This window comes from Streptomyces sp. TBY4, assembly GCF_024213195.1.
GTDB lineage: Bacteria > Actinomycetota > Actinomycetes > Streptomycetales > Streptomycetaceae > Streptomyces.
This window is the reverse complement of sequence record NZ_JANAVF010000003.1, coordinates 303,513-359,451: the sequence shown is the minus strand read 5'-3', so window position 1 is coordinate 359,451 and position 55,939 is coordinate 303,513. Positions and strand designations below refer to the sequence as shown.

55 protein-coding genes (1 of these 55 running past the window's edge) are annotated in these 55,939 nt (G+C 72.6%); 32 read left to right on the top strand and 23 right to left on the bottom strand.

Features of this window, described 5'->3' with window-relative positions; all coding sequences use genetic code 11:
- Position 1: 1 nt before the first annotated feature.
- The gene (locus NLX94_RS09610) at positions 2-1,549 is read right to left on the bottom strand and encodes a protein kinase (protein WP_254382187.1); all 1,548 of its coding nucleotides are present in this window, start codon (positions 1,547-1,549) and stop codon (positions 2-4) included.
- A gap of 294 nt (positions 1,550-1,843) precedes the next feature.
- On the opposite strand from NLX94_RS09610, the gene NLX94_RS09605 reads away from it, so the two are divergent.
- From NLX94_RS09605 to NLX94_RS09560, 10 genes are all read left to right on the top strand, one after another.
- Positions 1,844-3,529: a Stk1 family PASTA domain-containing Ser/Thr kinase gene (locus NLX94_RS09605; RefSeq protein WP_254382186.1), complete on the top strand. Its 1,686-nt coding sequence runs from the start codon at positions 1,844-1,846 to the stop codon at positions 3,527-3,529.
- 117 nt (positions 3,530-3,646) lie between these two features.
- On the top strand, positions 3,647-4,081 hold the full coding sequence (locus tag NLX94_RS09600; RefSeq protein WP_254382185.1) for a hypothetical protein: 435 nt from the start codon (positions 3,647-3,649) through the stop codon (positions 4,079-4,081).
- A gap of 66 nt (positions 4,082-4,147) precedes the next feature.
- Entirely contained in the window at positions 4,148-4,591 is a 444-nt protein-coding gene (locus NLX94_RS09595; RefSeq protein ID WP_254382184.1) for a hypothetical protein, read from the top strand.
- A 72-nt stretch (positions 4,592-4,663) separates the two neighbouring features.
- Positions 4,664-5,320: a PadR family transcriptional regulator gene (locus NLX94_RS09590; protein WP_254382183.1), complete on the top strand. Its 657-nt coding sequence runs from the start codon at positions 4,664-4,666 to the stop codon at positions 5,318-5,320.
- A 33-nt stretch (positions 5,321-5,353) separates the two neighbouring features.
- Positions 5,354-6,085, top strand: a complete 732-nt coding sequence (locus NLX94_RS09585; RefSeq protein ID WP_254382182.1) for an ABC transporter ATP-binding protein — start codon at positions 5,354-5,356, stop codon at positions 6,083-6,085.
- Complete coding sequence (locus NLX94_RS09580) at positions 6,082-8,931, top strand: ABC transporter permease (RefSeq protein WP_254382181.1); 2,850 nt, start codon at positions 6,082-6,084, stop codon at positions 8,929-8,931. Before NLX94_RS09585 ends, NLX94_RS09580 begins: the two co-directional genes overlap by 4 nt.
- 124 nt (positions 8,932-9,055) lie before the next feature.
- Positions 9,056-9,595, top strand: a complete 540-nt coding sequence (locus NLX94_RS09575) for a bacterial proteasome activator family protein (RefSeq protein ID WP_254382180.1) — start codon at positions 9,056-9,058, stop codon at positions 9,593-9,595.
- 423 nt (positions 9,596-10,018) lie between these two features.
- Positions 10,019-10,927, top strand: coding sequence for an NTP transferase domain-containing protein (locus NLX94_RS09570; RefSeq protein WP_254382179.1), 909 nt, complete (start codon positions 10,019-10,021; stop codon positions 10,925-10,927).
- Positions 10,924-12,264 carry a molybdopterin molybdotransferase MoeA gene (locus NLX94_RS09565; protein WP_254382178.1) on the top strand — a complete coding sequence of 447 codons (1,341 nt, stop codon included), beginning with the start codon at positions 10,924-10,926 and terminating at the stop codon, positions 12,262-12,264. The genes NLX94_RS09570 and NLX94_RS09565 overlap by 4 nt, the downstream gene beginning before the upstream one ends.
- Complete coding sequence (locus NLX94_RS09560; protein ID WP_254382177.1) at positions 12,252-13,352, top strand: TrkA family potassium uptake protein; 1,101 nt, start codon at positions 12,252-12,254, stop codon at positions 13,350-13,352. The genes NLX94_RS09565 and NLX94_RS09560 overlap by 13 nt, the downstream gene beginning before the upstream one ends.
- Before the next feature lie 7 nt (positions 13,353-13,359).
- On the opposite strand, the gene NLX94_RS09555 is transcribed toward NLX94_RS09560, so the two are convergent.
- Positions 13,360-14,031 carry a hypothetical protein gene (locus NLX94_RS09555; RefSeq protein WP_254382176.1) on the bottom strand — a complete coding sequence of 224 codons (672 nt, stop codon included), beginning with the start codon at positions 14,029-14,031 and terminating at the stop codon, positions 13,360-13,362.
- Between the two features lie 135 nt (positions 14,032-14,166).
- On the opposite strand from NLX94_RS09555, the gene NLX94_RS09550 reads away from it, so the two are divergent.
- Positions 14,167-15,144 carry an NAD(P)H-quinone oxidoreductase gene (locus NLX94_RS09550; RefSeq protein ID WP_254382175.1) on the top strand — a complete coding sequence of 326 codons (978 nt, stop codon included), beginning with the start codon at positions 14,167-14,169 and terminating at the stop codon, positions 15,142-15,144.
- Between the two features lie 263 nt (positions 15,145-15,407).
- Here NLX94_RS09550 and NLX94_RS09545 read toward each other — a convergent pair whose 3' ends face one another.
- From NLX94_RS09545 to pdhA, 3 genes are read right to left on the bottom strand one after another with little or no spacing between them, the layout of a single operon-like run.
- Positions 15,408-16,772 (bottom strand): dihydrolipoamide acetyltransferase family protein, encoded by a 1,365-nt coding sequence (locus tag NLX94_RS09545; protein WP_254382174.1) that lies wholly within the window; start codon positions 16,770-16,772, stop codon positions 15,408-15,410.
- On the bottom strand, positions 16,772-17,785 hold the full coding sequence (locus tag NLX94_RS09540) for an alpha-ketoacid dehydrogenase subunit beta (RefSeq protein ID WP_254382173.1): 1,014 nt from the start codon (positions 17,783-17,785) through the stop codon (positions 16,772-16,774). Before NLX94_RS09540 ends, NLX94_RS09545 begins: the two co-directional genes overlap by 1 nt.
- Complete coding sequence (gene pdhA / locus NLX94_RS09535) at positions 17,782-18,942, bottom strand: pyruvate dehydrogenase (acetyl-transferring) E1 component subunit alpha (RefSeq protein WP_254382172.1); 1,161 nt, start codon at positions 18,940-18,942, stop codon at positions 17,782-17,784. Before pdhA ends, NLX94_RS09540 begins: the two co-directional genes overlap by 4 nt.
- 178 nt (positions 18,943-19,120) lie before the next feature.
- Between pdhA and NLX94_RS09530 the strand changes: the two genes are divergently transcribed.
- Together NLX94_RS09530 and NLX94_RS09525 are read left to right on the top strand one after the other, a co-directional pair.
- Complete coding sequence (locus NLX94_RS09530; RefSeq protein WP_308402407.1) at positions 19,121-19,705, top strand: Lrp/AsnC family transcriptional regulator; 585 nt, start codon at positions 19,121-19,123, stop codon at positions 19,703-19,705.
- Positions 19,706-19,855: 150 nt separating this feature from the next.
- Positions 19,856-20,158, top strand: coding sequence for a hypothetical protein (locus NLX94_RS09525; RefSeq protein WP_254382171.1), 303 nt, complete (start codon positions 19,856-19,858; stop codon positions 20,156-20,158).
- Positions 20,159-20,182: 24 nt separating this feature from the next.
- Here the strand turns inward: NLX94_RS09525 and NLX94_RS09520 are convergent, their stop codons facing one another.
- Together NLX94_RS09520 and NLX94_RS09515 are read right to left on the bottom strand one after the other, a co-directional pair.
- On the bottom strand, positions 20,183-20,770 hold the full coding sequence (locus tag NLX94_RS09520) for a TetR/AcrR family transcriptional regulator (protein ID WP_254382170.1): 588 nt from the start codon (positions 20,768-20,770) through the stop codon (positions 20,183-20,185).
- On the bottom strand, positions 20,767-22,299 hold the full coding sequence (locus NLX94_RS09515; RefSeq protein WP_254382169.1) for a 3-hydroxyacyl-CoA dehydrogenase: 1,533 nt from the start codon (positions 22,297-22,299) through the stop codon (positions 20,767-20,769). Before NLX94_RS09515 ends, NLX94_RS09520 begins: the two co-directional genes overlap by 4 nt.
- A gap of 157 nt (positions 22,300-22,456) precedes the next feature.
- Here NLX94_RS09515 and paaN point away from each other — a divergent pair, with 157 nt between their 5' ends.
- Positions 22,457-24,139 carry a phenylacetic acid degradation protein PaaN gene (gene paaN, locus NLX94_RS09510; RefSeq protein ID WP_254382168.1) on the top strand — a complete coding sequence of 561 codons (1,683 nt, stop codon included), beginning with the start codon at positions 22,457-22,459 and terminating at the stop codon, positions 24,137-24,139.
- A gap of 3 nt (positions 24,140-24,142) precedes the next feature.
- Here the strand turns inward: paaN and NLX94_RS09505 are convergent, their stop codons facing one another.
- The 3 genes from NLX94_RS09505 to NLX94_RS09495 form a co-directional block, all read right to left on the bottom strand.
- On the bottom strand, positions 24,143-24,904 hold the full coding sequence (locus NLX94_RS09505) for an RNA methyltransferase (protein WP_254382167.1): 762 nt from the start codon (positions 24,902-24,904) through the stop codon (positions 24,143-24,145).
- 187 nt (positions 24,905-25,091) lie between these two features.
- Positions 25,092-26,282, bottom strand: coding sequence for an HTTM domain-containing protein (locus NLX94_RS09500; protein WP_254382166.1), 1,191 nt, complete (start codon positions 26,280-26,282; stop codon positions 25,092-25,094).
- Complete coding sequence (locus NLX94_RS09495) at positions 26,267-26,932, bottom strand: DUF5819 family protein (RefSeq protein WP_254382165.1); 666 nt, start codon at positions 26,930-26,932, stop codon at positions 26,267-26,269. The genes NLX94_RS09500 and NLX94_RS09495 overlap by 16 nt, the downstream gene beginning before the upstream one ends.
- 145 nt (positions 26,933-27,077) lie before the next feature.
- Here NLX94_RS09495 and paaA point away from each other — a divergent pair, with 145 nt between their 5' ends.
- The 6 genes from paaA (at position 27,078) to NLX94_RS09465 (ending at position 32,036) form a co-directional block, all read left to right on the top strand.
- The gene (gene paaA / locus NLX94_RS09490) at positions 27,078-28,112 is read left to right on the top strand and encodes a 1,2-phenylacetyl-CoA epoxidase subunit PaaA (RefSeq protein WP_254382164.1); all 1,035 of its coding nucleotides are present in this window, start codon (positions 27,078-27,080) and stop codon (positions 28,110-28,112) included.
- Positions 28,109-28,393: a 1,2-phenylacetyl-CoA epoxidase subunit PaaB gene (paaB, locus tag NLX94_RS09485; RefSeq protein WP_254382163.1), complete on the top strand. Its 285-nt coding sequence runs from the start codon at positions 28,109-28,111 to the stop codon at positions 28,391-28,393. The genes paaA and paaB overlap by 4 nt, the downstream gene beginning before the upstream one ends.
- Positions 28,390-29,127: a 1,2-phenylacetyl-CoA epoxidase subunit PaaC gene (gene paaC / locus NLX94_RS09480; protein ID WP_254382162.1), complete on the top strand. Its 738-nt coding sequence runs from the start codon at positions 28,390-28,392 to the stop codon at positions 29,125-29,127. The genes paaB and paaC overlap by 4 nt, the downstream gene beginning before the upstream one ends.
- Positions 29,124-29,630 carry a 1,2-phenylacetyl-CoA epoxidase subunit PaaD gene (paaD, locus tag NLX94_RS09475; protein ID WP_254382161.1) on the top strand — a complete coding sequence of 169 codons (507 nt, stop codon included), beginning with the start codon at positions 29,124-29,126 and terminating at the stop codon, positions 29,628-29,630. The genes paaC and paaD overlap by 4 nt, the downstream gene beginning before the upstream one ends.
- Positions 29,631-30,779 (top strand): 2Fe-2S iron-sulfur cluster-binding protein, encoded by a 1,149-nt coding sequence (locus tag NLX94_RS09470; protein ID WP_254382160.1) that lies wholly within the window; start codon positions 29,631-29,633, stop codon positions 30,777-30,779.
- A 114-nt stretch (positions 30,780-30,893) separates the two neighbouring features.
- Positions 30,894-32,036, top strand: a complete 1,143-nt coding sequence (locus NLX94_RS09465) for an acyl-CoA dehydrogenase family protein (protein ID WP_254382159.1) — start codon at positions 30,894-30,896, stop codon at positions 32,034-32,036.
- A gap of 6 nt (positions 32,037-32,042) precedes the next feature.
- Here NLX94_RS09465 and NLX94_RS09460 read toward each other — a convergent pair whose 3' ends face one another.
- The 5 genes from NLX94_RS09460 to NLX94_RS09440 all read right to left on the bottom strand — a co-directional run bounded on the left by NLX94_RS09460 (position 32,043) and on the right by NLX94_RS09440 (position 37,308).
- Complete coding sequence (locus NLX94_RS09460; protein ID WP_254382158.1) at positions 32,043-32,387, bottom strand: rhodanese-like domain-containing protein; 345 nt, start codon at positions 32,385-32,387, stop codon at positions 32,043-32,045.
- 97 nt (positions 32,388-32,484) lie between these two features.
- On the bottom strand, positions 32,485-33,324 hold the full coding sequence (locus NLX94_RS09455; RefSeq protein WP_254382157.1) for a J domain-containing protein: 840 nt from the start codon (positions 33,322-33,324) through the stop codon (positions 32,485-32,487).
- 134 nt (positions 33,325-33,458) lie between these two features.
- Complete coding sequence (locus NLX94_RS09450) at positions 33,459-34,907, bottom strand: DUF2252 domain-containing protein (protein ID WP_254382156.1); 1,449 nt, start codon at positions 34,905-34,907, stop codon at positions 33,459-33,461.
- A gap of 44 nt (positions 34,908-34,951) precedes the next feature.
- Positions 34,952-35,599 (bottom strand): response regulator transcription factor, encoded by a 648-nt coding sequence (locus tag NLX94_RS09445; protein WP_254382418.1) that lies wholly within the window; start codon positions 35,597-35,599, stop codon positions 34,952-34,954.
- Between the two features lie 20 nt (positions 35,600-35,619).
- Complete coding sequence (locus tag NLX94_RS09440; protein ID WP_254382417.1) at positions 35,620-37,308, bottom strand: sensor histidine kinase; 1,689 nt, start codon at positions 37,306-37,308, stop codon at positions 35,620-35,622.
- A 406-nt stretch (positions 37,309-37,714) separates the two neighbouring features.
- Between NLX94_RS09440 and NLX94_RS09435 the strand changes: the two genes are divergently transcribed.
- From NLX94_RS09435 to NLX94_RS09410, 6 genes are all read left to right on the top strand, one after another.
- Positions 37,715-38,326 (top strand): MerR family transcriptional regulator, encoded by a 612-nt coding sequence (locus NLX94_RS09435; protein ID WP_254382155.1) that lies wholly within the window; start codon positions 37,715-37,717, stop codon positions 38,324-38,326.
- Between the two features lie 363 nt (positions 38,327-38,689).
- The gene (locus NLX94_RS09430) at positions 38,690-39,595 is read left to right on the top strand and encodes a sensor histidine kinase (RefSeq protein ID WP_254382154.1); all 906 of its coding nucleotides are present in this window, start codon (positions 38,690-38,692) and stop codon (positions 39,593-39,595) included.
- Positions 39,579-40,277 carry a response regulator transcription factor gene (locus NLX94_RS09425; protein ID WP_254382153.1) on the top strand — a complete coding sequence of 233 codons (699 nt, stop codon included), beginning with the start codon at positions 39,579-39,581 and terminating at the stop codon, positions 40,275-40,277. Before NLX94_RS09430 ends, NLX94_RS09425 begins: the two co-directional genes overlap by 17 nt.
- 104 nt (positions 40,278-40,381) lie before the next feature.
- Entirely contained in the window at positions 40,382-41,341 is a 960-nt protein-coding gene (locus NLX94_RS09420; RefSeq protein WP_254382152.1) for a UbiA family prenyltransferase, read from the top strand.
- 36 nt (positions 41,342-41,377) lie between these two features.
- Positions 41,378-42,229 (top strand): AfsR/SARP family transcriptional regulator, encoded by an 852-nt coding sequence (locus NLX94_RS09415; RefSeq protein WP_254382151.1) that lies wholly within the window; start codon positions 41,378-41,380, stop codon positions 42,227-42,229.
- The gene (locus tag NLX94_RS09410) at positions 42,226-42,891 is read left to right on the top strand and encodes a 4'-phosphopantetheinyl transferase superfamily protein (protein WP_254382150.1); all 666 of its coding nucleotides are present in this window, start codon (positions 42,226-42,228) and stop codon (positions 42,889-42,891) included. The genes NLX94_RS09415 and NLX94_RS09410 overlap by 4 nt, the downstream gene beginning before the upstream one ends.
- A gap of 81 nt (positions 42,892-42,972) precedes the next feature.
- Here the strand turns inward: NLX94_RS09410 and NLX94_RS09405 are convergent, their stop codons facing one another.
- From NLX94_RS09405 to NLX94_RS09390, 4 genes are all read right to left on the bottom strand, one after another.
- Entirely contained in the window at positions 42,973-44,190 is a 1,218-nt protein-coding gene (locus NLX94_RS09405; protein ID WP_254382149.1) for a lactonase family protein, read from the bottom strand.
- The gene (locus NLX94_RS09400; protein ID WP_254382148.1) at positions 44,187-45,353 is read right to left on the bottom strand and encodes a hypothetical protein; all 1,167 of its coding nucleotides are present in this window, start codon (positions 45,351-45,353) and stop codon (positions 44,187-44,189) included. The genes NLX94_RS09405 and NLX94_RS09400 overlap by 4 nt, the downstream gene beginning before the upstream one ends.
- Positions 45,350-47,587, bottom strand: coding sequence for an MMPL family transporter (locus tag NLX94_RS09395; protein ID WP_254382147.1), 2,238 nt, complete (start codon positions 47,585-47,587; stop codon positions 45,350-45,352). The genes NLX94_RS09400 and NLX94_RS09395 overlap by 4 nt, the downstream gene beginning before the upstream one ends.
- A gap of 123 nt (positions 47,588-47,710) precedes the next feature.
- Positions 47,711-48,367, bottom strand: coding sequence for a VTT domain-containing protein (locus NLX94_RS09390; RefSeq protein WP_254382146.1), 657 nt, complete (start codon positions 48,365-48,367; stop codon positions 47,711-47,713).
- Positions 48,368-48,583: 216 nt separating this feature from the next.
- On the opposite strand from NLX94_RS09390, the gene NLX94_RS09385 reads away from it, so the two are divergent.
- Complete coding sequence (locus tag NLX94_RS09385) at positions 48,584-49,228, top strand: class I SAM-dependent methyltransferase (protein ID WP_254382145.1); 645 nt, start codon at positions 48,584-48,586, stop codon at positions 49,226-49,228.
- On the opposite strand, the gene NLX94_RS09380 is transcribed toward NLX94_RS09385, so the two are convergent.
- Entirely contained in the window at positions 49,216-49,863 is a 648-nt protein-coding gene (locus tag NLX94_RS09380; RefSeq protein WP_254382144.1) for a MerR family transcriptional regulator, read from the bottom strand. The genes NLX94_RS09385 and NLX94_RS09380 overlap by 13 nt on opposite strands.
- A gap of 226 nt (positions 49,864-50,089) precedes the next feature.
- Between NLX94_RS09380 and NLX94_RS09375 the strand changes: the two genes are divergently transcribed.
- The 5 genes from NLX94_RS09375 to NLX94_RS09355 all read left to right on the top strand — a co-directional run bounded on the left by NLX94_RS09375 (position 50,090) and on the right by NLX94_RS09355 (position 54,475).
- On the top strand, positions 50,090-51,079 hold the full coding sequence (locus NLX94_RS09375) for an AfsA-related hotdog domain-containing protein (RefSeq protein ID WP_254382143.1): 990 nt from the start codon (positions 50,090-50,092) through the stop codon (positions 51,077-51,079).
- Positions 51,076-51,729, top strand: coding sequence for an HAD family phosphatase (locus NLX94_RS09370; RefSeq protein ID WP_254382142.1), 654 nt, complete (start codon positions 51,076-51,078; stop codon positions 51,727-51,729). The genes NLX94_RS09375 and NLX94_RS09370 overlap by 4 nt, the downstream gene beginning before the upstream one ends.
- A gap of 13 nt (positions 51,730-51,742) precedes the next feature.
- Positions 51,743-52,447: a 3-oxoacyl-ACP reductase FabG gene (gene fabG, locus NLX94_RS09365; protein ID WP_254382141.1), complete on the top strand. Its 705-nt coding sequence runs from the start codon at positions 51,743-51,745 to the stop codon at positions 52,445-52,447.
- 66 nt (positions 52,448-52,513) lie between these two features.
- Complete coding sequence (locus NLX94_RS09360) at positions 52,514-52,957, top strand: ester cyclase (protein ID WP_254382140.1); 444 nt, start codon at positions 52,514-52,516, stop codon at positions 52,955-52,957.
- 108 nt (positions 52,958-53,065) lie between these two features.
- Positions 53,066-54,475 carry an MFS transporter gene (locus NLX94_RS09355; RefSeq protein WP_254382139.1) on the top strand — a complete coding sequence of 470 codons (1,410 nt, stop codon included), beginning with the start codon at positions 53,066-53,068 and terminating at the stop codon, positions 54,473-54,475.
- Here NLX94_RS09355 and NLX94_RS09350 read toward each other — a convergent pair.
- The 3 genes from NLX94_RS09350 to NLX94_RS09340 form a co-directional block, all read right to left on the bottom strand.
- Positions 54,378-54,785 (bottom strand): MaoC/PaaZ C-terminal domain-containing protein, encoded by a 408-nt coding sequence (locus tag NLX94_RS09350; RefSeq protein WP_254382138.1) that lies wholly within the window; start codon positions 54,783-54,785, stop codon positions 54,378-54,380. The genes NLX94_RS09355 and NLX94_RS09350 overlap by 98 nt on opposite strands.
- Positions 54,782-55,219: a MaoC family dehydratase N-terminal domain-containing protein gene (locus tag NLX94_RS09345; RefSeq protein ID WP_254382137.1), complete on the bottom strand. Its 438-nt coding sequence runs from the start codon at positions 55,217-55,219 to the stop codon at positions 54,782-54,784. The genes NLX94_RS09350 and NLX94_RS09345 overlap by 4 nt, the downstream gene beginning before the upstream one ends.
- A 114-nt stretch (positions 55,220-55,333) precedes the next feature.
- Positions 55,334-55,939, bottom strand: partial view of a beta-ketoacyl synthase N-terminal-like domain-containing protein gene (locus NLX94_RS09340; protein ID WP_254382136.1) — the 3' portion only. The gene runs 528 nt beyond the window's last position; only the last 606 of its 1,134 coding nucleotides appear in the window; its start codon lies off the right edge, out of view; the stop codon is at positions 55,334-55,336.

Genomic DNA, 55,939 nt, shown 5'->3' with positions numbered 1-55,939 from the left:
ACTACTCTCCGTCGATCCCCAGCCCGTTGTCCTCGGGAGTCTTCGACGGGGACGGCGTGATCGACTTCGACGGGCTCGGCGTGGGCGTCGGCGTCGGAGTGGGCGTCGGGGTGGGCGTCGGCGTCGGCGTCGGGCTCGGCGAGTACGAATAGCTCGGCGACGGGGACTTGCTGCGGTTCGTCGGGGGCGCCGAGTACGAGTACGAGCTCTCCGGGGCCGACTTGGACTGCGAGGTCTCCGGCGCCGGGGTCTCCGGCGCCGTGCCCGCCGGGGAGGACACGGAGCTCGACGAGGGGGTCCCGCCCGTGCCGGGGTCCTTCTTGCCGCCGAAGTTGTCGACCGCGTACGCCACGCCGCCCGCGACCGCGAGCACGGCGAGGATCGCGAACAGCCACAGCTTCCAGTTGCCGCCGCCGGAGGGGCGGTCGCCGTACCCGTCGTAACCGCCGGTCCCGCCGTGGCCGTTGCCTCCGCCACCGGGGTAGGCGGAGCCGTCGTCCGGGTTCAGCGGCGGCACCATCGGCTGCTGGAACTGCGAGGTCGAGGTGTGCGAGCCGTACTGCGGCTGGCCCTGGCCGGGGGTCGCCATCGCCGTGGTCTGCGCCGGGCCCCGCCCGTGCGGCAGCGCCATGGTGACCGGTCCGGTGTTCCAGGTGCCGGTGCCCGGCCCCTGGTCGTGCAGCATCTGCAGGGCGTACTGGACCAGCCCGCGCATCTCCTCGGCGCTCTGGAACCGGTCGTCCGGGTCCTTGGCGAGGGAGCGCATGACGAGCCCGTCGAGCTCCGGCGGGATCTGGCCGCCCTCGGGCAGCTGAGAGGGCGGGATCGGCGCGTCCTGCACGTGCTGGTAGACCACCGACAGCGGGGTCTCCCCGGTGAACGGGGGACGCAGCGAGAGCAGTTCGTAGAGCAGGCAGCCCGTCGCGTACAGGTCGGAGCGGTGGTCCACGGCCTTGCCGAGGGCCTGTTCGGGCGAGAGGTACTGCGGCGTGCCCATGACCATGCCGGTCTGGGTCATCGTCGACTGCGCGCCGTGCAGGGCGCGCGCGATGCCGAAGTCCATCACCTTGACCGCGCCGGTGTCCGTGATGATGACGTTGGCGGGCTTGATGTCGCGGTGCACGATGCCGTGCTGGTGCGAGTACGCGAGCGCTTCGAGCACCCCGGAGGTGATGATCAGCGCCTGGTCGGGGCCCGGGGCCTCGGCGCTGATCAGCAGGTCGCGGATGGTGCGGCCCTCGACCAGTTCCATGACGATGTAGGGGACGACGTTCGGGCCGACCCGGTCCTCGCCCGAGTCGTACACGGCGACCACGGCATGGTGGTTGAGGCCGGCGACCGACTGCGCCTCGCGCGTGAAGCGGGCCTTGGACACCGGGTCCTCGGCCAGGTCCGGGCGCAGCAGCTTGACGGCGACGGTCCGGCCCAGCCGGACGTCCTCCGCGGCGAAGACCTCGGCCATGCCGCCCCGGCCCAGACGGTGGGTCAGCCGGTAGCGGCCGTCACCCACCAGGCCGCCCGCGCCCCAGTGCTCAGGACCCTCTGCCATCCCGGCGCCGCTTCCCTCGGGTTCGGGTGCCATCAGTCCTCACCGTCGTCTGTCTCGGCCGCCGCTCAGCGGTAGGTCCTCATCGTGTGCTCCGACGAACGCTACAGCCTCGGAACCGGTCACCGTTCGGACGAGGACGCTGCGCGGGCCGCCCGTGTGGCGCCTGTGGACCCCCTGTGGCCTTGTGGTCACGGAACGGGAACCCGGCTTGACGTGTGGTTGCCCTCCGGCAGACTGAGGCCGACATGCGCTCAGCCAGAGGCGTAGGGACCATCCCGAGGGGAAGCAACAGTCATGAGCCAGGACGGCACTCAGGGCCAGTACGCGGGCGGCTCTTTGGCCGGTGGCCGTTACCAGCTGAGGGACTTGCTCGGGGAGGGAGGCATGGCCTCCGTCTACCTCGCCTACGACTCGGCCCTCGACCGCCAGGTCGCCATCAAGACGCTGCACAGCGAGCTCGGGCGCGAACAGTCCTTCCGCGAACGGTTCCGGCGCGAGGCGCAGGCTGTAGCAAAACTGTCGCACACCAACATCGTCTCGGTCTTCGACACCGGTGAGGGCGTCGTCTCCTTCGCCGACCCCTCGGTCGCCGACGGCGGGGTGATGCCGTACATCGTCATGGAGTACGTCGAGGGGCAGCCGCTCGGCTCCGTCCTCGACGGGGACATCAGGCAGTACGGGGCCATGCCGGCCGACAAGGCGCTGAAGGTGACGGCCGACGTGCTGGCGGCTCTGGAGAGCAGCCACGAGATGGGGCTGGTCCACCGCGACATCAAGCCGGGCAACGTCATGATGACGCGGCGCGGAGTGGTGAAGGTCATGGACTTCGGCATCGCGCGGGCCATGCAGTCGGGGGTCACCTCGATGACGCAGACCGGCATGGTCGTCGGCACCCCGCAGTACCTCTCCCCCGAGCAGGCGCTCGGGCGCGCCGTGGACGCCCGCTCCGACCTGTACTCGGTGGGCATCATGCTCTTCGAGCTGCTGACCGGGCGGGTCCCCTTCGTGGCCGACTCGGCGCTGGGCATGGCGTACGCGCACGTGCAGGAGGAGCCGGTCGCCCCGTCCTCCATCAACCGCTCGGTCACCCCGGCGATGGACGCGCTGGTGGCGCGGGCCCTGAAGAAGAACCCGAACGAGCGTTTCCCCACCGCCGCCGCCATGCTCGACGAGGTCGCGCGGGTGGCCGGCGCCGGGTACACCGGGGCCCCGGCCATCATCCCGGGCTCGCACCCGACCAACAGCGGCGCCGGACTCGGCTCGGCCGTGTTCCCGCCGGTGGACTCCGCCCTTCAGGCACCGCCGCACTCGGTGCAGCAGCCGTACCAGGCGCCGCACACCCCGGTGCCGTCCGCGTACGCGCCGACTCCGCCGCCGGCTCCGCAGTCCGGGGCGTACGGGTACCCGCAGCAGCAGCACCAGCAGGCGCAGCACCAGCAGGCGCCGTACTCGGCCGCGACCCCGCCGCCGTACACGATCTCGCCGCAGGGCGGGCAGAGCAGTCACGGCCCGGTCGCGGGCGGGGCCGGCCGGACGCGGAACAACCGGGTCGTGGTGGGGGCCGCCGTGGCGGCGCTGGTGGTCATCGGCGGGGTGATCGCCGTGGTGAACATGGGCGGCGACGGCGACAAGGACAAGGCCGGGCCGACGTCCCCGGGTTCCTCCACTTCGGCGTCCGGTCCGGCGAAGCCCGGGCACAAGGGGCCCGACACTTCGCGCACGATCGACGAGGCCAAGTGCAAGGAGCCGCAGAAGTCCAGCGATGCCACCAAGGTGGAGGCGCCGGACTTCCGGTACATCAACGAGGTCTCGGTGAAGGCGTGCATCCGGGCCGGCGGCTGGACGTACGACCCGAAGCCCAAGGACGAGGCGGTCTACGGCGAGGGAACCGTCGTGGAGCAGGTGCCCGCCCCCGGCAGCAAGATCGACCCGAAGGACACCACCTTCACCCTGTACATCTCGACCGGCAACCCGGAGTAGGCCCGGAGCGGGTCCGGAGCAGGACGCGCCACGGACGGGTGAACCACGGTTCGCCCGCCGTGCGCCGGTTCTGATACATACGCGCAGGTCACACCCGCCGCACCTCCGGGAGTCCTGTTGCACCACCGCGCCCGCAGCCTCGTACGCCTCGTCACCTCAGGCGCCGCCGCGCTGGCGGTCGGCGCGCTCTGCGTCTCGCCCGCCTCGGCCGCCGGGGCCTCCTCCAGCTGCGACACCACCGGCGCCTACGGCAGCGCCGACTGGACGTGGCTGAACGGCTCCACCCTCCTCAACGTCCGGCTCACGTCGGTGGACACCTCGGACGACGCCCGCGTCGCGGGGATCCGGCTCTACACACTGGACCACCACGGCGGCTCGCACGACTGGCCCTGGCGCTTCAACAAGCGCGGGGCCGGCAAGAGCCAGACCTGGGAGACCACCCTCCAGGACAAGCGCGGGATCGACCGGGTCGGCGTGGAGGCCGCGGCGTTCAACGACGCCGGCTACCGGAGCATGTGCGGTTCCGCTTCCGTGAAGAATCCGACCTTCTGAGCGAGCCGGGATCCCGAACGGCCTGTACGGGATGCCACTTTTATCCGCTTATGTAAATCTGAGTCCGTGACCTTCGCCCGCGCGCTGCGCTGGACCGCCGGGGCAGCGATGGCGACAGCCGCGCTGCTGGTCACGACGCCCGCGCCCGCCGCGGCCGCCACGCGGGCGTCCGACTCCACCCCCGCCTCCACCTCCGCCTTCGAGGACCTCGCCGGAAGCTCCGCCGGGGCCGGCCGGGAGCGGCCCGGGCGGCCGGTGGGCGAACCCGCCAACCCCGAGACCGTGCTCGCCGCGCGCCCCGTCCCGGAGCTGCCGCGCACGGAGCCGGCGCCTGCGCTTCCGGCGATCCCCGCGGAGCCCCCGGTGAGCCCGGTGATCGGCGCCCTCGGTACCGAGCCGAACGAGCGGGCCGCCGATCTGGCCGCGCACATACTGCCGCTCGGCACCGGATTCACCCTGATGGGACTGGGTCTGGGCTTCATGGGAATGCGGCTGCGCCGGGGCGCATAGCCCCGGATCCCCCTTGGGACGTACGTCCCAGGATGGTTGCGGAGATCGACATACTCGGTATACATACTCAGTATGTCGATCCGCCACGGCCTTCTCGCCCTGCTGGAACGGGGCCCCAGGTACGGCTCTCAACTCCGCACCGAATTCGAGTCCCGCACCGGTTCCACCTGGCCGCTCAACGTCGGGCAGGTGTACACCACGCTCGCCCGGCTGGAGCGCGACGGCCTCGTCGCGCCCGGCGGCGAGGACACGGCCGGACACACCCTGTACGCCATCACCGAGACCGGCCGCGACGAACTGCACGCCTGGTACGAGCGTCCCGTCGACCGGGCCAACCCGCCCCGGGACGAGCTCGCCATCAAGCTCGCCATGGCCATCGGCGCACCCGGCGTGGACATCCGTGCCGTCATCCAGTCCCAGCGGCACGCCACCGTCCAGGCCATGCAGGACTACACCCGGCTCAAGGCGCAGGCGCTCACCGGCATCGAGAGCGGACGCTCCGGCGAACGCGACGACATCGCCTGGCTGCTGGTCCTGGAACAGCTGATCTTCCAGACCGAGGCCGAGGCCCGATGGCTCGACCACTGCGAGTCCCGGCTCGTACGGCTGTCCGCGCGCGGGGAGCTCGCGCCGGCCGAGGCCGAGCCGCCCGAGGGCACCACCGTCCCGACCACACCCACGACCACCGACCGGTCCCTTTCCCGCACCGCCCGCACGCGGCGGGTCTGAACCACCGCTCCACGTCCCAGGGGGGAACCCTTCATGCCTGACCAGCCCGTATTGCAACTGGACCAGCTCGTCCGCACCCACGGCAGCGGCGCCACCGAGGTGCACGCCCTGCGCGGGATCAACCTCTCCGTCTTCCCCGGCGAACTCGTCGCCGTCATGGGCCCGTCCGGGTCCGGGAAGTCCACGCTGCTGACCCTCGCCGGCGGACTCGACACCCCGAGCAGCGGCAGGGTGCTCGTCGAGGGCACCGACATCACCGCGGCGAGCCGCAAGCAGCTCGCCGCCCTGCGCCGCCGCAGCATCGGGTACGTCTTCCAGGACTACAACCTGATCCCGGCCCTCACCGCCGCCGAGAACGTCTCCCTGCCGCTCGAACTCGACGGGGTCTCCGCCCGCAAGGCCCGCGTCTCCGCGCTCGCGGCCCTGGAGGAGATGAACCTCGGGCAGCTCGCCGACCGCTTCCCCGACGAGATGTCCGGCGGCCAGCAGCAGCGCGTCGCCATCGCCCGCGCCCTCGTCGGCGACCGCCGCCTGGTCCTCGCCGACGAGCCGACCGGCGCCCTCGACTCCGAGACCGGGGAGTCCGTCCTCGCCCTGCTGCGCTCGCGCTGCGACGCGGGCGCGGCCGGGATCCTGGTCACCCACGAGCCGCGGTTCGCCGCCTGGGCCGACCGCGTGGTCTTCCTGCGCGACGGCAGCGTGGTCGACGAGACCCTGCGCAGCCACGCCGACTCGCTGCTCTCCGGGCAGGCGGCCGCTCAGTGAACTCCTGGTACCACTCCTGGATCGCGGCGATCCGGATAGCCCGCCGCGACGCCTGGCGCTCCAAGGGCCGCAGCGCCCTCGTCCTGGCCATGATCGCCCTGCCGATCGTCGGCGTGAGCGCCGTCGATCTCACCGTGCGCAGCTCGCAGCTCTCCCCCGAGCAGCGCATGGAGCGGGTGCTTGGCGCCGCCGACGCCAAGATCCGCGACTCCCACATGGGCGGGCCGCTCTACCAGTCCCCCGACGCGCAGAGCTACGCCCCGGTCGGCGGCTACGACGACTACGACCCGGGCAAGGGCGGCCGGGACGAGGCCCCCGCCGCGCCCCAGCTCCCGGCCGGATCCCAGTCCGTCAAGGACAGCGTCTCCTACGGCAAGGTCCGCACCCGGCACGGGATCCTGGACGCCGAACTGCGCGAGGTGGACCCGACGAGCCCGCTGGTCAAGGGCCTGTGGACGCTGGAGCGCGGCCGGCTCCCGAAGGCGGCCGGCGAGATCCTCGCCACCAACGCCTTCCTGGAGGAGTCCGGGTACTTCCTCGGCTCCAGCGTGACCCCGCGCGAGTCGAAGACCTCGTACAAGATCGTCGGCGTCTACGAGCTGCCCGACTCCCTGAACTCGGCGCAGCTCCTCGCTCCGCCCGGGACCCTGCTGGCCCCGCTCGACCGGGAGCTGAAGGCCGCCGGCGGGATGGGGATGAACCCCCAGGACGCGTACCTGGTGAAGGTCGGCGGCGATGGTTTCACGTGGAACATGGTCAAGGAGACCAACGCCAAGCAGCACCTCATCGTCGAGTCCCGCGCCGTCCTGCTGAACCCGCCGGCCGACTCCGAGGTGCCGCTCTACAAGGAGCAGCCCAAGGACATGTGGCGGTCCGGGTCCATGATCGGACCCACCGAACTCGCCATCGTCTCCACCGTCGTCGGCCTCGCCATGCTGGAGATCTGCCTGCTGGCCGGACCCGCCTTCGCGGTCGGCGCCCGGCGCTCGCGCCGCCAGCTCGGCCTGGTCGGCGCCAACGGCGGCGACCGGCGGCACATCCGGGCCATCGTCCTCTCCGGCGGCCTCGTCATCGGCATCGCGGCGGCCGTCTCCGGCACCGCCCTCGGCATCGCCCTCACCCTCGGACTCCAACCGGTCCTGGAGGGCGTGATCGGCCAGCGGTTCGGCCACTTCGACGTCCGCCCGCTGGAGCTCCTCGCCATCGGCCTGCTCGCCGTCCTGACCGGTCTGCTCGCCGCGATCGTCCCCGCCGTCAACGCCTCCCGGCAGACCGTGCTGGCCTCCCTCACGGGCCGCCGCGGAGTGCGCCGGGCCAACCGGGTGCTGCCCGTCATCGGCCTGCTCGCCATCGCGGGCGGCGCCGCCATCGCCCTCTTCGGCACCGTCTCCAAGATGGGCGCCACCGTCGTCGCCGGCGGCAGCGCCATCGCCGAACTCGGCGTCGTCGCCCTCACCCCCACCCTGGTCGGCCTGTTCGGCCGGGCCGGGCGGTGGCTGCCCCTGTCGCCCCGCCTCGCGCTGCGCGACGCCGTCCGCAACCGGGGACGTACGGCACCGGCCGTCGCCGCCGTACTGGCCGCCGTGGCCGGCACCGTGGCCGTGGCCACGTACCAGCACAGCAAGGAGATCCAGGCCCGCAGCGAGTACGTCGCCAGCCTGCCCTTCGGCACCGGGGTGATCGAGAGCCACGAGTTCACCGCGTACCGGGACGTGCCCGCGATGCGCGAGACCCTGAACAAGGAACTCCCGGTGGCCGTACGGGCCGACGTGGAGCGCACCGTCGTCGGCAAGCCGGGCTGCTCCCCGTACGGCGACAGCCCGGACTGCGGGCGGACCGAGATCGTCATCCCGAAGGAACAGCGCTGCCCCCTCTACGGGGCCGAGAACGGGCCGAGTTCGTTCACGCTGGCCCAGCGCAAGGAGCTGCGCAACGACTGGCGGTGCCAGGAAGGCCGCTTCGGCGTCGCGCACTCCACGGTCGTCGCCGACGAGAAACTGCTGTCCGTCCTGGCCGTCGAGGACCCGGGCGCGGTGGCCGCGCTGAAGGCGGGCAAGGCCGTCTCCTTCAAGAAGCAGAACGTGCGCGACGGCAAGGTCACCGTCCGGCTGATCACCGGCCAGGGCGAGCCCGTCCCCGGGGCCCCGAACGACGAGCCGCCCGCCGGCGTGGACAAGGTCCTCGCCGTGTACCAGCTGCCCGATTCGGTTCAGGGCTACGGCCTGGAGCTGGTGCTGCCGGCCACGGCCGCGAAGAACGCCGGGATCACCTCCGTCCCCTTCGGCTCGTACTTCACCCTGGACGGGGGCGCGAGCTCCGAGCAGCGCCAGCGGCTCGACGGCGCCCTCGACAAACTGGGCCTGGACACGAGCGTGCGGATCGAGAAGGGCTACGAGGGCGACGACAGCCTGCCCATGCTCGTCCTGACCGTCTTCGCGGGCCTGGTCACCATCGGTGCGGCCGGCATCGCCACCGGCCTCGCCCAGGCGGACGCCGAGGGCGACCTGAAGACCCTCGCGGCGGTCGGCGCACCCCCGCGGGTGCGGCGCACGCTCAGCGGCTTCCAGTGCGGGGTGGTCGCCTTCATGGGCGTGGTCCTCGGCTCGGCGGCCGGGATCCTGCCCGCGGTCGGACTCCGGCTCACCGAACGGCGGGCCGCGGCCGACCTGGTCCAGAACGGTATCGAGAACGGCTGGTCGGCGGCCTCCGAGGTCGTCCCGTACATCCCGATCGCGGTCCCGTGGACCACGCTGGGCGGCCTGCTGATCGTCGTCCCGCTGGGCGCGGCGCTGCTGGCGGCCCTGGTCACCCGCTCGAGCGGAGCACTGGCCCGCCGCGAGGTCTGACACATCGGCCGGTGACTCCTCGGCGCCTCCTCGGTGCCCCCGCATTGGTGCCCCCGCACAGGGTGGATCACGCCCGTGCGGGGGCACACCGTGTGAATACGAAGGTGTGCGAGAGAATGACGGCATGGAGATGCCGAGGAGTGAACGGTCGCAGGACAGCCCCCCGCACGGCCTGATCGTGGGGCAGGACGGGATGCCGGTCGGCGGCGCCGATGACGAGTCGCGCGAGGTCCCGGTGAGCGAGATGGTCGAACAGCCCGCCAAGGTCATGCGGATCGGCAGCATGATCAAGCAACTCCTGGAAGAGGTACGCGCCGCACCTCTGGACGAGGCCAGCCGGGTCCGTCTCAAGGACATCCACGCGGCGTCCGTGAAGGAACTGGAAGACGGCCTGGCCCCCGAGCTGGTGGAGGAACTGGAGCGCCTGTCCCTCCCCTTCACGGAGGAAGCCATCCCCTCCGAGGCGGAACTGCGCATCGCGCAGGCCCAGTTGGTGGGCTGGCTGGAAGGCCTGTTCCACGGCATCCAGACGGCCCTGTTCGCGCAGCAGATGGCGGCGCGGGCCCAACTGGAACAGATGCGCCGCGCCCTCCCCCCGGGCTCCTCCCACGAGGACGACGAAGACGGCCCCCACGGCGCCATCCGCTCGGGCCCGTACCTCTGACCCACCCCCCGGGGCCGCCCACGGGCGGCCCCGCACCCATCCCCGGCCGGGGTTCACCCTTCCAACCGGCCGGGGTTTGTCTTTTCAGCCGTCCGGCGTTTGAGGACCGGGGTCCGGGGCGGAGCCCCGAAGGGGTCCGGGCGCAGCCCGGTACCCCCAGCCCGTCCGGCGTTTGAGGACCGGGTCCGGGCAGCGCCCGGGGAACGGGCGAAGGGCGGGTAGGGGACAGCCCCGCGCAGCAGCAAGGGTCGCAGCGGGGACTCCAGCCCCGCGCAGCAGCAAGGGTCGCCGCGGGGACTCCGCCCCGCGCAGCGGCAGCCGAACCGGCAGGCGCAGCCGCCGACCCACCCCGGCCGGGACACCGGGTAAGAACCCGGTAAACGCCGCAGCCCATCCGGCCCCGACCCCCCGCATACTCGGGGAATGACCTACGACGCCATCGTCCTGGCCGGCGGCGCCGCAAGCCGACTCGGCGGAGCCGACAAACCCGGCCTCCTGGTGGGCGGCCGCCCCCTCCTCGACCGCGTCCTCGCGGCCTGCGAAGACGCCGCCACCACCGTCGTGGTCGCCGGCCGCAGGCACACCGCCCGCCCCGTGCGCTGGGCCCGGGAGGACCCCCCCGGCGGCGGCCCCCTCGCCGCGCTGGACGCCGGGCTGCGGCACACCACCGCCCCGCTGGTCCTCGTACTCTCCGCCGACCTGCCGTTCCTGGACCGGGACACGGTCCACTCCCTGCTCCGCGCCCTCGACGCGCCCGAGCACCACACCCGCGACGGAGCCCTGCTCCGGGACCCGGGCGGCCGCGACCAGCCCCTGGTCGCCGCGTACCGCGCCGAACCCCTGCGCAGGGAAATCGCCCTGCTGGCCACCGAACACGGCTCGGTGAACGGCCTCCCCCTGCGCGCCCTCACCGCCGAACTCGACCTCACCCCGGTCACCGCGGCGGCGCCGCTCGCCTCCTTCGACTGCGACACCTGGGACGATCTCGCCGCCGCCCGCGCCCGAATCAGAGAGCATGGAACCGTGCTGGAGCAATGGATCACCGCCGTCAAGAACGAGCTGGGCATCGACGTCGCCGTCGACACCAAGACCCTGCTCGACCTCGCCCGTGACGCCGCCCACGGCGTCGCCCGGCCCGCCGCCCCCCTGACGACCTTCCTCGTCGGCTACGCGGCCGCCCACGCCGAAGCCACCGGCGCCGACCCCGCGCAGGCCGTGGCCGAGGCCTCCCGCAAGGCCGCCGAACTGGCCCTGCGCTGGGCCGCGGAGGGCGAGGCCGCGGAAGCAGCCGGCCGCGAGGCCGCCGGTCCCGAAGCGACCGGCTCCGGATGACCGCCGACCCCGGCACCGACGCCGACCGCGCCCTCGACCAGGCCCTGGCCCTGGTCAGCCGCGCCCCCCGCCCCGACGCCGGCACCGCGGGCGCCTCCGCAGGCGCCGGCGGCGGCCACCGCGCCTCGGCCTGGGCCCGGGCCCGGGAGGCCGCCGCCCGCGCCGGTGCGGGCGTCCCCGGCCGCACCCACCGGGTCCCCCTGCCGGCCGCCCTCGGCGAGGTGCTGGCCGCGCCCCTCGACGCCCTGGGCGACCTGCCCTCCTTCGACACCTCCGCGATGGACGGCTGGGCCGTCGCCGGACCCGGGCCCTGGACCATCCGCACCGGCGAGAGCGCGCTGGCCGGCAGCGACCGCCCCGCTCCTCTCGCGGACGGCGAGGCCGTACGGATCGCCACCGGTGCCCGGATCCCGGCGGACACCACCGCCGTGATCCGCAGCGAGCATTCCCGCGAGGCCGGCACCCTGCTGTACGCGCAGCGGCCCGTGGCCACCGGCCAGGACATCCGCCCGCGCGGCCAGGAATGCCGCTCCGGCGACCTGCTGCTGCCCGCCGGGTCCCTGGTGACCCCCGCCGTCCTCGGGCTCGCCGCGGCCGCCGGGTACGACGAGCTCACCACCCGCCCCCGGCCGCGCGTGGAGATCCTGGTCCTGGGCGACGAACTGCTCACCGAAGGCCCCCCGCACGACGGCCTCATCCGCGACGCCCTGAGCCCCATGCTGGGCCCCTGGCTGACCCGGCTCGGCGCCGAGGTGGTCTCGGTCCGGCGGCTCGGCGACGACCCGGCGGGCGCCGAAGCCCTGCTGGCGGCCGTCACCGGCTCCACCGCCGACGTGCTCATCACCACCGGCGGCACCGCCTCCGGCCCCGTCGACCACGTCCACCCCGTGCTCGACAAGGCCGGCGCGGTCCTGCTCGTCGACGGGGTGGCCGTACGTCCCGGGCACCCGATGCTGCTGGCCCGCATCGCCGGCGGGGCCTCCGGCCGGGATCCGGTCCGCCACCTGGTGGGGCTGCCCGGCAACCCGCTGGCCGCCGTCTCCGGGCTGCTCACGCTCGCCGAACCGCTGCTGCGCACCCTCGCCGGACGGCGCCCGCGCCCCCGGTACGCGGTGCCCGTGGAGGGCGACGTACCGGGTCACCCGCACGACACCCGGCTCGTACCGGTCCTGCTGACCGAGGACCATGCCGTACCGCTGCGCTACAACGGGCCGGCGATGCTCCGCGGGGTGGCCGCCGCGGACGCGCTGGCCGTCGTACCCCCGAACGGGGCGCGGTCCGGGCAGGAGTTGGAGATCCTCGATCTCCCGTGGGCCTCGGGGGGATGTTTCACGTGAAACTTCACGGATCCGACGCGATGGCGCGCGGCGCCGACGAGAAGCTCGTCTCGCGCCGCATCAAACTGCCCAAGCGCATCGTGGAGAAGCCGCTCCGACAGGTCTCCCGGCGCCTGCTGATGGCCCTGTTCGTGATGGCCCTGACGGTCCTGATCGTGTGGATCGACCGCGACGGCTACCACGACAACGCCAACAACAAGGTCGACTTCCTCGACTGCGTCTACTACGCGACCGTCACCCTGTCGACGACCGGCTACGGCGACATCGTCCCGTACAGCGACAGCGCGCGGCTGGTCAACGTCCTGCTGATCACCCCGCTGCGCGTGCTGTTCCTGATCATCCTGGTCGGCACCACCCTGGAAGTGCTCACCGAACGCACCAGGGAAGAGTGGCGGCTCAGCCGCTGGAGGAAGAACTTGCGTGACCACACGGTCGTCGTCGGCTTCGGCACGAAGGGCCGCTCCGCCCTGCAGACCCTGCTGGCCACCGGCCTCAGCAGGGAGCAGATCGTCATCGTCGACCCCAGCGCGAAGGTGATCGACATCGCCAACGCGGAGGGGTTCACCGGGGTCGTCGGCGACGCCACGCGCTCCGAAGTCCTGCTGCGCGCCGAGATCCAGAAGGCCCGTCAGATCGTCATCGCCACCCAGCGCGACGACACGGCGGTGCTGGTCACCCTGACGGCACGCCAGCTCAACCGCGGCGCGAAGATCGTGGCGGCCGTCCGGGAAGAGGAGAACGCCCCGCTGCTGAAGCAGTCGGGCGCTGACGCGGTCATCACGAGCGCGAGCGCGGCGGGCCGGCTGCTCGGGCTCTCGGTGCTCAGCCCGAGCGCGGGCACCGTGATGGAGGACCTCATCCAGCAGGGCAGCGGACTGGACCTGATCGAGCGTCCGGTGAACCGGGCGGAGGTCGGCAAATCGGTCCGGGACACCGACGACCTGGTCGTCAGCGTCCTGCGCGGCCACCGCCTGCTCCCGTACGACGATCCGCACGCGAGCCCCCTGCAGCTGACGGACCGAGTGATCACGATCGTCCGCGCCGCCCCGACGGCCGTCCCGCCGGTGGTCCTGGGTCCGGTGGACTAGGCCGTCCCTAACGCGTCCCCAGCAGGGTGACGTTGAGGACCACGAAGCCGCCGGCGTCTCCGTCCTTCGGGACCTCCACCAGGGCGAGGGCGCCCTTGCCGGTCTCGAAGCAGAACCGCGCGCCCGTCTGGAGCGACTCGATCGGGATCTTCTCGACGAAACGGGTCACCGCCCTGCACGTGTCGAGGGTTCCGGGCTCCCGGGGTTCGAGGGCGACGATCCGCCCGCCGTTGTCCGCCCACACCGAGTTGGAGGAGTCGCGGTAGAAGTCCAGTGCTTTGGAGACGCGTTCGACGACCGGCACGGCCTCCCGCAGGCGGAACCCGTAGGCCTTGGGCAAGGTGAGTGTGGTGGTGGCGCCCGGGGGCGGCGGCGGTGTGCTCGCCCCGGGGCCGGAGGCCGACGGTCCGGGCCCCGGTGCCGCAGGCGCGCTCGGGGTCACGGTGACGTACACGGTCTCGGTCGGGACGGGCCGCGCCGTGGGCGACTTGATGAGTGCGGGCAGACCGAGGAAGCCCAGGGCCACACCCGCCACCGCCGCGACGGCGGAGATCAGGGCGGCCCACTCCCCTAACCGCGTACCGGATCCTCGCCGCCCGCCCCTGCCCGTCCCGGACGGCCCCGAAGGCGGCGTGGGACTCGTGCCACCGCCGCCACCGGCTGCTGAACTGCTGCTCATGCGTACGGTCCTCCACTCGTGGGCGTGCGTCCCCCGGCAAGAAGAGTCATACAGCCCGCCGCATGCCGATCCCCACCGGTTTCACCAGCCCGTGATGTTCCACTTGACGGGCGATCCGCGCGGTAGCCTCCGGCCATGCATGCGATCACCATCGAACAGCCCGGCGGCCCCGAGGCCCTGGTGTGGGCCGACGCACCCGACCCGGTGGCCGGAGACGGCGAGGTCCTCGTCGAGGTGGCGGCGAGCGCCGTGAACCGCGCCGACGTCCTGCAGCGGCAGGGCTTCTACAACCCGCCGCCCGGCGCCTCGCCCCATCCCGGCCTGGAGTGCTCCGGGCGGATCTCCGCGATCGGGGCCGGGGTGTCCGGCTGGTCGGTCGGAGACGAGGTGTGCGCGCTGCTCTCCGGCGGCGGGTACGCGCAGCGGGTGGCCGTCCCGGCGGGCCAGCTGCTGCCGGTACCGGCGGGCGTGGACCTGGTGACGGCGGCGGCCCTGCCGGAGGTCGTCTCCACGGTCTGGTCGAACGTGTTCATGGTGGCCGGGCTGCGCCCGGGCGAAACCCTGCTGGTGCACGGCGGATCGAGCGGCATCGGAACGATGGCGATCCAGCTCGCGAAGGCGGTGGGCGCGCGGGTCGCGGTGACGGCCGGCGGCAAGGAGAAGCTGGCGCGCTGCGCCGAGCTGGGCGCCGACATCCTGATCGACTACCGCGAGCAGGACTTCGTCGAGGAGATCCGGGCGGCCACGGGCGGCGCCGGGGCGGACGTGATCCTGGACATCATGGGCGCGAAGTACCTGACCCGGAACGTGGACGCGCTGGCCGTGAACGGCCGCCTCGCGATCATCGGGCTCCAGGGCGGCATCAAGGCGGAACTGAACCTGGCCGCCCTGCTGGCGAAGCGGGCGGCGATCACCGCCACCACGCTCCGCGCGCGCCCCCTGGAGGAGAAGGCGGCGATCGTCGCGGCCGTACGCGAACACGTATGGCCCCTGATCGCGGCGGGCCGCATCCACCCGGTGGTGCACGCGACCTACCCGATGAGCGAGGCACCGGAGGCCCACCGCGTCCTGGAGGCGAGCACCCACGTGGGCAAACTCCTCCTGACCACCTGAGCCGCCCGGCCCCCGGCCGCCGCTGCGCGGGGCGGAGTTCCCCTGCCCGCCCTTCCACCGTTCCCCGGGCTCCGCCCGGACCCGGTCCTCAAACGCCGGACGGGCTGGATTTTCCGGCTCCGCCGGGAAAATTCAGCCTCGCCGGCGTTTGAGGACCGGGTCCGGGGGCGGAGCCCCCGAGGGGGTCCGGGGCGCAGCCCCGGGGAACGGGCGAAGGGTGGGTAGGGGACTCCGCCCCGCAGGGCCGGCCACCCCGCGCGGAGCTACAGGCTGCGCAGCAGTACCGAGGGGGACTCGACGCAGTCGGCGACGTACCGCAGGAAGCCGCCCGCGGTCCCGCCGTCGCACACCCGGTGGTCGAAGGTCAGCGACAGCTGGACGACCTGCCTCACCGCCAGCTCCCCTTGGTGCACCCACGGCTTCGCAATGATCCGCCCCACACCAAGCATCGCCGCCTCGGGATGGTTGATGATCGGCGTGGAGCCGTCGACCCCGAACACCCCGTAGTTGTTCAGGGTGAAGGTGCCACCGGTGAGATCGGCCGGAGCCAGCTTCCCCGCCCGCGCCAGCTCCGTGAGCCGCGCGAACTCCGCCGACAGCGACTCCGCACTGCGCGCCTGCGCGTCCCGGACCACCGGAACCATCAGGCCCCGCTCCGTCTGCGCGGCGAAGCCCAGGTGCACGGCCGGCAGCCGGACGATCTCGTTCGCCGCCAGGTCCACCGTGGAGTTGAGCTCCGGGTGCCGGGCCAGCGCCGCCGTGCAGATCCGGGCGAGCAGCGCGAGCACCGAGATCTTCGGGCCGCCCGCGGCGTTCATCGCCGCCCGGGCCGCCATCAGCTCGGTGGCGTCCGCGTCCACCCAGCAGGTGGCGTCCGGAATCTCGCGCCGGCTGCGCGACAGCTTGTCCGCGACCGCCCCGCGCACCCCCTTGAGGGGGATCCGCGTGGCGCCCTCCGGCGCGGCGGAGACAGCAACGGGCGCCGACGGAGCCGGCTCCGGTGCGCGCAGCGCCGCCTCGACGTCCGCCCGCAGGATCAGCCCCTCGGGCCCGGAGCCGCGCAGGGCGCGCAGGTCCACCCCGTGGTCCCGCGCCAGCTTGCGCACCAGCGGCGAGATGACCGGCACCGGCCCGGCGACGACGGCCGGTGCGGCGGCCGCCGGTGCCGTGACGGGCGGTGCCGTGACGGGTGGTGCCGTGACCACCGCGACCGCGGCCGGAGCCGGAGCCGCGGGAGCCGCCCCCGGCGCGGCGGAGCCGGGTCGCACCCGCCTCCGACGCGCCGGACGTGAATCGTCCGAGCCGTAACCGATCAGGGGCCGGGGCGCGTTCGCGGAACCCTGGGCCCCCTCGGGGGCGACGGCATCGGCCGGCGCGCACTGCGCACCCACGGCCACCGTGATCAGCGGTGCGCCGACGGGCAGTTCCGTCCCCTCCTCGCCGAAGCGGGCGGTGACCACGCCGCCGTACGGGCAGGGCACCTCCACCATCGCCTTGGCCGTCTCGACCTCGACGACGGGCTGGTCGATGGCGACGACGTCGCCGACCGCCACCAGCCAGCGGACGATCTCCGCCTCGGTCAGCCCTTCACCCAGGTCGGGCAGCTTGAACTCCATGACCTGCGGCATCAGTTCTCCCACTGCAGACGGGCCACCGTGTCCAGGATCCGGTCCACGCCGGGCAGGTGGTGCTTCTCCAGCATCGGCGGCGGATAGGGGATGTCGAAGCCGGTGACCCGCAGGACGGGGGCCTCCAGGTGGTGGAAGCACCGCTCCGAGATACGGGCGGCGATCTCCGCGCCCGGTCCGCCGAAGCCGCCGGCCTCGTGGACCACCACCGCGCGCCCGGTCCGGCGTACGGAGGCCACGACGGTCTCCTCGTCGAAGGGGACCAGCGAGCGCAGGTCCACGACCTCCAGGTCCCAGCCCTCCTCGCGCGCCGCCTCGGCCGCCTCCAGGCACACCGGCAGGGAGGGGCCGTAGGTGATCAGCGTCGCGCTCGTGCCGGTCCGCCGGACGAGTGCCTCGCCGATGCCGGGGACCGCCGCGGGCGCCTCGGGCGACCAGTCGGCCTTGGACCAGTACAGCCGCTTCGGCTCCAGGAAGATCACCGGGTCGTCGCTGGCTATGGAGGCGCGCAGCAGTCCGTACGCGTCCTCGACCGTCGCCGGGGTGACGACGGTGAGCCCGGGCGTGGCCACGTAGTAGGCCTCGGAGGAGTCGCAGTGGTGCTCCACGCCGCCGATCCCGCCGCCGTACGGCACCCGGATCGTGATCGGGAGCGGCATCGCGCCCTTGGTCCGGTTGCGCATCTTCGCCACGTGCGAGATCAGCTGCTCGAAAGCCGGGTACGCGAAGGCGTCGAACTGCATCTCCACGACCGGCCGCAGCCCGTACATGGCCATGCCGACGGCCGCGCCGAGGATGCCGGCCTCCGCGAGGGGGGTGTCCGTACAGCGGTCCTCGCCGAATTCCTTCGCGAGCCCGTCCGTGATGCGGAAGACCCCGCCGAGCGCTCCGACGTCCTCGCCCATCACGTGGACCGTGGGGTCCTCGGCCATCGCGTCGCGCATCGCCCGGTTCAGGGCCTGGGCCATGGTCGCCGGCTTCGCGGCCGGCGGCTTCACCGCCACCGTGGTCATGATCCGTCCCCCTCTTCGTGCTCTTCCTGCTCGGCCGCTTCCAGCTCGGCGCGGAGCATGGCCGCCTGTTCGCGGAGCCGGCCGGTCTGCTGCGCGTAGACGTGCCCGAAGAGGTCCATGGGGTCGAGCACCGGCTCCGCGTTCATCCCGTCCCTCAGCGCCGCCGCCATCGCCTCGGCCGCGTCCTTGGCGGCCTTGATGCCCGCCTCGTCCAGCAGGCCGCGCGCGGTCAGCTCGCGCTCCAGCAGCTCGATCGGATCGTGCGCCTTCCACGCCTCGACCTCGGCGTCGCCCCGGTAGCGGGTGGCGTCGTCGGCGTTGGTATGGGCCTCGATGCGGTACGTGACGGCCTCGATCATGGTCGGGCCGCCGCCGGACCGGGCCCGCCGGACGGCCTCGGACAGCACCTCGTGCATGGCGGCGATGTCGTTGCCGTCGACGAGACGGCCGGGCATCCCGTACCCCACGGCCTTGTGGGCCAGGGTCGGGGCGGCGGTCTGCTTGGCGAGCGGGACGGAGATCGCGAAGCCGTTGTTCTGCACGAGGAAGACCACCGGCGCCTGCCAGACGGCGGCGAAGTTCATGGCCTCGTGGAAATCGCCCTCGCTGGTGCCGCCGTCGCCGACCATGGCAAGGGCGACCACGTCGTCCCCGCGCAGCCGGGCGGCGTGCGCCAGGCCGACCGCGTGCGGCAGCTGGGTGGCGAGCGGGGTCGACAGCGGGGCTATCCGGCGCTCGCGCGGGTCGTACCCGGTGTGCCAGTCGCCGCGCAGCAGCGTCAGCGCCTCTACGGGATCCAGTCCGCGCGCCACGGCCGCGAGGGTGTCGCGGTAGCTCGGGAAGAGCCAGTCCTGCTCCTCCAGGACCATGGCTGCGGCGATCTCGCACGCCTCCTGGCCCACGGTGGAGGGATACACGGCCAGACGGCCCTGCCGGGTGAGGGCGGTGGCCTGGGCGTTGTAGCGGCGGCCGCGCACCAGCTCGGCGTAGCACCGGCGCATCAGCTCGGGGTCGAGCCGGTCGGCGGCCGGGGTGCCCAGCACCCGGTACGGCTCGGGGTCCGGGAGCAGCGGGGCGGCATCCGTACGGGGCCTCCAGGCGGGCGGCGGGGTGGAGCGGTGGGACGCACCGGCACCGGGCAGCTCTTGGACCGTCATGGCGGCGTACACCTCCTCGTGGGAAGCGGGCAGGGAGGGCCCCGGGTGTGAGGCGCCTCACCTACCGATTGTTCGGTTGCCCGGGCAATTTGGCTACAGGCGGCGCCAGGCTGTGGACAAAGTGGCGCCGACGCCCTGGTATGGGTGCAGGACGTCCAGGAGAGGCAGGCATCGGGCGATGACGGATGAACAAATGGCCGGAGCGGGTTCCGGGACGGGGGGCGCACTCGGGGGCGCACCCGTACCGCCGGTAGCCCCCGGACCGGCGGTGCCGCCGCCGCTGCCGCCCCGCCCCCTCGACCCGATCGACCGGTCCATCGTGCGGCTGCTCCAGGCGGACGGCCGCGCCTCCATACGCTCCGTCGCCGAGCAGGTCCACGTGTCCCGGGCCAATGCCTACGCCCGGATCAACCGGCTCATCGACGACGGGGTGATCCGCGGCTTCACCGCCCGCGTCAACCACGAGCGCGCGGGCCAGGGCGCCTCCGCCTACATCACCCTGAAGATCGTCCAGAACTCCTGGCGCACGGTCCGCGAACAGCTCCGCGAGCTCCCCGGCGCCGCCCACATCGCCCTGGTCAGCGGCGATTTCGACGTCCTGCTCCTGGTCCACACCCCGGACAACCGCACTCTGCGCGAGCTGGTCCTGACCCGCCTCCAGTCCATCCCGGAGGTCCTCTCCACCCGCACCCTGCTGGTCTTCGAAGAAACGGACCTCCTGGCCCGCGATCCGTCCGCCGGCCCGACGATCACGGAGGACTAGGGGCCGCATGGCGGCGCGGCAGCCCTCCCTGCAGCGCGGCGACCTGCTCCGAATGGCTGCTCCGACGTGCCCGGCGAGCCCGACCTGCTTAGCGTCGTGCTGCCGTGCCGCACAGGCTGCGGCGCACCGAGGCGATCGAGAGGAACCCCCGTGGCAGTCGTGATGACCTTTGTGTGGCCCGAGATCACTCCAGAGGTGTACGACGCGACGCGTGACCGGGTCGGCTGGGAAGACGACGCTCCGGACGGCTTCGTGATGCACATGGGCTGGTTCGCCGACGACGGCTTCCACGTGGCCGACGTCTGGGAGACCGAGGACCACTTCACGCGGTTCATCGCCGACAGGGTCGCCCCCGTGGTCAAGGGGGAACTGGGCATCACGACCGAGCCCCAGGTGACGTTCGCCCCCCTCCACCGGCGCTTCATCGCCCCGGATGCCAGCGGCGCCGCCTGAACTCACCTCGCCCGGCGCCGCCCCTCAGCGCTGCGTGCGCAGGCCGTCCAGGGCCATGCTGACCACCGCGTCCGCGAGCTGGTCGGGGGTGGTGCCCGGGTGCGGGCGGTACCACTCGACCAGGGAGTTGACCATGCCGAAGAGGAGGCGGGTGGCGAGGCGGATGTCCACGTCCGCCCGGAGGTCGCCCTCGGCGGCCGCGGACTTCAGCAGCTCCGCGACCTGGTGGTCGAACTCGCGGCGGCGCTCCAGGGCCCAGCGCTCGGTGCGGGTGTTGCCCCGGACCCGCAGCAGCAGGGTCACGTAGGGCAGCTCCGCGACGAGGACCTCGACCGTGCGGCGCGTGACGTACTCGACGCGTTCGACCGCGCGGCCGCGTATCGCCCCCGGCTCCGCCAGGACCGCGAAGAGCTCGTCCAGGGCCCGGCTGACGGCGCGGTGGAGCAGCTCCTCCTTGCCGGCGACGTGGTGGTAGATCGAGGACTTCGAGATGCCGGCGGCCTTGGAGAGGTGCTCCATGGAGGTGCCGTCGTAGCCGCGCTCGTTGAAGATCTGGACGGCGACGGACAGCAGCGTCTCGGGCGTGTACGTGTCCCGCTTGGCCGTGGTCATTCGGTCTCCCCCGCCTCGTCGTCCTCCGCGGCGTCATCGCCCGCCGCGTAGCCCAGCTTGTACAGCGCCAGCGACGGCGCGTACCGGCCGCCGGGACAGCGCTCGTCGAGGTGGTGCAGCAGGTCGTACGCCCAGTCGCGGCCGAGCCGGTCGTGCCATTCGGCGGGGCCCGCCGGGTAGTTGACCCCGAGCCGCATCGCCGTGTCGATGTCCTCGGCGCCCGCCACCCCGCGCGCGACGGCGTCGGCGGTGAGGTCGATCAGCATCGCGACCGTCCGGGCGACGATCATGCCGGGGACGTCGCCGATGACGGAGACCTTCTTGCCGAGCTTCTGGAACAGCCCGACGGCCTCCGCGAGGGTCCGCTCGCTCGTGTCCTCACTGACGGAGAGCGCGATCCGGGTGGCGTCGCGGTAGTCGAAGGCGAGGTCGAAGTAGACGACGTCGGCGAACTCGATCGCCGTCTTGCCGTCGGCGAGCACGAGCTGCCCCTCGCCGGGGAGCTGGATGTACGGGCCCCCGTGCTCGACGTCCACGACCTCGATCCCGGCCTCCTCCAGGAGGTCGAGGAGGCCGGCCGCCGGTCCGAGGTCACCGACGACGGTCACCTTCGCGGGCGCCTCCTCGGGGCCCGCGGTGTGCGGGGCCGGGGCCTTCGCGTCCGGGCCGTACGGGTACCAGCCGTGGCCCGACTTGCGGCCGAGGCGGCCCGACTGGACCAGGCGGCGCTGCGCGAGGGACGGGGTGAACTTGGGGCTGCGGAAGAAGGACTCCCACACCGAGCGGGTGACGGCCTCGTTGACGTCCTGGCCGATCAGGTCGGTCAGCGCGAAGGGGCCCATCTTGAAGCCGCCGCTCTCGCGGAGCACGGCGTCGATGGTGGCCGGGTCGGCGCCCTGCTCCTCGTACACCGCGAAGGCCTCGGCGTAGAAGGGCCGGGCGATCCGGTTGACGATGAAGCCCGGGGTGTCGGCGCAGCGCACCGGCGTCTTCCCCCAGCCCAGGACGGTGGCGTACGCGCGGTCGGCGGCGGCCGGTTCCGTCGCGAACCCGGAGACCACCTCGACCAGCGGGAGCAGCGGGGCCGGGTTGAAGAAGTGCAGGCCCAGGAAGCGGCCGGGGTGCGCGAGCCCGGCGGCGAGCTCGGTGACCGAGAGGGAGGAGGTGTTGGTGGCCAGTAGCGCGTCCGGCGAAACCACCTCTTCGAGTGCCGCGAACAGTGCGCGCTTGACGGTGACGTCCTCGACGACCGCCTCCACGACGAGGGCGGCACCGGCCAGCTCCGCCAGCCCGGCGGCCGATGCGATCCGGTCGATCGCGTCCTCGGCCTCGGCGCGGTCCAGGCGGCCCTTGGCGGCCATCCGCTCGACCCGGTCCTGGACGAAACCGACCGCGTCGGAGGCGAGCGCGGCGTTGATGTCGTAGATCAGCACGCGGTGACCTGCGAGAAGGGCGACCTGGGCGATGCCCTGCCCCATGGTGCCGGCGCCGACGACCGCCACTGTGCGGGACCGCTCGATTGCTGTCATGCCCAGATCCTCCCGCACCGACTTGTCCACAGGCCTGCCGGGCCCTCTTGTCCCGACCGATCGTTCGGTTACTCTAACTCCAGTCTGCTCTTGTTCATCCCTTCTTGCCTGCCCCGATCGCCTGATCCCGCCCGGCTCAAAGAGGAGTTGGTCCCTGATGGCCGCCGAGCTCACCGTCCCCCAGCTGACCGCCAAGCACCGGCCCACCCTGGACCAGGCGCTGGCCACCATCCGCAGCCGCGCCTACTGGTCCCCGCACCCCGAGCACCCCAAGGCGTACGGCGAGACCGCGCCGGCCGACGGCCTCGCCGCCTTCGAGGCGCTGCGCGGCACCCGGCTCGACCTCGGGCAGCCCGGCACCGACGGCTGGACCGGCGCGGAGACCTCCCCGTACGGCGTGGAGCTCGGCGTCGAGTACCCGCACGTGGACCCGGAGGTGCTGCTGCCCGCGATGCGGGCCGGCATGGGCGCCTGGCGGGACGCCGGCCCCGAGGCGCGCGCCCTGGTCTGCATCGAGATCCTGGCCCGGATCTCGGCGCGGACGCACGAGTTCGCGCACGCCGTCATGCACACCAGCGGCCAGGCCTTCATGATGGCGTTCCAGGCGGGCGGCCCCCACGCGCAGGACCGCGGCCTGGAGGCGATCGCCTACGCGTACGAGGAGCAGACCCGCGTCCCGGGGCAGGCCGACTGGTCGAAGCCGCAGGGCAAGAAGGACCCGCTGGAGCTGGGCAAGACCTTCACGGCCGTCCCGCGCGGCATCTCCCTGATGATCGGCTGCAACACCTTCCCCACCTGGAACGGCTACCCGGGCATCTTCGCCTCCCTCGCCACCGGCAACCCGGTGCTGGTCAAGCCGCACCCGCGCGCCGTGCTCCCGCTGGCGCTGACCGTCCAGGTGGCCCGCGAGGTCCTGGCCGACGCCGGCTTCGACCCGAACCTGGTCGCGCTGGCCGTGGAGCGTCCGGGCGAGGGCATCGCCAAGGAGCTCGCCGTCCGGCCCGAGATCAAGGTCATCGACTACACCGGCTCCACCGAGTTCGGTGACTGGCTGGAGGTCAACGCCCGCCAGGCGCAGGTCTACACGGAGAAGGCCGGCGTCAACACCGTCGTCCTGGACTCCACCGACAACTACAAGGGCATGCTGTCCAACCTGGCCTTCTCCCTGTCCCTGTACAGCGGCCAGATGTGCACCACCCCGCAGAACCTGCTGATCCCGCGCGACGGCATCGAGACCGACGCCGGGCACAAGTCCTACGACGAGGTCGTCTCGGACCTCGCCGCAGCGGTCGGCGGCCTCCTCGGCGACGACGCGCGGGCCAACGCCCTGCTCGGCGCCCTGGTCAACCCGGACGTGAAGGCCCGCCTGGAGGCCGCGGCCGGGCTCGGCGAGGTCGCGCTGGCCTCGCGCGAGGTGACGAACCCGGAGTTCCCGGGCGCGGTCGTACGCACCCCGGTGATGGTGAAGCTGGACTCGGCCAAGCCGGACGACTCCGCCCCCTACCTCTCCGAGTGCTTCGGCCCGGTCTCCTTCGCCGTGGCGGTCGACTCCACGCAGGGCGCCCTCGACCTGCTGCGGCGCACCGTCCGCGAGAAGGGCGCCATGACGGTCGGGGCGTACACCACCTCCGCGGACACCGAGCGGGCCATCGAGGAGGTCTGCCTGGAGGAGTCGGCGCAGCTCTCGCTGAACCTGACGGGCGGGGTCTACGTGAACCAGACCGCGGCCTTCTCCGACTTCCACGGCTCCGGCGGCAACCCGGCGGCGAACGCCGCGCTGTGCGACGGGGCGTTCGTCTCGAACCGCTTCCGCGTGGTGGAGGTCCGCCGCCAGGGCTGAGCCCTAGTGGGTCCCCTTCGGCCCACCCCAGTGGAAGAGAGTCATGGCCACACTGGTGGCCAGGTTGTAGCTGGAGACCTGCGGCCGCATCGGCAGGGACACCAGGTGATCGGCGCGGGCGCGCAGCTCGGGCGAGATCCCGTGGCGTTCGGAGCCGAAGGCGAGCAGGGCATCGTCCGGGAGGGTGAGGGCGCGGATGTCCTCGCCCTCCGGGTCGAGGGCGTACAGCGGGCCGGGCGGCAGCGTCTCCAGCTCCACACGGTCCACGGTGGTGGCGTAGTGCAGGCCCGCGCCGGCCCGGACCACGTTGGGGTGCCAGGGGTCCAGATCCCCCCGGGTGAGCACCCCGGTGGCGCCGAAACCTGCGGCGAGCCGGACGACGGCGCCGACGTTGCCGAGATTGCGGGGGTTGTCGAGGACGACGATCGGGGCCGTCCTGGGCCGTGCGTCGAGCCGGGCCCGCCCCTCGGCCCCGTCGGGCCGGACCGCGAGCGCCGCCACCCCGGTGGGGTGCACCCGCGCCACCAGCTCCTTGAGCGAAGCCCGCCGCACCAGCCGGACGACGTCCGCCTCCACGTCAGGCGCCAGCTCGCGCGCAAGCCCCCGTACGCCGTCCGGATCATCGGCAACGACCATCCGCACATCGGCCCCGAACCGCAGCGCGTGCTTCAGCGCGTGGAACCCGTCGAGGAGGACCAGCTCCTGCCTCCCGGCAGCCTCCTCCCACTGCCGCGCGATCTCCCCGGGACTCCCGTACTCACTCATACGCCGAGCGTACGGTCCCCTCCCCACCGGTCCCTTCCCCCGGGGCAAACTCAGCCCCTCCGGCGTTTGAGGAGCGGGGGTCCGGGGGCTGGCCCCCGGCAACGGCGCCGCACGCGCGAAGGGGTCCGGGCGCAGCCCGGGGAACGGTGGAAGGGCGGGTGGGGGACAAGCCCCGCAGGGCCGACCTTCAGCGCGGAACGGTGCTGGGCAGCGCAGGCTCCGGATCGGGAGCCGGATCCGCGTACGGCCCCGGCTCCCGGTCCGGAACGGACCCCCGCACGGCGACTCGCGCCCCGAGCCAGACCAGGAAAGCCGTAGGCAGGAACACCGCATCAGCGGCGATCATCGCCAGCGAGAAGAACGGCAACCCCAGCAGCACCGCAATCCCCGCATGCTCCAGCATCATCACCGCCAGCAGCACGTTCTTGATCCGCCGGTTGAACACGGTGAACGGAAACGCCACCTGAACCGCGACCGTCCCGTAGGACAGCAGCATGACCAGCGTCCCGCTGCTCGCGAGGAAGGACGAGACCCCGGGCCACGGGGTGAAGTAGTCCAGGTTCAGCGGGTAGTACAGCGCCGTGCCGTCCTGCCACCGCGAACCCTGGATCTTGTACCACCCGGCCGTCGCGTAGATCAGGCAGACCTCCACCATGATCACCAGCATCCCCGCGTTGTGCAGCAGGTTGGCCAGGACGTCGAGGACGGCCCGCCCCTCCCCCTCCGGCTCGTACCGGTCGACCATCCACCACAGCGCGGCGAGCACCCACAGGGCGGTGAAGACCACCAGCCAGACGGTGCTGAACCGCCCGGTCACCGCCCCGAAGGCGAACACCGAGCCGAGCACCCACCACAGCACCGGCCCCGCCGGCCCGGCCGAGGCCGAGCCGAGGCGGCGGGCGCGGCGGGCGTCCAGCGACCAGACCCGCGCGCACCGGGTCAGGACGAGGTAGATCGCCATCAGGTGGATGACGTTGTCCCCGCCGTCGCCCATGAAGACGCTGCGGTTCTGCAGGGACAGCACGCCGACCATGAACACCACGGAGGTCGCCCGGGTGCGCCAGCCCAGCATCAGCAGGGCGGACGACAGCACCGCGACGGCGTAGACGATCTCGAACCAGAGCGCCGAGTCCGACCACATCAGCACCGTGAAGGCGCGGTTCGAGTCGATCAGCCGCTGCGCCAGCTCCCAGCTCCAGGGCCCGTCCGGCCCGTAGAGCTCGTGGCGGTTCGGGAGCTCCCGCAGCAGGAAGAACAGCCAGGTGCCCGCGAAGCCGATGCGGACCACCGCGCTCTGGTACGGGCCCAGCGCCTGCCCGCTGACCCGGGCCAGCGCCCGGCCGCCGTCGGCCCTGAGCCTCCTCAGACCGTCCACCACGGCAGCTCCCGGTAGTACGTCTTGGTGTCGGTCGTCTCGTCCGACCACGGGGGTGCGGCGACCTCCGTGGTGGCCCCGCGCAGCTGGATCCGCACGATCCGCCCCTCGGCCGGGGTGCGCGCGTCCAGCCGGTCCAGGGCGATCCGGCGCAGATACTCCTCGGCGAGTGCGCCGCGGTCGCCGGTGGACTTGTTGTCCTCGTCGTGGGAGGTGGTGAAGAAGTCCCAGGCCCGGCGGAGCTCGTTCTGCTCGGTGTGGCTCGGCAGCAGGCTGTGGCGGATGGCCGCGCCGTCCTCGGCGGAGAGCCCGCGCCAGTCGCCCGCGACCAGCAGGCCGTCGTCGGTCCGCACTTCCGCGCGCACCTCCACGGCGATGTTCTGCTGGAGCGGGTTGGGGGCGAAGAGCTTCCAGTTCTGTTCGAACTCGGGGTAGACCCACCAGTCGATCACGCGCGCGTGCTGCTTGCTGACCGTGTTGGAGGGGGCCACGTGCAGGAAGACGAGGGCCAGGTGCCAGCAGGAGGCCACCGCCACCGCCCCGAGCGCGAGGGCCGTGACGACCTTGTAGGGGGTGGACAGACCGGCGATTCCGGGCGCTCTGGGCGGGGGTGGAACCGCTCCTTCGAGGGGCTCGCGCGCGTTCGAATCCATCCCGCCCCGATCGTCCGGTGTCCACAGGGTTGACCACAGAGGTTGACACCCTACGGGCCCTCGTCCCACCATTGAAGAGCATGAACCGAACGATCGGTCGGTCGGGCGGGACGAGGCGGGAAAAGACCTCTGACAGGGGGCCGTGATGGTGGCAGTGACCCCGGAAGCGGGGCATGGCGCGGGGCAGGACGCGGGGATCGGCGTGACCGCCGACCTCGGCGCACAGCTCGCGGCGGCCTTCGACGCGGCCGTGGCGGCCGACGAGCGGGTGGAGCCGCGCGACTGGATGCCCGACGAGTACCGCGCGACCCTGGTCCGCCAGATGGCCCAGCACGCCCACTCCGAGATCATCGGCATGCAGCCCGAGGCGAACTGGATCACCCGCGCGCCCTCCCTGCGCCGCAAGGCGATCCTGATGGCCAAGGTCCAGGACGAGGCCGGCCACGGCCTGTACCTGTACAGCGCCGCCGAGACCCTGGGCACCAGCCGCGACGAGCTCCTCGACAAGCTCCACGCCGGCAAGCAGAAGTACTCCTCGATCTTCAACTACCCCACGCTGACCTGGGCCGACGTCGGCGCGATCGGCTGGCTCGTGGACGGCGCGGCGATCACCAACCAGGTCCCGATCTGCCGCTGCTCCTACGGGCCGTACGCGCGGGCCATGGTCCGGATCTGCAAGGAGGAGTCCTTCCACCAGCGCCAGGGGTACGAGCTGCTCCTCGCCCTCTCCCGGGGCACCGAGGCCCAGCACGCGATGGCGCAGGACGCCGTCGACCGCTGGTGGTGGCCCTCGCTGATGATGTTCGGCCCGCCCGACGCCGAATCGGGGCACTCGGCGCAGTCGATGGCCTGGCGGATCAAGCGCCACTCCAACGACGAGCTGCGCCAGCGCTTCGTGGACATCGCCGTCCCGCAGGCCGAGTCGCTGGGGCTGACCCTGCCCGACCCGGACCTGAAGTGGAACGAGGAGCGCGGGCACCACGACTTCGGCGCCATCGACTGGACGGAGTTCTGGGAGGTCCTCAAGGGCAACGGCCCGTGCAACGAGGAGCGGATCGGACAGCGCCGCGCGGCGCACGAGGAAGGCGCCTGGGTGCGCGACGCGGCCGCGGCGTATGCGGAGAAGCAGGCGGCGGGCACGTCCGCCGCGGCCACCATCGGAAGCGAGGCTCGGGTATGACGCGGAACTGGCCCCTGTGGGAGGTGTTCGTCCGCTCGCGGCGCGGCCTCTCGCACACGCACGCGGGCAGCCTGCACGCCCCCGACGCGGAGATGGCCCTGCGCAACGCCCGCGATCTCTACACCCGGCGCGGCGAGGGCATCTCGATCTGGGTGGTGCCCTCCACGGAGATCACCGCCTCCTCCCCGGACGAGCGGGACCCGTTCTTCGCCCCGTCCGCCGACAAGCCCTACCGGCACCCCACCTTCTACGAGATCCCCGAGGGGGTGCAGCACCTGTGACGAGCACCGGAGCGGTTACGACTGCGGCGACGGCGGCCGCGCTGGCCCTCGGCGACGACGCGCTGATCCTCTCGCACCGCCTCGCCGAGTGGGCGGGCCACGCGCCCGTCCTGGAGGAGGAGGTCGCCCTCGCCAACATCGCCCTCGACCTGCTCGGCCAGGCCCGCGTCCTGCTGTCGCAGGCCGGCGACGAGGACGAGCTGGCCTACCTCCGCGAGGAGCGGGCCTTCCGCAACCTCCAGCTGGTCGAGCAGCCGAACGGCGACTTCGCCCACACCATCGCGCGCCAGCTCTACTTCTCGCTCTACCAGCACGAGCTCTACGGGGAACTGGCGCTCGGGGACGGCCCGTTCGCGCCGCTCGCCGCCAAGGCGGTCAAGGAGACCGACTACCACCGCGACCACGCCGAGCAGTGGACGCTGCGCCTCGGCGACGGCACCGAGGAGAGCCGGCGCCGGATGCGGGCCGGCCTCGACGGGCTGTGGAAGTACACCGGGGAGATGTTCCGGCCGGTGGAGGGGCTCGACGGGATCGACTGGGCCGCCCTGGAAGGCCGTTGGCTGGCCGCGGTGGGCGGCGTACTGGAGCGGGCCGGACTGGAGCTGCCCCAGGGGCCGCGGCACGGAGCCTGGGCCGCCGGAGCCGGCCGGCAGGGGTTGCACACCGAGTCGTTCGGCCGACTGCTCGCGGAGATGCAGCACCTGCACCGCAGCCACCCGGGGGCATCGTGGTGACCGGCGCGAGCACCGGGCAGACCCGGCTGGAGGTGGAGCTGGCCGAGCTGGCCGGCTCCGTCCCCGACCCGGAACTGCCGGTGCTGACCCTCGCCGAGCTCGGCGTGATGCGCGGGGTCCGGATGCACGAGGACGGCCACGTGGAGGTCACCCTGACCCCCACCTACACCGGCTGCCCGGCCATCGAGGCCATGTCCGCCGACATCGAGCGGGTCCTGACCGACCACGGCATAACCGAGGTCCGGGTGCGGACCGTGCTGGCCCCCGCCTGGTCCACCGACGACATCAGCGCCGAAGGCCGCCGCAAGCTCGCGGAGTTCGGCATCGCCCCGCCGCGGTCGCACGCCGCCGGCGGACCGGTCCCGCTCACCCTGTCCGTCCGCTGCCCGAACTGCGGATCGACCGACACCGAGCTGCTCAGCCGGTTCTCCTCCACCGCATGCAAGGCGCTGCGCCGCTGCACCGCCTGCCGCGAACCGTTCGACCACTTCAAGGAGCTGTAGATGGCCGTGTCACCGCCGTCGCCGTCGCCCACGCAGGCGCGCCCCGCGCGCCACGGCGCGTTCCACACCTTGACGGTGACGGCGGTCGACCGGCTCACCGAGGACTCCGTGGCCCTGACCCTGGCCGTCCCGCCGGAGCTGCGCTCCGAGTACCGGCACGAGCCCGGCCAGCACCTGACCCTGCGCCGGCAGGCCCCCGGCGGCGCGGGAGACGCCGCGGTGGAGATCAGGCGTACGTACTCGATCTGCTCCCCCGCCCCGGCCCCGGACGGGCCCGGACCCGCCGAGCTGCGGGTCGGGGTGCGGCTGGTGGAGGGCGGGGAGTTCTCCACCTTCGCCCACAAGGAGATCGCCCCCGGGGACGTCCTGGACGTGATGGTCCCGGCCGGCCGGTTCGTCCTGGACCCCGCGGCGGCGCCGCCCGCCGCGCACTACGCCGCGATCGTCGGCGGCAGCGGCATCACCCCGGTGCTGTCGATCGCCGCGACCCTGCTCGCCGCCCGCCCCGACGCCCGGTTCTGCCTGGTGCGCAGCGACCGCAGCGCGGCCTCGACGATGTTCCTGGAGGAGGTCGCCGACCTCAAGGACCGCTATCCCGACCGGTTCCAGCTCGTCACCGTGCTGTCCCGGGAGGAGCAGGAGGCCGGACTGCCCTCGGGGCGGCTCGGCGAGGAGCGGCTGACGGAGCTGCTGCCCGCCCTGCTGCCGGTCGCGGAGGTCACGGGCTGGTTCCTGTGCGGGCCGTACGGGCTGGTCACGGGAGCGGAGCAGGCGCTGGGCGCGCTCGGCGTGCCCCGCACCCGGGTCCACGAGGAGGTCTTCCACGTCGAGGACACCGCCCCGCCCGCACGCCCCGCTTCGGCCGAGGCCACCAGCGGCCGGGTCACGGCGCGGCTCGACGGCCGCTCGGGCACCTGGCCGGTGCGCGACGGGGAGTCCCTGCTCGACGCGGTGCTGCGGGCCCGTGCGGACGCCCCGTACGCCTGCAAGGGCGGAGTGTGCGGCACCTGCCGGGCCTTCGTCGTATCGGGCGAGGTGCGGATGGACCGCAATTTCGCCCTGGAGGAGCAGGAGACGGAGGCCGGGTTCGTGCTGGCCTGCCAGTCGCACCCGGTGTCGGGGGACGTGGAGATCGACTTCGACCGCTGACGGGCCGCGCCGCCGCCCCCCTGCCCAATTTCAGGGCTGTGCATTTTTAGGAACGTGTTCTATCTTGACGCACCGTCAGGCAGAGCACGATCCGGGCACGCGGGAGGACAGGCAGTGGACTTCACCTTCACCGAGGAGCAGCAGGCCGCCGTCGAGGCGGCCAAGGCCGTGTTCGCGGACGTGGCCCCCGACGGCGTGCCCAGCCCCGCGCTCACCCCGAGGGCGGTGGCCGAGGAGTTCGACCGGGACCTGTGGGCCAAGCTCGCCGACTCCGATCTGCTGAGCCTGGTCCTGGCCGAGGAGCACGGCGGCTCCGGACTCGACGCGATAGCCCTGTGCCTGGTGCTGCGCGAGGCCGCGCGGGTGCTGGCCCGGGTGCCGCTGCTGGAGCACTGCGCCACCGCCATGGCCGTCCAGGCCCACGGCGGCCCCGAGCTGGCCGGCGCCCTGCTGCCCGGCGCCGGGAACGGCGGCCTCGTCCTCACCGTCGCCGCGCACGGCCGCAGCGGCCACGACCCGGCCGAACTGGCCGTCACCGCACGCCGGGACGGGGACGCCTGGGTCCTGGACGGGGTCCAGACGGCCGTCGCCTGGGGGCACAGCGCCGACTGGACCGCCGTACCGGCCCACACCGGGGAGGGCGAGGCGGTCCTCGCGTTCGTCCCCAAGGGCGCCGCCGGCCTGTCCCTCGCGGAGCAGTACTCCACGAGCGGGGAGCGGCTCGCCGAGCTCGCCCTCGACGGAGTACGGGTCCCGGCCGCGCACCTGATCGAAGCGCCCGGCGCCTGGGACCACCTGCGCCAGCTCCTGGCCACCGGGACCTGCGCGCTCGCGCTCGGCCTCGGCGAGAACGTGCTCACCATGACCAGCCAGTACACGAGCAAGCGCGAGCAGTTCGGCTTCCCGGTGGCCACTTTCCAGTCCGTCGCCGTCCAGGCCGCCGACCGCTACATCGACCTGCGCGCCATGGAGGTCACGCTCTGGCAGGCCGCCTGGCGGCTCGACGCCTCCACGGGCGGAGCGGGCGGACCGCTGCCGAGCGCCGGTGACGTGGCCGTGGCGAAGATCTGGGCCTCCGAGGGCGTACGCCGCGTCGTGCAGACCGCCCAGCACCTGCACGGCGGCTTCGGCGCCGACACCGACTACCCGCTGCACCGCTACCACGCCTGGGCCAAGCAGCTGGAGCTCCAGCTCGGCCCGGCCGCGGCCCACGAGGAGGCCCTGGGCGACCTACTGGCCGCCCACCCCCTCGCCTAGGCCGTCTCAGACGACGAAGCCCGGGGCGCCCGCGTCGGTGACGACCGGGCGGCCCGCGGCCTCCCAGTCCTGCATGCCGCCGGCCACGTTCACGGCCTCGATGTCCTGGCCCCGCAGGTACTGGGCCACCTGGGCGGAGCGCCCGCCGACCCGGCACATCACGTAGACCGGGCGCTCGTCCTCGAGCTTCTCGGTCAGCTCACCGATGCGCGCCACGAACTCGCTCATCGGGATGTGCAGCGCACCCTCGGCATGGCCGGCCGCCCATTCGTCGTTCTCACGAACGTCGAGGACGAAGGCCTCGGAGGGCAGTGCGGAAGCGGCCACCGAGGGAAGCGGTCCGGAGTTCATGTCTGTCGCCTTCTCTCGTCACGGATAGCTGAGCCAACCTATCCGACCGGGCCCGCCGACCCGGCCGCCTCTGCCGCACCCGGCCCCCGCCGCGGCCTCACTCGGCGGCGAGCGCCGCCAGCTCCGCCTCGCGCTTCTCGACATCGCCGAGCAGCTGCTCCGCGATCTGCTCCAGCAGCCGGTCCGGGTCCTCCGGGGCCATCCGCAGCATCGACCCGATCGCACTCTCCTCGAGCTCCCGGGCCACCAGCGACAGCAGCTCCTTGCGGCGCGCGAGCCACTCCAGGCGCTCGTACAGCTCCTCGCTCTCGCTCAGCCGCGCTTCGGCCGGCGCCGGGCCGGCCGCCCACTCCTCGGCCAGCTCCCGCAGCACCTGCTCCTCGCCGCGCCCGTAGGCCGCGTTGACCCGCGCGATGAACTCGTCGCGCCGCTCGCGCTCGGTCTCGTCCTGGGCCAGGTCCGGGTGTGCCTGGCGGACCAGCTCGCGGTAGAGGCGGCGCACCTCCTCCGAGGGACGCACCCGCTCCGGCGGCCGCACCGCGCGGTCCGTGAGCATCGCGGAGGCGTCGTCGGACATCCCGTCCGAATCCAGCCAGTCGTGGAACAGCTCGTCCACCCCGGGCATCGGCATCACCAGCGAGCGGGCCTCGCGCGCACGGCGCAGGTCCTCCGGGTCACCGGTCCGCGCCGCCTTCGCCTCGGCGATCAGGGCGTCCAGCTCGTCGAGCCGCGAGTACATCGGTCCGAGCTTCTGGTGGTGGAGGCGGGAGAAGTTCTCCACCTCCACCCGGAAGGTCTCCACCGCGATCTCGAACTCGATCAGCGCCTGCTCCGCAGCCCGCACGGCGCGCTCCAGGCGCGCCTCGGGCCGCTCGTCGGCAGCGGGGCCGGGGCCGGAGCCGGGCTCGGGCGCTTCGGGAACTGTCTGCTCGCTCACCCGGCCAGCCTAAGGCCCCGGGGCCCGACTGTTTCACGTGAAACATCCACCGGTTTCACGTGAAACATCCCGGCTGCTCAGACCCTGCGGCTCGGAGCCCGCTGCTCGGAGCCCGCTGCTCGGACCCCGACAGCTCAGACCCCGGCCTCCGCCGCGATCCGCCCGGACCGCACCGCCGCCACCAGCACCGCGTGGTCGGCCTCGCTCCGGTCCGCGTAGGCCACGGCGAAGCCGGCCATGGCCTCGTCCAGCTCGTCGCCCTTGCCGCAGTACCCGGCCAGCAGCCGCGGATCCGCGCTGTGCGCGTGCGCCCGCGCCAGCAGGGCTCCGGTCATCCGCCCGTAGTCGTCGAACTGGTCGGCGGACAGCGCCGCCGGGTCCACGCTGCCCTTGCGGTTGCGGAACTGACGCACCTGGAAGGGCCGCCCCTCCACCGTCGTCCAGCCCAGCAGGATGTCGGAGACCACCTGCATCCGCTTCTGCCCGGCCACCACCCGGCGGCCCTCGTGCTCCTCCACCGGGGAGACGAAGCCGAGCCCGGGAAGGTGCGGCAGCAGGACGGAGGGCCTGGCCTCCTTCACCTGGAGCACCAGCGCCTCACCGCGGTGGTCCAGCAGCAGCACCACGTACGAGCGGGTTCCGACGCTGCCCGTGCCCACGACCCGGAAGGCCACGTCGTGGATCGCGTACCGGGCCAGCAGCGGGATCCGGTCGCCCTGCAGGGTCTCCAGGTAGGGGCCGAGCGCTGCCGCCACGGCCGCCGCCTCCCCGTCCCCGACCCGGCGCAGCACGGGCAGCGCGTCCACGAAGGCCCGCCCCCCGTCGGCCGTCAGCACGGTGGACTTGGCCGCGAACCGGGCGGAGGTGTTGTTGCGTGCCTTCTCCGAGACGCGCTCCAGCGTGCCCAGCAGGTCGCGGGCGTCGGTGTGCGAGACCAGTTCCTCGTCCGCGATGGCGTTCCACGCGTCGAGGGCCGGCAGTTTGGCCAGCAGGCGCATCGTGCGCCGGTAGGCGCCCGCCGCATCGTGCGCGGCCGCCCGGCAGGTGTCCTCGTCCGCGCCGGCCACCCGGCCGGCCAGGACCAGCGAGGTGGCCAGCCGCTTGAGGTCCCACTCCCAGGGGCCGAAGACGGTCTCGTCGAAGTCGTTGAGGTCGATGACCAGCCGGCCGCGCGCGTCCCCATACAGCCCGAAGTTGGCCGCGTGGGCGTCGCCGCAGATCTGCGCGCCGATCCCGGTGACGGGACCGCCGGAGAGGTCGTGGGCCATCAGCCCGGCCGACCCGCGCAGGAAGGCGAAGGGGTTGGCGGCCATCCGGCCGACGCGTATCGGCGCGAGTTCGGGGACCCGCCCTATGTTGGACTCCTCCACCGCCCGCACCGCGTCCGGCCGGTCGGCCGGGGCCTCGAACCGCGCGTGCACCGCCCGGGGCACCCGTGTGCGCAGGGCCTTCCCCGCCTCGCGGGGAGAGCCGGCGCGCGAACCCCCGGAGTGCCGCGGCGCGAACCCCCCGACCACCGGGATGCGGTCCTCCGGCTCCGTACCCACGCCTGCCACGCCCTGCTCCCGCGCTACGGCCGTCATGCGCCCCGCCCCCTGATCGCCATCGGATTTCGGCCCGACCGTATCTACAGCCCGGCGTCCCTGGCCAGCAGGGCCGCCTGTACCCGGTTCTCGCACTCCAGCTTCGCCAGGATCCGGCTCACGTAGGTCTTCACCGTGGCCTCGCTCATGTGCAGCCGCCGCCCCGCGTCCGCGTTCGACAGCCCCTCCCCCAGCAGCGCCAGCACCCCGCGCTCGCGCTCGCTCAGTTCGGCCACCCGCCGCCGCGCCCGCTCGTCACGGCCGGCCGTCCGGCCGGAGGCGAGCTGGTCCACCACGTGCCGGGTGGCGCCCGGGGAGAGGTACGCGTCCCCCGCCGCGGCCGCCCGTACGGCGCCGATGAGTTCGCCGGGCGCCGAATCCTTCAGCAGGAACCCCGCGCCGCCGCCGCTGAGCGCCCGCAGCACGTTCTCCTTCTCCCCGAAGGTGGTCAGGATCAGCGCCCGCACCTCGGGGACGGCCCGGCCGAGCTCGGCCAGCGCCGTCAGCCCGTCCATCACGGGCATCTGGATGTCCAGCAGCACCACGTCCGGGCCGTGGGCCCGGGCCAGTTCCACCGCCTCCCGGCCGTTCGCCGCTTCCGCGACGACCTCGATGTCCGCCGCCGAGGTCAGGATCATCCGGATCCCGGCTCTGATCAGCGGTTCGTCGTCAGCGATCACCACGCGGATCACCTTGGCTGTCACCCGTGCTCCTACTGCTTGGCCGTGTACGCCTGCTTCTCGACGAGCTTGCCGTCCTTGAAGCAGAACCGGAAAACCTTGTCGCTTCCCAGCTCGCTGCTCTCGTCCGACAACAGGGCCAGGCAGGCCGCCCCCTGCGGACGCGGCGGTCCCTTCCGCTCGAGCCCGTCGGTCAGGATGCTGTCCCCACTGGGCAGCCGTGACCGTACCTCGCTCTCCGGCTCGCCCACCTGGATGGCGTCGTATTGGGCCCGGTCGATCGTCGCGTCGCCCACCGAGCCGATGAGCAGCGCCACGGCCGCCCCGATCACGATCAGCAGCACCACCACGGCCGCGACCGCGATCCCGCAGCCCAGCGCCACGCCCCCGGAGCGGCCGGTCCCGCGCATCAGCTTCCGGTCGATCACGGCCCAGTCCACCGGCGCGGGGACGCCGTCCGCCGTCCAGCCCCCGAGCTGCTGGCCGAAGTCGTCGGCGACGGCGAAGCCGACGGCGCCCGCCCCGGCCTCCTCGGCCCCGGCCGGTTCGGTCCCGTAGGGAAGCACCCCGGCCACCCGGAACCCGCCGCCCTCCACGGTTCCCGCGTAGACCATGCCGCCGACCAGCCGGGCCCGTTCGCGCAGGCCGGTCAGCCCCTGCCCGCCGGAGACCACCTCGCCGGCGCCCGGGCCGGAGGCCGGGCCGTTGGCGATCTCCACCACCAGGGAGTCGTCCTCGTAGCGCAGTGCCACCGTGATGGGGGCGCCCGGCGCGTGCTTGTAGGCGTTGGTCAGCGCCTCCTGCGCGATCCGGTACGCCGCGTGGTCGCACGCCGCCACCAGCGGCCGGGGCTGCCCCGCCGCCGTCAGCCGTACGTCGGTCCCCGCGCTCCGCGCCGCCTCCACGATCCCGGCGATGCCCGCCACCCCGCGCGCCGCGGGCTGCGCCTCCTCCACCGGCTGCGGGGCCTCCACCCCGTCCCGCAGGATGCCGACGACCTCGCGCAGCTCGTGCATGGCGGCGACCGAGGCCTGGCGCAGGACGCCCACCGCCTCGCGCTGGCGGTCGGTCAGGACCGGATCGACCTCCAGCGCGCCGGTGTGCACCGAGATCAGCGCGAGCTGGTGGCCGAGGCTGTCGTGCATGTCCTGGGCGATGCGCTGGCGTTCGCGCAGTCTGGCCTGCCCGGCGACCATGGCCCGCTCGCGCAGCAGCTGGGCGTTGCGTTCCTGGAGCGCGCGCAGCAGCGTGCTGCGCTGGGACCAGTAGCGGCTGGCCAGGCCGGGCATGACCACCATGGCCAGGAACATCAGGGTGCTGAAGACGACGACCAGTACCGGCCGTCCCTGCGACCACTCCTTGAGCACGGAGAGGACCATGGCCGCGCCGAACGCGGCGGTGAAGGCGCCGAGCGCGCGGCCGACTCCGACGATGCGGCGGCCCGCCGACCAGCCGAGCGGGACCGCCACGAGGAAGGCCCCGGGGAGGTAGACGCCCACGGCCGAGCCGGCCACCAGGGTGAAGACCGGCAGCCGACGCCGCAGCAGGGTCAGCAGCAGCACGGCAACCGCGCTGGCCAGCATCCGGGCCCCGGAGCCCTTGTCGAGCTCCTCGACCCCCAGCCCGAGCAGCACCAGCACTCCGGCCAGCGCCAGGTCCCCGGCCAGCATCCGCCGGGTCCAGGGCTCGGGCCCCTTCACCCAGTCCCAACCCGCGCGCATCCTCGCCTTGACGTCCACCCGCCCGACCCTAGACACCACCCGGCCGCCGGGCTGCCCTCTTTCGTCGCGCCTCCCGCGACGAAAGTCTCCCGGAGCAGCTCCGACGGTCTCCCGGATCGGCCCCGGCAGTCTCCCGGATCAGCTCCCACCTGGTACGGACCAGTTCTGGTACGGACCGGACGGGCCCGCTCCATGCCTCCGGGGGAAGGCCCGCGGCTTCTCCGCTACAGGCGGTCTGCCTCCGAAGGGGAACACCCCTCTACCTCTTTCGAGGCAGCACCGTCGCCGTCGGGCCGCTCCGCCTTGTGAGCCTCGTCTCCCCTACCTAAGGTCCTGGCATGACCGAACGGAATGGATCACGCGGGGAAACCAGCGGCATAGAAGAAGATCGGCGGGTGGAGGCGGCGTGCAGCTACCGGAACTGAGCGCCGAGATCCGCATACCGCTCCGCGCCCTCCAGCTCTACGTGCGCATGGGCCTGCTCCCCGCTCTGCCCGCGTACGACGAGTCCCACGTCCGCAGAGCCGTATTGGTCAGAACCCTGCTGGACGTCGGCGGTCTTTCGTATTCCTCGGCCCGCCGCGTCGTGCGGAAGATAGACATGTCGCCGCCGCCGATCAGCGAACTGTGCGGCACCATCCAGTACGCCCTTCCCGCGCCCGGCTCGGAGGCGCAGGACCAGAATTGGGACCGGGCCCGGGAGCGCGTCCAGGCGCTGGCCCTGGCGCGGAACTGGAAGGTGAGTCCGGAGAATCCCGCGTGGCAGACCCTGACGCAGACCCTCGTCGCGGTGGAGTGGCTCGGACACGACGATCTGCTGCGCCTCCTGGAGACTTATGCGGACGCCCTGGAACCGGTTGTGGCCGCCGAGGTGCGCCTGCTGCACGAACAGCCCGATCCGGAGAGTGCCGCCGCTCACATGGTGACGGGAACCGTTCTCGGGGACGTCGCATTCTCTGCACTTCGGCGCCTTATCCACGAGCACGCTTCCTCCCAGGAACCGTCCGAATGTCCGTAACCGCAACTACCGTCCAGTAAGTACCTTAAGGTTGACGCCCCTACGGTTGACGTGCATGCTGTTTGGTGATCACTGGAGCCCCCTCCTTCCAAACAGAACGACCGCAAGGGGAGAGGCGACTTCGGGCTACAGCAAGGGCGGGGGATCTTGCGGTACAACCCAGACAGATACGGGATCGAGGCACCACACAGCCCCATAAAGGGAGTGGGATTAGCAAAGAAACTCCAGGACCAGCTGCCAGAACTCCTCGAAGAATATCGAACCACCCTGATCGAGCATCACAATCCATTAGGCTCGAATCCGGAAGCATGGGCCACCTGCAGAGAACAAGCCCAGCACATTCTCGCCGAATGCCTCCGCGCGATGGAAGACGGAACCGGGGAACCGCTCGACACCCATCTCATCGCGAAGACCCGAAGGCTCAGCGGCGCCCGCATCTCGCAGGGAATCGCACCCATCCATTCGGTCCGCGCCGGGGCCCTGCTCTTCCAGGTCGCCACGAGCCATCTCATCCGGATCGCCTCGGGAGAGCCCGAGGACCAGCGCTGCCTGATGAAGATCCTGCCCGTACTGCAGTCGTCGATCACCCAGCGGCTGGAAGCCGGCTCCACCGGGCACGACCTCTTCCTGCTCGACGTCGTACGCGATGCCACCCGCCACGGCCGCGACGGCATGGCCCGCGAGATCCACGACCGGATCGGCAGCTCCGCCAGTCTCGCCCTGCGCCAGCTGGAGCTCTACGAGCTCACCCGGCACCCGTCGGGAACGGACCCCAGGCTGGAAGCCCTGAAGCAGGCCATCCTGGAGACGCTGTACACCACGCGGGACATCGTGACGGACCTGCGCACCAGAGCGGAAGCCACCCAGTCCCTGTACGTCTCGCTCTCCGCCTTCGTCAGCGCCATGGCCATGGACGACCTGCGCGTCGACATCCACGTGACCGATCCGGACGACCTGCTGCCGGACGAACTCACCGAAGACCTCTACCTCATGCTGCGCGAATGCCTGCGCAACGCCTTCGCCCACTCCCGTTCCTCGCGGATCGACATGGAGGTCCGCGTCGAGGCGGGCCGGGTCGACGCATCGGTGCGGGACGACGGCAACGGCTTCGACCCGCACGCCCACCGACGGGGAAACGGACTGTCCTCCCTGACCGAACGCACCAAACTGCTGGGCGGCCGGCTCACCATCGACAGCTCTCCGGGGCAGGGAACGGCGATCACGCTGTCCATCCCCTTCGACACGGAGAATCATGCACACGCCAATTGAGCCACGTCCGGCCGCCGAACCCCTCCGCATCATCGCCGTCGACGATCATTCACTGCTCCGCCGGGCCCTGTGCGAGCTGATCGAATCGGAGGACGACCTCACCGTCGTCGCCGATACCGACACCTCCGAGGGACTGGCCGACCTCGTGGAACGCACCAGACCCCACGTGGTCCTCCTCGACGTGGAAATGCCGGGTCACCACGCGCCCACCGTCGTGCGCACCCTGACCACCCGCTTTCCCCAGCTGCACGTACTGATCCTGACCATGCACAGCGACGCCCAGCTGGTCCAGGAACTGCTCGCCCACGGGGCCCGCGGATACCTGCACAAGAGCGTCCCGCGCGAATCACTGCTCGCCGCGCTGCGCAACACCGCCACCCGCGATCCGCACGTCACGATCGCCCTGCCGAGCAGCGGCGTTCCCACCGTCGGATTCAGCACCTCGCACCAGACCCTCTCGCCGCGCGAGCGCGAGGTGCTCACCTTCGTCGCCGCCGCCCTGAGCAACCGGCAGATCGCCGTCCGGCTGCGGATCACCGAGGGCACCGTGAAGCGTCATCTGCGCAACGTATTCGAGAAACTCGGCGCAATATCACGCATCGATGCGGCCAACAAGGCAATCGATGCACGCTTGATCAGAAGGCCGGGGCCGGAAGACGGACCGGGCGGCGGAAGAGGATAGGACTAAAAACTGCACAACGGAACCTCCCGCATACCTCTTTGAGAGTACCGGGGTTACCCCCAGCGAGTCTGCCCCGGCATGTGGCATCCGAATATATTCGACCCATGTCGACAAAGACGCCCATGATTTCCGATGGAATTGAGCGTTCCACAAGACCGTTATCGCCGTCGGCCGCACCCCTGAAATGGGCCCGGATCCTGCTGCTCTGCATCCAGGAATCCCGGGCAGCGGTGCAGGCGATCTTCCTGATGCGCTTCCTGCTGGCCGCCACGGCCGGCACGGCCAGCACGACGTTCTACCTGACACTGCCCCCGGCCCTGTTCGGCGGGGCCGGCGTCTGGCTGCTGGCCGTGCTGTCCGTCTACCTCTTCAACGGGGTGATGGACGTCGACGAGGACCGGGCCAACGGCTCCACCCGCCCCATCGGACGCGGCGCGCTCTCACCCACCGATGCCCGCCGCACCGCGCAGGTGACGGCCGCGGCCGCCCTGGCCGGCGGAGCGTGGATCGGCCCGGCGATGCTCACGGCGACCGGGTGCATGCTGCTCCTCGGCTTCCTCTACTCCGCGCCCGGCATCGCCCTCAAGACCAGTACGCCCGGCACCATGGCCACCGTCATCGGCAGCGGCGCCCTGACCTACGCCGCCGGCATCGTGTGTTCCGGGAGTCCCGTCCCGCCGTCGCTGATCGCCTTCTGCACCGCGATGTGCCTGTGGATGGGACTGGTGGGGGCCGTCTCGAAGGACTTCTCCGACGCCGACGGCGACGCCCGGCACGGCCGCCGCAACTGGACGGTCCTGTGGGGGTACGCGAGGACGGCCGCCGTCGTCTCGCTGAGCGCCGTGGCGGTGGGGGCGGGGCTGCTGCTGTCCGCCCTCGTCCTGTCCTCGCCGTGGCTGCTGGTCCCCGGGCTCGTCCTGCTGACCGGGGCGCTGGCGCTGGCGACCGCGGCGCTCACGGGGCGGTCGGACGACTCGCGCTCCCGGCGCCGGCTGCCCTACCGGGTGTTCATGGTCACGCAGTACGCGGCGCACCTCGCCGCATTCGCCCAGCCCATCGGCTGAACGACCCATCAGTTGAACAACAACGGGGGACCCACAGTGAGGCACAGTCAGATCCATCCCTGGACACCCGGCCACCAGGACGCGCGCCCCGGTATCGCTGCCGCCGCCGCGATGGGCCACGACGGGTTCGGGATCCGCATCCTCGGCCCGCTGGAGGCCGTCAACGGCGCCTCGGCGCACCGCCCGCGCGGCCCCAAGGTCCGCAAGCTGCTCGCCCTGCTCGCCGTCCGCGCGGGGGACATCGTCGAGGTGGACACGCTCGTCGAGGAGCTGTGGGACGGATCGCCCCCGCCCACCGCGGTCAGCACGGTCCGTACGCACGTCTACCACCTGCGCCAGGAGCTGGGGCGGGAGCTGGGCGACACCGACGTCCGCCGCGTCATCACCACCGAGGGCACCGGGTACGCGCTGTGCCTGGCCCCGGGCCGCCTCGACCTGGAGCAGTTCACCCAGCTGTACGGACAGGCCCGCACCGACCTGCGCGCCGGCAACGCCGAAGCCGCGCTGGAGCGGCTGGACACCGCGCTCGGACTCTGGCGCGGCCGGGCCCTCGCCGACGTGAGCCGGGGCCGCGTCCTGACGGGGCACGGCGCCCGCATCGAGGAACTGCGTTCGCGGGCGCAGCAGTTGTGGATCGAAGTCATCATGGTCCTGGGCCGGCACGGCGAGGTCGTACCGGAGCTGCTCCGGCTGGTCGCGGTGGATCCGCTGAACGAATGGCTGCACGCCCGCCTCATCGACGCCCTGTACCGCAGCGGCCGCCGGGGCGACGCCCTGCGCGCCTTCCACCACGTACGGAACGTCCTGGCCGAGGAGTTGGGACTGGAGCCCTCCGACGACCTGCGCCGGCTCCAGCACCACATCCTGGCCGGAGGCGCGGCCGCGTGAGCATCCGGATCTGGACCGTCCCGACCGCGGACGCCGCGGCCTGGGCCCCGTACGAGGAGGCGTACGCGGTGATGGACTCCCGGGAGCGGCAGCGGCTGGCCCGCTTCCGCCGCGCGACCGACCGGCTGCGCTACCTGGCGATCCACCACGTCTACCGGAGCCTGCTCGGGCGCGAACTCGGCGTTCACCCGGCCGAGGTGACCTTCCGCCGGTCCTGCGCCCGCTGCGAGAGCCGGGAGCACGGCCGTCCGGTGCCCCACGCCCCGGACGGGACCACCCTGTCGGTGAGCCTGTCCCATTCGGCGGCGTACGCGGTCGTCGCGATCGGCGACAGCCCCGGGGTTCCGGTCGGAGTGGACATCGAACGGGTCAGGCCGCACATGGACTGGAGCCGCATCCCGTGCGTGCAGGGGGTGCGCACGACCCACGGCTTCGAGCAGTGGACCCGCGCCGAGGCGCTCGTGAAGGCCGCGGGAACCGGCCTGGAGGCCGACCCGCCCCGCTACACCGGCCAGGCCTTCGGGCCCTGGCGCGCCGCGCTCGTACCGGGCTCGGCCGAGGACTGGTACGTGCGCAGCATCCGCTCCCCCGAGGGGTACGCCGCTTCGGTGGCGTCCGCGAGGGCGGACACGGCGGTCACCGTCACGCAGTGGCGGCCCTGAGGGAGGCACAGAGGCAGAAGAAGGAGGGCGGCCCCCGGGAAGTTCCGGGGGCCGCCCTCCTGTTTCTTGACCGGACGCCCGCTACCGCAGCAGGACGCAGCTCGGGCTCGGCACCCGCAGCGGGGGCGCGGCCGGGGTGAGCCGGCCGGTGGCCGGGTCCAGGCGGAAGGCGCTGACCGACTGCCCGGCCTGGTTGGCCGTGTACACGTACCGGTCGGAGGAGTCGAGGGCCACGTCCCGCGGCCAGCGGGTGCCCGGCGCCTTGGCGGTGACGGGCTGGGACTCGACGAGCGCGAGGCTCCGGCCCGCATCGCCCACCCGGAAGGACTCGACGGTGTCGAGCCCCCGGTCGGCCGTGATCAGGAGCGAGCCGTCGCGCGTGAGGTGCACGGCGGAGGGGGCGTTGCGGGGGTTGATCCCGGGCGGCGCGACGGACGCGTGGGAGACCGGGCGGAGTTCCCCGGTGCCGGCGTCGTAGGACAGCACGGTGACGGTGTGCCCGAGTTCGTTGGTCACGTAGGCGAGGTCCCCCCGCGGGTGGAAGACCAGGTGCCGCGGGCCGATCCCGCTGCCGAGCCGGACCCGGCCGGCCGGGCTCAGCACGCCGGCGGCGGAGTCGAAGTCGTAGACGTGGATGTGGTCGTCGCCCTTGTCGGGGACCAGGACCCGGCGGCCCGCCGGATCGAAGGCGATCATGTGCGGATGCGGGCCGCGCTGCTCCTCGGGGTGCGGGCCGCGCCCGTCGTGGCGTACGACGGCCACGGCCTCCCCCAGCGATCCGTCGGCCGCCACGGGCAGGACGGCTATGTGCCCCGAGTCGTAGTTGGCCGAGAGCAGGAAGCGGCCTTCGGGATGGACCGCGAGGTGCACCGGCGCCGCGCCGGCGCTGGAGCGCGGGCTCCCGAGCGGGTGGAGCCGGTCGCCGTCGATCCGGTAGGCGTGGACGGCTCCGGTGGCTCCCTCCGGGAGCTGGCTGACGGCGTAGAGCCGGGCCCGGTCGGGCGAGAGGGTGAGGAAGGAGGGGTTCACGATGCCCCGCTGCCAGTTCCTGACGGAGAGGCTGCCGTCGGCGCCGACGGCGGCGATGCCGATGCCGGGGAGGCCCGGCAGCCCGTACTCGCCGATCGTGAAGCCTCCGATGTAGGCGCGGCGGGCGTCCGGCCGGGGCGCTTCGCCCGCGGCGGTGGACATGCCGGTCCAGCCGATCCCCGCGAGGGCGCCCGCCCCGGCGAGCGCGAGGAATCCGCGCCGGTCGTAGGAGGAGGAAGAAGAAGCGGAAGGAGAAGAGCGGCGGTTCACAGGTCGGCTCCGAAGATCAGCCCGGGTGCGAGGAGGACGGCGAGCCCCCCGCCGGCCAGCGCCAGCAGGACCTGCCACCCGGTGCGCAGGTTCCGGATCCGGGCCCGGCGGCGGGCCAGGGCCAGCACCGCGACCGACGCCGCCCAGGCGGGCAGCGCGATGCGCAGGCTGACCTCGCCGGTGAACAGGACTCCGGCCCTGGCCGTGATGCACTCGGCCGCCGAGCACCCGCCGGGCGGGGCGGAGGAGGACCACAGGGTCCCGAGCCCCAGGAAGAGCAGCGGGGCCACGGCGCCGAGTCCGGTGGTCCACACGTAGGGGGAGAGTCCGGTGCTCCGGGGGGCCCGCCGCCGGGTGATGGCGAAGGCGGCCAGGGCGGGTACCCACCCCGTCAGCACGCCGAACAGCCCCGCGTGCGCGGCTTCCGCGAGCGCGGCCCAGGCTCCGTCCGTCCCCCAGCCGCCCCGCGGCAGTGCCAGGAGGCCGGTGGCGGCGGCGAGTCCCGCCGCGGTGTGCGCCCAGGTCCGTGCGAAGGAGGGGGCGCCGGCCCAGCCGACGAAGACGCCGGCCAGCGAGACCAGGAGCACGGGCGGCCCCGCGGTCACCCCCCAGGGCAGCGGGAACCCGGGCAGGCCGTCGCCCAGGGGTGCGGACCAGCTCCCCCAGTCTCCGAACAGGGCCGCCAGGACGGCGGTGACGCAGGCGGCGACGGCACCGGCGTGCTGCATCCGGTCGGTCTCGGCCCGGTCCTGCTCCGCCCGGTGTGCCGCGGCCCGGGCACGCTCGGCCCGCTCGTCCTCCGCCCGGGCACGCTCGGCCCGCTCGTCCTCCGCCCGGGCACGCTCGGCCCGCTCGCCCCGCTCGTCCTCGCCCTCGGAGTCCCCGGGCTTCGTCAGGACGAGCGCCACGCCCCGGGCCCGGAACGGGGGAGGTCCGGGGACGGAGCGCGGCGCTGCCTGCGGGATCGCCGGGCCGGTGGAAGCCGGCCCGGTCGCGGCCCCGTTGGCGGCCTCGGAGGGACGTCGGGGGACCGTTCCCTCCGAGGCGGTTCGTGGCGTCGGGCCCGGGGCGGCGGCGGATATGTCCGCCTCCGGCTCCCCGGAACCCTTCGCGGTGGTGGGGCGCCCTGACGCGGACGCCCCGGCGGGCCGGGCGGTGGTCATCGCCCGGCCTCGGCGGCGTGGGCGGTGCCGGCCGTGTCAGAGGCGCCTGCGACGCGCGCGCCGGCCTGCGGCACGGGGCCCGTACGTTCCACGGCGGCGGACTCCCGGAAGCCGTAGCGGGACCACCAGCGGGCCAGGGGCGCGGGCGCCCACCAGGCCCACTTGCCCATCAGGGCCATGGTGGCCGGCACGAGCAGGCCGCGGACGACGGTCGCGTCGATGATGACCGCGATCACCAGGCCGACCCCGATCATCTTCATGAACAGGATGGACGAGGTGGTGAATCCGCCGACCACGACGACGAGCAGCAGTGCGGCACTGGTGATGATCTTCGCGGTGCGCTGGAGCCCGATGGCCATCGATTCGACCGGGTCGCCGCTGGCCTCCCACTCCTCGCGGACGCGGGAGAGCAGGAAGACCTCGTAGTCCATGGCCAGGCCGAAGGCGATCGCCACGATGAGGACGGGGAAGTTGGCGTCCACGGCGCCGATGGGTTCGAAGCCGAGCAGTCCGGAGAGGTGCCCGTCCTGGAAGATCCACTTGATGGCGCCGAAGGTGGCCAGGAGCGACAGCAGGTTCAGGATCACGGACTTCAGCGGGAGCAGCAGCGAGCCGAAGGCCAGGAAGAGCACCAGGAAGGAGACGACCGCCACGAACAGGGCCATCCACGGGAGCCGTCCGCCGATCATGTCGACGATGTCCACGCGGGAGGCCGGCATACCGGTCACCAGGGTCTTCGCACCCTCCGGCGCGGCGGTGTCCCGGACCCCGTGCACCAGGTCCACGGCCGGCTTGGACATCGCGTCGGGCGCGTAACGCACCGTCACCCGCGCGTCGTTGCCCGCGAAGGCACTGGCCGTTGCGGAGGTGACGCCCTCGACCTTCTCCAGCCGGTCCGCGTACGCCTCCACGGCGCCGCGGTCGGCCGGGCCGTCGAAGCGGACGACCGAGGTCATGATCCGGCCGGGGTTGGTGTCGAAGTCGGCGGCCAGGGTCTTGCTGACGACCTTCGCGTCCCCGCTCGACGGCAGCACCCACTCGCCCGGCCGGGCCCAGTTGACGCCGAGCAGCGGCGCGCCGAGGCCGACCAGGACGGCGACGATCGCCAGCGAGGAGAGCAGGGGCTTGCGCATGACCGCGTGCGCGGTGCGGTACCAGCGGCCCTGCGTCAGCGGCTTCTCCGCGCCCCGGCGGCCGCCGGGCAGCGGGATCCGCCACTTGTCGATGCGGTGTCCCGTGTAGCGCAGCAGCGCCGGCAGCAGCGTCAGCGAGCCGACGACCGCGAAGGAGACCACGGCGACGGCCGCGTAGCCCATGGAGGACAGGAACCGCGACGGGAAGAGGGCCAGACCCGCGAAGGAGATCGCCACGGCGAGCCCGGAGAAGGCGACCGTGCGCCCGGCGGTGGCCGTCGCGCGCCGGACCGCGGTGTCCACGTCGGCCCCGGCGTGCAGTTCCTCGCGGAAGCGGTTGACCAGGAAGAGCGCGTAGTCGATGGCCAGGCCGAGGCCCAGGATCGTGATGACGTTGATGACGGTGCTGGAGATCTCGGTGAACATCGTCAGCACGCGCAGCACCACGAAGGAGCCGAGCGCCACGAAGGTGCCGACGGCCAGGGGCAGCAGCGCGGCGACCGCGCTGCGGAAGATCAGCACCAGCAGGACGAGCAGGATCGGGATCGAGAGCATCTCGGCCCGGGCGATGTCCGAGCCGGTCAGGGCGTTGACCTGCTCGGTCATGGCGGCCACGCCGCCGAAGCGGGCGGTGACCCCCTCGGCCTCGAACTGTTCCTTGATCTTCGTCAGCGCCTCGACCTGCTTCTGGTCGTCCTCGCCGGCGAACTGCACGGTCGCGTACATGCGGGTGCCGTCGCGGGACACGTACGCGTCCGCACCCTCCGCGCCCGGCTCCCAGAAGGAGCTCAGGCGGGTGATGCCCTCGCGCGGGACCCCGGCGAGGGCCGACCGGACGGCGCCGCCGAACTCCTCGGCGCTCTGGCCGGCGACCTTGGACTCGTAGAGGACGATCACGTCGTTGGACTCGCGTCCCAGCGGGCCCTCGAGAACCTTGTCGGCCTCGACCGACTCACTGGCCGGGTCGTCGAATCCGGCACCGCCGGTGAACGAGCCGAAGACGCCGGTGCCCCACACGCCTGCGAACAGTGTGAAGACGACCGCCGCGATCACGACCCATTTGCGACGCCGCGCGGTGAATGCTCCGATGGCGGCAAACAATTTTCTCTCCCTGGCTGGTATCGCTTTTGCTGAGGCTTGCTGAATACGTCCGACCCCGCGCAGGTTCGGTTCATGACTCTTTCAGAGCCGGTAATTACGCGGAATGCACATTCGGATGGTTCGCTACACCTCTTTCGACACACTCCCGGCCGTGCTCCGCACGGGAAGGGCGGCGGGCCGGGTGGTGCGCCGCTGCACGAGCGAGGCGGCCACTCCCACCACAAGTGACAGCCCGATTCCGATGACGACCGAGTGGACCGGGTCGTCGCTGATCGCGCCGCCGAAATAGCCCACTCCCACGGAGTACGCGGTCCATATCAGCTCGGCGATCGCGGCCCCGGAGGCGAACTTGCCCAGCGGGTACCCGGCGGCGCCCGCCGAGAGCCCGCCCAGCAGCCGCCCGCTCGGCAGGAAGCGCACCCCGACGACGAACGGGATGCCGCGCCGGCGCACCTGCGCGGACATCCACTCGAAGAGCTCGCCGCGCCGGCCGCGCGCCACGGTGCCCAGCCGCGCCCGGTCCCCGAGGAACCGGCCGCAGCGGTGCAGCAGCAGGTCACCGAGGAGCGCGCTGCCGGCCACCGACAGCACGACCAGGACGATCGACATCTCCCCGCGCGCCGCGAGCACGCCGCTGGTCACCAGCAGCACGTTGTTCGGCAGCAGCGGCGGCAGGGTCGTCAGCGCCAGGATCGCGTACGCCCAGCAGGCCCAGCCCGACAGGCCGCCCGCCAGGCCGGAGGTCACGTCGACCCAGCTCACGAGCGAGTTGATGTCCACGGCCTTCCCTCCATCCGTTACGCCCCGGCCCCGAGGGGTCCGGGGGGTTGCCGGCACTACCTCTTTCGAGGCATGTGCCGGGTCATTGGTGGTGATGACCCCAGGTCGGCGGGTCACTAGCGTCGGTTCGGCAGCGGATGAGCGCGCCTCCACAAGAACTGTAACCTAAGGTATCGATAGATTCACTATCACCTATGACCAGCCTAGGCGGCGCGCATGACCGACGTGATGCTGTTCCTCAGGGAGTTCGCCCGGACCCGTCGGGACACGGGGGCCATCGCCCCCAGCAGTCCCTTACTGGCCCGTGCCCTCACCCGCTACGTGATCCCCAGCCCGGGCAGGCCGCGCGCCGTGCTCGAGGTCGGCCCCGGCACCGGCGCCGTCACCCGGCACATCCAGCCGGCCCTGGGACCCCTCGACACCCTCGAACTGATCGAGCCCAACCCGCGGTTCGCCGACCTGCTGCGGCACGCCTACCGGGAGGACCCGCGCATAGGCCTGCTGCCGGGTCTGGTCCAGGACCACGAACTCGGCTCGTACGACACGATCGTGTGCGGCCTGCCCTTCGCAAACTTCGAGGCCCCGGTCGTGGAGGACATCCTCGGGCAGCTGCTGGACTCGCTGAACCCGGGCGGCACGCTGTCCTTCTTCGCCTACGCCGGCATCCCGCCCCTGCGCCGGGCCCTCACCTCGGGCGAGACGCGCGAGCGCACGCTGGGCACCCAGGCGGTACTGGAACGCACCCTGCAGCGCCACCGGTTCCGCACCGAGACCGTGCTGTGGAACGTACCGCCCGCCCACGTGCACCACCTGGCCCTGGTGGCACCCGCACCCACCCCGGAGCTCGTCTACAGCGCCTGATCCCCCGCCCGGGCCGCCACGCGTCCGGACGCGTCCTCCTGCGCGATGCGGCGCAGGGCCGACATGGCCGCGTCACCGAGGAGGGTGCCGAGGACGACACCCTCCACCTTGCCGTCCACACCGGGCACCCGTGCGAGGGCCGCCAGCTCGGCGCCGGCCAGCCGTCCGGCCACGGCCGCGTACTCGTCGAGCAGGGTCAGCAGATCGCTCCGGCCCAGGTCGCTGTAGGTCACGACGATCTGGACCAGCGCCTTCCAGCCGGGGTTCTCGGGCTTGACCGCCCAGCCCTGGCGCCGCACCAGCTCCTCGACGGCGCGTTCGGCACCCGCCCAGTCGCCGTCCGGATTCGGGTCGGCCACGGCGCGGGTGACCGCGGACTGGGCGACGCCGAGCATCCCGTGGACCGTGCGGTGGGGCGAGTCGACCTCGGCGAGCACCTCACGGACGGCGGCGATCGACAGACCGCCGACCTCCAGCATCGCCCGGATCAGCCTGAGCCGGTGCGCGTGCGCCTCGGAGTAGCTCACCTGGTTGGGGCTCGTCCGCTCTCCGGACGGCAACAGCCCTTCACGGGCGTAGTACTTGACCGTCGCTACCGAAACTCCGGTACTCCGCGCCAGCTCTCCGATACGCATTCCACCAGGATACTGCGTTTCCCCTCCGCGTTTACCCCCCGGCCACGAGAAGCCGGCCCGGATCCGTCGCGCACACGAATTGCCCAGCTTTTATCGGTCTTGAATTTGTGCACGATCGCGGTTCCATGCCGGAGTGCCAGGCTCAATCCGAACGCGAACTCCCCCCGCGAAGGCCGAAGAACCCAGCCGAAGAACCCAGCTGAAGAACCAGCCGAAGGAATCAGGTATGACCACAGAAGTGGTTCCGGAGCTTCCCTCGGAGCCCGGCGATCTCACCTACGGCCGCACCGTGGACCGCTCCCTGGTCCACCGGGCCGCCGTCTCCGAGGTCTTCGTGACCGACATCCGGCCCCTGACCGCCATGCGCGTGCGCACCGCGGTCCAACTGCCGCTGACGCACGGCTACTACAGCGACCACGTGCAGCAGCCGGCCCTCTACGACGCCCTGCTGCTCCTGGAGTCGGGCCGGCAGGCCGCGATCGCCGGATCGCACGCCCACATGGGCCTGTCCCAGGGCACCACGATGATCGTCGACAGCTTCCGCATGGACCTGTTCGCCCTCGCGGCGCTGAAGGTCGGCCCGAGGCCGGGACGGCTGCACATCGACACCGAGTACTCCGGCAAGGCGAACCGGCGCGGCCGGGTCCGCAAGGGCAAGGTCGCCCAGCGGTACTACATGGACGGGGTCGAGGTCGGCGACCACGAGATGGACGTGCTCTTCCTCAACCCGCACGAGAACGAGGTGCTGCGGCACGCCCAGCGCGGCACCCCGGCCCCCCTGACCTCGGACTACGACCGCCACGGCCCGGGCGACGACGGCAGCAGCCACCAGGCACCCGGGCAGGTCGGCCGGGGCAACCCCCTCAACGTCGTGCTCTCCCGCGCCGCACACGCGCCGGAAGCGGTCACGGCCCGGGTGACGCCCCGCTTCGACAACCGCGCGCTCTTCGACCACGTCTACGACCACCTCCCGGCCATGACCCTCGTCGAGGCCGCCCGCCAGATCGCCCTGCTCTCCACCGGCGAACCCCTGGCCACGTACGCCGTCGGCTTCGAGGCCCGCTTCGACCGGTTCGCCGAACTGGACGACACCGTCCTCGCCGAAGCGGCCCGCCCCGCCGGGGGTGCGCACGGCACGGTTCCGGTGCGCTTCGTCCAGGCCGGCGAACAGATCGCCCACGTCACCGTCACCACCGCATCCGGGAGCCAACTGTGAGTACGCGGCGCCTTGCCGTCTGGACCGACTTCGGCGGTGTCCTGACACCCCCGATCTCCCACACGATGGCCGCCTTCTGCGCGGCCCAGAACCTCGACCAGCAGGTCCTCGGGCAGGCCCTCGGCAAGGTCACCGCCCGCTACGGCACCACCGACCCGATGGAGCCCATCGACACCCCCCTCATCACCGAGGAGGAGTGGCTCGACGAGATCTCCGCCGTGCTGGCGGCCGATCACGGCATCACCGGACGCAAGCTGACGACCCTCGCCGACACCTGGTTCGACGGCCGCGAGACCAACCTCGCGTGGGTCGCCGAACTGCGCAAGGCCCGCGAGAGCGGCGCCTTCGTCGGGATGATCTCGAACATGGTCCCGACCTGGGACGCCTACTGGCGCCGCATGGTCGACGTGGACGAGCTCTTCGAGGACGTCCTCCTCTCCTTCGAGGTGGGCCACCGCAAGCCCTCGCCCGCCATGTTCGCGCTCGCCGCGGAGCGGGCCGGCGTCCCCGCCGCCGACTGCGTCCTGATCGACGACCTCGCGCACAACATCGCGGGCGCCGAGGCCGCCGGCTGGACGACGATCCACTTCACCGACACGAGCACGGCGGCGGAGCAGCTGCGCTCCCTGCTGTCGTCCGACCCCCGATAAGGAGCCCGATACCGTGAGCCGTCACGTGCTCGTCACCGGCGGGAACAGAGGCATCGGCCTCGCCACCGCCCGCGCCTTCGCCGACCAGGGCGACAAGGTCACCGTCACCTACCGCACCGGCGAACCGCCCGAGGGGCTGTTCGGAGTGCGCTGCGAGGTGACGGACCCCGAGTCCGTGCGCCGCGCCGTGGAAGAGGCCCGCATCCAGCACGGGCCGGTCCAGGTCCTGGTCTCCAACGCCGGCATCACCCGCGACGAGCTGCTGCTCGGCATGAAGGCCGAGGACTTCCGGGCGGTCATCGAGACGAACCTCCTCGCGGCGGTCGCGGTCACCAAGGAATGCCTGACGGACATGGTCAAGGCCCGCTGGGGCCGGATCGTCCTCGTCGCATCGGTCAGCGCCCTCGCCGGCGCCCCGGGCCAGACCAACTACGCCGCCTCCAAGGCCGGCCTGATCGGTTTCGGGCGCTCGCTCGCCCTGGAGGTCGGGCGCCGCAAGGTCACCGTCAACGTGGTGACGCCGGGCCTGATCGAGACCGACATGGTCAAGGACGTCACCGGCCCGCGCCGCGACCACCTGCTCAGCCAGACCTCCCTGTTCCGCGCGGGCCGGCCCGAAGAGGTGGCCGGCGTCGTGAAGTTCCTCGCGAGCGACGAGGCCTCGTACGTGACCTCCGCCGTCATCCCCGTCACCGGCGGCCTCGGCGTCGGCCACTGAGCATCCCCACCGCACCGCTCCCCCCACGCCCCCACACATCACATCCATCCGCAGGAAAGGAAACCCATGGCGAACGACAAGGTCCTCGAGATCGCCCACCAGATGGGCCGGATCTTCAACGATCTGGACGCGGAGGCCGCCCACACCCTGGTCGCCCCCGACTTCGTCGACTACGAGGCCCCGCCCGGCACCCCCGGCGGCCCCGACGGCTACCTCGGAACCGCCCGCTGGATGAACTCCGTGTTCTCCGAGGCCGGCTGGGACCACCTCGACTCCTTCGCCGACGGCGACAGGGCCGTGATCCGGGTCCGGTTCACCGGAATCCACACCGGCAACTTCCTCGGCTTCGAGGGCACCGGCAACAAGGTCGACGTCGAGCACATCCACATCTACCGCGTCGGCGACGACGGCCTGGTCCACGAGCACTGGGCCTGCCGCCAGGACCTCTTCCTGCTGGCCCAGATCGGCGCGGTCGAGCTGAAGCTGCCGCCCACGGGCACGCAGGCGTAACCCCTTCCCCGCCCCACCACTCAGGTCGCCGAACACCCCACGGGTTCGGCGGCCTGCGTGCATTTCCAGCAGACGTCACAGACTCGCAGAACAGAAAGGAACGAAGCCGTGACGAGAGCCGACCGGCCCGCGTGGGCCCTGGTGGCGACCTCGCTGCCCATGTTCATGGTCGCCGTGGACAACCTGGTGGTCACCAACGCCCTCGCCGTGATCGCGGAGGACCTGAACACCAGCCAGACCGGCCTGCAATGGGTGGTCAACGGCTACATCCTGCCCTTCGCCGGACTCCTGCTCGCCGGCGCCGCACTGGGCGACCGGATCGGCCGGCGCCGCGTCTTCGTCTGGGGCATCGGCGTCTTCACCGCGGCCTCCGCCGCCTGCGCACTGGCGACCTCGGCCGGCGCCCTGATGGCCGCCCGCGTCCTGCAGGGCGCCGGAGCCGCCGCGATCCTGCCGGTCTCCCTCACCCTCGCGGTCGCCGCGGTCGGCCCGGCCAAGCGCGCTCTGGCCGTCGGCGTGTGGGGCGGGGTCAACGGCCTGGGCATCGCCATCGGCCCGATGGCCGGCGGGATGGTGACCCAGGGCCTCGACTGGCACTGGATCTTCTGGCTCAACGTCCCGGTGGGCCTGCTGGCCGTACCGCTCGCCCTGTGGGCCGTACGGGAGTCCACCGGCGCGGCCCGCCCCCTCGACGTGTGGGGGACCCTGCTCTCCTGCGGCACCGTCGTCGCCGCCGTCTGGTCCATCATCCAGTGGGCCGGCGAGGACGGGGCAGTGCTCCGCACGCTCCTCGGCGTCGCGCTGACGGCCGCGCTCGCCGCCGCGTTCGCCTACCGCCAGCGCACCGCCGCACATCCGCTGATCCCGCTCCACCTCTACCGGGTGCGGCCGTTCATGCTGAGCAACGCGCTGGCGATGGCCATGTACTTCGGCGTGTTCGGCTCCATCTTCTTCCTGGCCCAGTTCCTCCAGGGCCCGATGGGCTACTCCCCGCTCGAAGCGGGCCTGCGCACCCTGCCCTGGACCGTGGCCCCGATGGTGGCCGTACCCGTGGCCAGTGCCCTGCTGGACCGGGTGGGCGACTGGCGGCTCCAGGCGGCCGGCTGCCTGGCCCAGGCCCTCGCGCTGGCCTGGCTGGGACTGATCGCCCGGCCCGGCGTCTCCTACGGGCCGATGGTCGCCGCCATGGTGCTCGCCGGCGTCGGCATGGGCCTGGTCTTCGCCGCCAACCCCGCGTCGGTGATCGGCTCCGTCGAGGAGCACGAGCACAACCTGGCCTCCGGGGTGAACAACACCATCCGCGAGTTCGGCGGCGCCCTCGGCATCGCCGTGCTCACCCTCGTCTACGTACAAGGCGGCCTCCGCAGCGCTGTGCTGACGGGGGCCGCCGTGGTGTTCGCGGGTGCCTTCGCGGGACTGGCTATCGGGCGTACGAAAGCACGGCCCGGGTCCGTGCCAGCACCTTCTGCGACCCCGAGCGCACGGTCAGATCGACCCGAACCGAGCCGTCTTCCCTGACGTCGGCCACCGCACCGTCGACGGTGACGTCCACACCGTCGGCGGTGTCGGGGACCACGACGGGGCGGGTGAAGCGGGTCCCGTACTCCTCGAAGACGGCCTCCTCGCCCACCCACCCGCGCAGGGCCGTCGCGGCCAGCCCCATGCTGAGCATCCCGTGGGCGATGACCCCCGGCAGCCCCGCCCGGGCGGCCCGCGAGTCGGACCAGTGGATCGGGTTGTGGTCACCGGAAGCCGCCGCGTACCGGACGAGATCGGCCCGGGTCACGCGGAAGGTGCGGGTGGGAAAGGTGTCTCCGACGGCGGTCACCGGCCGTCCTCCTCTGCTGCCGGAGCGTGCCGGGAAATGAGCGTGGACGTCGTCGTGCACACCAGGGCGTCCCCGTCCGCCTCCCGGACCAGTCCGCGCAGCGTGAGCACGTCGTTGCCGTCGACGACGGCGGCGGCGAGCACCTCGATCACGACGACGAGGCGGTCGCCCGACCGGATCGGCCGCACCGCCTCGAACTTCTGGTCGCGGTGCAGGACCCGGGAGAAGTCGAAGCCGAGCCCGGGATCGTCGATCACCTGCCGCTCGGCGTGCATGGACAGCACGATGGGGAACGTGGGCGGCGCGGTCCGGCCGTCCCCGGCCTCGGCGCCCACCGCGCGCGAGAACTCGCGGATGGTCTCGCGGCCGACCTCGTAGGGCTCGCTCGGCGGATACGCGCGCCCCGCGAAGGACGTGTCGAAGGCGGTTGGCATGGGGCCTCTCCTCGGAAGGTACGGACAGAAACAGGGACAGGAACGCACGACGGCCGGACAGCACAGCGGCGCCCGCGTGAGGGTTCGCGGGCGCCGCTGTGAGCCGGCCGGACATCAGCGGGGTGAACGCACCACCAGGGCGGCCGCGTTGCCGTCCCACCCCACGGAGGTGAGGAGCGCGGTCACCGGAGCGACGGGCGGCCGCGCCCGCCACACCGCGAGGAGACCGGCGAGCTGCATCGCACCGCTCGCGCTGTACGTCTCACCGAGCGCGTCGGCGATCCGCAGGGTCTGCGCCGGCTCGCCGCCCAGCGCGGCCCGCACGCCGCGCCGTTCGACCGCTTCCAGGCCGCGCTGGTGCACGGCCCCGAGGGAGACCACGTCGATCTCCCCGGCTTCGACCCCGCTGTGCTCCAGCGCGCGCGTGACCGCGCGGGCCAGCCCGTCGGCGTAGTCCCGCGGATCGGAGGTGAAGCGCGACTCGCACGCGAGGAGCTCGGCGAGCTCCCCGCCCTCGGGCCGCTCGGGCTGGACGGTGAACACCGCTGCGCCCTCGCCGAGCGCGGCCCCCTCCCGCAGGACCCCGGTACGGTGCCAGGCCCAGGCCGCAGGAGCGCTCAGCTCCTCCACACCGCCGACCAGCAGCCGGTCGGCGCGCCCGAGGGTGAGCGCCAGCCGGGCGTGCCGGAAGGCGAGCAGGGAGGCCGTCTGGCCGCCGGC

What these genes read in the sequence shown, in the direction of transcription:
- NLX94_RS09360 (WP_254382140.1), top strand. Translation starts at nt 52,514, where the DNA reads ATGGCGAACGACAAGGTCCTCGAGATCGCCCACCAGATGGGCCGGATC.
- NLX94_RS09380 (WP_254382144.1), bottom strand. Translation starts at nt 49,863, where the DNA reads ATGCGTATCGGAGAGCTGGCGCGGAGTACCGGAGTTTCGGTAGCGACG.
- NLX94_RS09590 (WP_254382183.1), top strand. Translation starts at nt 4,664, where the DNA reads ATGTCGATCCGCCACGGCCTTCTCGCCCTGCTGGAACGGGGCCCCAGG.
- paaN (WP_254382168.1), top strand. Translation starts at nt 22,457, where the DNA reads ATGGCCGCCGAGCTCACCGTCCCCCAGCTGACCGCCAAGCACCGGCCC.
- NLX94_RS09425 (WP_254382153.1), top strand. Translation starts at nt 39,579, where the DNA reads ATGCACACGCCAATTGAGCCACGTCCGGCCGCCGAACCCCTCCGCATC.
- NLX94_RS09375 (WP_254382143.1), top strand. Translation starts at nt 50,090, where the DNA reads ATGACCACAGAAGTGGTTCCGGAGCTTCCCTCGGAGCCCGGCGATCTC.
- NLX94_RS09345 (WP_254382137.1), bottom strand. Translation starts at nt 55,219, where the DNA reads ATGCCAACCGCCTTCGACACGTCCTTCGCGGGGCGCGCGTATCCGCCG.
- pdhA (WP_254382172.1), bottom strand. Translation starts at nt 18,942, where the DNA reads ATGACGGTCCAAGAGCTGCCCGGTGCCGGTGCGTCCCACCGCTCCACC.
- NLX94_RS09400 (WP_254382148.1), bottom strand. Translation starts at nt 45,353, where the DNA reads ATGACCACCGCCCGGCCCGCCGGGGCGTCCGCGTCAGGGCGCCCCACC.
- NLX94_RS09495 (WP_254382165.1), bottom strand. Translation starts at nt 26,932, where the DNA reads ATGGATTCGAACGCGCGCGAGCCCCTCGAAGGAGCGGTTCCACCCCCG.
- NLX94_RS09550 (WP_254382175.1), top strand. Translation starts at nt 14,167, where the DNA reads ATGCATGCGATCACCATCGAACAGCCCGGCGGCCCCGAGGCCCTGGTG.
- paaB (WP_254382163.1), top strand. Translation starts at nt 28,109, where the DNA reads ATGACGCGGAACTGGCCCCTGTGGGAGGTGTTCGTCCGCTCGCGGCGC.
- NLX94_RS09420 (WP_254382152.1), top strand. Translation starts at nt 40,382, where the DNA reads ATGTCGACAAAGACGCCCATGATTTCCGATGGAATTGAGCGTTCCACA.
- NLX94_RS09555 (WP_254382176.1), bottom strand. Translation starts at nt 14,031, where the DNA reads ATGAGCAGCAGTTCAGCAGCCGGTGGCGGCGGTGGCACGAGTCCCACG.
- NLX94_RS09530 (WP_308402407.1), top strand. Translation starts at nt 19,121, where the DNA reads ATGACGGATGAACAAATGGCCGGAGCGGGTTCCGGGACGGGGGGCGCA.
- NLX94_RS09565 (WP_254382178.1), top strand. Translation starts at nt 10,924, where the DNA reads ATGACCGCCGACCCCGGCACCGACGCCGACCGCGCCCTCGACCAGGCC.
- NLX94_RS09450 (WP_254382156.1), bottom strand. Translation starts at nt 34,907, where the DNA reads ATGACGGCCGTAGCGCGGGAGCAGGGCGTGGCAGGCGTGGGTACGGAG.
- NLX94_RS09605 (WP_254382186.1), top strand. Translation starts at nt 1,844, where the DNA reads ATGAGCCAGGACGGCACTCAGGGCCAGTACGCGGGCGGCTCTTTGGCC.
- NLX94_RS09505 (WP_254382167.1), bottom strand. Translation starts at nt 24,904, where the DNA reads ATGAGTGAGTACGGGAGTCCCGGGGAGATCGCGCGGCAGTGGGAGGAG.
- paaA (WP_254382164.1), top strand. Translation starts at nt 27,078, where the DNA reads ATGGTGGCAGTGACCCCGGAAGCGGGGCATGGCGCGGGGCAGGACGCG.
- NLX94_RS09585 (WP_254382182.1), top strand. Translation starts at nt 5,354, where the DNA reads ATGCCTGACCAGCCCGTATTGCAACTGGACCAGCTCGTCCGCACCCAC.
- NLX94_RS09520 (WP_254382170.1), bottom strand. Translation starts at nt 20,770, where the DNA reads ATGACCACGGCCAAGCGGGACACGTACACGCCCGAGACGCTGCTGTCC.
- NLX94_RS09430 (WP_254382154.1), top strand. Translation starts at nt 38,690, where the DNA reads ATGGAAGACGGAACCGGGGAACCGCTCGACACCCATCTCATCGCGAAG.
- NLX94_RS09610 (WP_254382187.1), bottom strand. Translation starts at nt 1,549, where the DNA reads ATGGCAGAGGGTCCTGAGCACTGGGGCGCGGGCGGCCTGGTGGGTGAC.
- NLX94_RS09385 (WP_254382145.1), top strand. Translation starts at nt 48,584, where the DNA reads ATGACCGACGTGATGCTGTTCCTCAGGGAGTTCGCCCGGACCCGTCGG.
- NLX94_RS09440 (WP_254382417.1), bottom strand. Translation starts at nt 37,308, where the DNA reads ATGCGCGCGGGTTGGGACTGGGTGAAGGGGCCCGAGCCCTGGACCCGG.
- NLX94_RS09540 (WP_254382173.1), bottom strand. Translation starts at nt 17,785, where the DNA reads ATGACCACGGTGGCGGTGAAGCCGCCGGCCGCGAAGCCGGCGACCATG.
- NLX94_RS09570 (WP_254382179.1), top strand. Translation starts at nt 10,019, where the DNA reads ATGACCTACGACGCCATCGTCCTGGCCGGCGGCGCCGCAAGCCGACTC.
- NLX94_RS09560 (WP_254382177.1), top strand. Translation starts at nt 12,252, where the DNA reads ATGTTTCACGTGAAACTTCACGGATCCGACGCGATGGCGCGCGGCGCC.
- NLX94_RS09515 (WP_254382169.1), bottom strand. Translation starts at nt 22,299, where the DNA reads ATGACAGCAATCGAGCGGTCCCGCACAGTGGCGGTCGTCGGCGCCGGC.
- NLX94_RS09575 (WP_254382180.1), top strand. Translation starts at nt 9,056, where the DNA reads ATGGAGATGCCGAGGAGTGAACGGTCGCAGGACAGCCCCCCGCACGGC.
- NLX94_RS09470 (WP_254382160.1), top strand. Translation starts at nt 29,631, where the DNA reads ATGGCCGTGTCACCGCCGTCGCCGTCGCCCACGCAGGCGCGCCCCGCG.
- NLX94_RS09460 (WP_254382158.1), bottom strand. Translation starts at nt 32,387, where the DNA reads ATGAACTCCGGACCGCTTCCCTCGGTGGCCGCTTCCGCACTGCCCTCC.
- NLX94_RS09545 (WP_254382174.1), bottom strand. Translation starts at nt 16,772, where the DNA reads ATGCCGCAGGTCATGGAGTTCAAGCTGCCCGACCTGGGTGAAGGGCTG.